Annotated in this window: 53 protein-coding genes (2 of these 53 running past the window's edge); 31 read left to right on the top strand and 22 right to left on the bottom strand. The window is 71.6% G+C overall.

What is annotated here, in order from left to right; translation table 11 throughout:
- The 3 genes in view from OG959_RS01285 to OG959_RS01275 are tightly spaced (at most 34 nt apart) and all read right to left on the bottom strand, a layout consistent with a single transcriptional unit that may run on beyond the window.
- A protein-coding gene (locus OG959_RS01285) for a lipase maturation factor family protein (protein WP_326656102.1) crosses the window boundary here: on the bottom strand, positions 1 to 977 show its 5' portion. The gene continues 469 nt to the left of window position 1, outside the view; the window shows 977 of its 1,446 coding nt (coding positions 1-977); the start codon lies at positions 975 to 977; the stop codon falls past the left edge of the window.
- Positions 978 to 1,011: 34 nt separating this feature from the next.
- Entirely contained in the window at positions 1,012 to 1,536 is a 525-nt protein-coding gene (locus OG959_RS01280) for a DUF1990 family protein (protein ID WP_326656101.1), read from the bottom strand.
- Entirely contained in the window at positions 1,533 to 2,387 is an 855-nt protein-coding gene (locus tag OG959_RS01275) for a YndJ family protein (protein WP_326666146.1), read from the bottom strand. Before OG959_RS01275 ends, OG959_RS01280 begins: the two co-directional genes overlap by 4 nt.
- A gap of 202 nt (positions 2,388 to 2,589) precedes the next feature.
- On the opposite strand from OG959_RS01275, the gene OG959_RS01270 reads away from it, so the two are divergent.
- The gene (locus OG959_RS01270) at positions 2,590 to 3,807 is read left to right on the top strand and encodes a DUF6777 domain-containing protein (RefSeq protein ID WP_326656100.1); all 1,218 of its coding nucleotides are present in this window, start codon (positions 2,590 to 2,592) and stop codon (positions 3,805 to 3,807) included.
- Between the two features lie 48 nt (positions 3,808 to 3,855).
- On the opposite strand, the gene OG959_RS01265 is transcribed toward OG959_RS01270, so the two are convergent.
- The gene (locus OG959_RS01265; RefSeq protein WP_326656099.1) at positions 3,856 to 5,289 is read right to left on the bottom strand and encodes a carotenoid oxygenase family protein; all 1,434 of its coding nucleotides are present in this window, start codon (positions 5,287 to 5,289) and stop codon (positions 3,856 to 3,858) included.
- A gap of 191 nt (positions 5,290 to 5,480) precedes the next feature.
- Between OG959_RS01265 and OG959_RS01260 the strand changes: the two genes are divergently transcribed.
- Positions 5,481 to 6,077 carry a hypothetical protein gene (locus OG959_RS01260; RefSeq protein ID WP_326656098.1) on the top strand — a complete coding sequence of 199 codons (597 nt, stop codon included), beginning with the start codon at positions 5,481 to 5,483 and terminating at the stop codon, positions 6,075 to 6,077.
- 123 nt (positions 6,078 to 6,200) lie between these two features.
- Positions 6,201 to 7,253, top strand: coding sequence for a chitinase (locus OG959_RS01255; RefSeq protein WP_326656097.1), 1,053 nt, complete (start codon positions 6,201 to 6,203; stop codon positions 7,251 to 7,253).
- Between the two features lie 65 nt (positions 7,254 to 7,318).
- Here the strand turns inward: OG959_RS01255 and OG959_RS01250 are convergent, their stop codons facing one another.
- Positions 7,319 to 8,686 carry an FAD-dependent oxidoreductase gene (locus OG959_RS01250; RefSeq protein ID WP_326656096.1) on the bottom strand — a complete coding sequence of 456 codons (1,368 nt, stop codon included), beginning with the start codon at positions 8,684 to 8,686 and terminating at the stop codon, positions 7,319 to 7,321.
- A gap of 285 nt (positions 8,687 to 8,971) precedes the next feature.
- Between OG959_RS01250 and OG959_RS01245 the strand changes: the two genes are divergently transcribed.
- From OG959_RS01245 to OG959_RS01220, 6 genes are all read left to right on the top strand, one after another.
- Positions 8,972 to 11,038 carry a SpoIIE family protein phosphatase gene (locus OG959_RS01245; protein WP_326656095.1) on the top strand — a complete coding sequence of 689 codons (2,067 nt, stop codon included), beginning with the start codon at positions 8,972 to 8,974 and terminating at the stop codon, positions 11,036 to 11,038.
- A 144-nt stretch (positions 11,039 to 11,182) separates the two neighbouring features.
- Positions 11,183 to 12,583, top strand: a complete 1,401-nt coding sequence (locus tag OG959_RS01240) for a wax ester/triacylglycerol synthase family O-acyltransferase (RefSeq protein ID WP_326656094.1) — start codon at positions 11,183 to 11,185, stop codon at positions 12,581 to 12,583.
- A gap of 120 nt (positions 12,584 to 12,703) precedes the next feature.
- A complete protein-coding gene (locus tag OG959_RS01235; protein WP_326666144.1) occupies positions 12,704 to 13,687 on the top strand; it encodes an aldo/keto reductase in 984 nt (327 codons plus the stop codon).
- Between the two features lies 1 nt (position 13,688).
- On the top strand, positions 13,689 to 14,000 hold the full coding sequence (locus tag OG959_RS01230) for an L-rhamnose mutarotase (protein ID WP_326656093.1): 312 nt from the start codon (positions 13,689 to 13,691) through the stop codon (positions 13,998 to 14,000).
- A gap of 1 nt (position 14,001) precedes the next feature.
- Positions 14,002 to 14,859: an amidohydrolase family protein gene (locus OG959_RS01225; protein ID WP_326656092.1), complete on the top strand. Its 858-nt coding sequence runs from the start codon at positions 14,002 to 14,004 to the stop codon at positions 14,857 to 14,859.
- A gap of 34 nt (positions 14,860 to 14,893) precedes the next feature.
- Positions 14,894 to 15,754 (top strand): Fpg/Nei family DNA glycosylase, encoded by an 861-nt coding sequence (locus tag OG959_RS01220; RefSeq protein ID WP_326656091.1) that lies wholly within the window; start codon positions 14,894 to 14,896, stop codon positions 15,752 to 15,754.
- A 6-nt stretch (positions 15,755 to 15,760) separates the two neighbouring features.
- Here the strand turns inward: OG959_RS01220 and OG959_RS01215 are convergent, their stop codons facing one another.
- Positions 15,761 to 16,402: a zf-HC2 domain-containing protein gene (locus OG959_RS01215; RefSeq protein WP_326656090.1), complete on the bottom strand. Its 642-nt coding sequence runs from the start codon at positions 16,400 to 16,402 to the stop codon at positions 15,761 to 15,763.
- Positions 16,403 to 16,483: 81 nt separating this feature from the next.
- On the opposite strand from OG959_RS01215, the gene OG959_RS01210 reads away from it, so the two are divergent.
- The 4 genes from OG959_RS01210 to OG959_RS01195 all read left to right on the top strand — a co-directional run bounded on the left by OG959_RS01210 (position 16,484) and on the right by OG959_RS01195 (position 20,328).
- A complete protein-coding gene (locus OG959_RS01210) occupies positions 16,484 to 17,236 on the top strand; it encodes a LytR/AlgR family response regulator transcription factor (RefSeq protein WP_326656089.1) in 753 nt (250 codons plus the stop codon).
- 64 nt (positions 17,237 to 17,300) lie between these two features.
- Positions 17,301 to 17,663 (top strand): hypothetical protein, encoded by a 363-nt coding sequence (locus OG959_RS01205; RefSeq protein WP_326656088.1) that lies wholly within the window; start codon positions 17,301 to 17,303, stop codon positions 17,661 to 17,663.
- Positions 17,660 to 19,141, top strand: a complete 1,482-nt coding sequence (locus tag OG959_RS01200; protein WP_326656087.1) for a sodium/solute symporter — start codon at positions 17,660 to 17,662, stop codon at positions 19,139 to 19,141. Before OG959_RS01205 ends, OG959_RS01200 begins: the two co-directional genes overlap by 4 nt.
- A complete protein-coding gene (locus tag OG959_RS01195) occupies positions 19,138 to 20,328 on the top strand; it encodes a sensor histidine kinase (RefSeq protein ID WP_326656086.1) in 1,191 nt (396 codons plus the stop codon). The genes OG959_RS01200 and OG959_RS01195 overlap by 4 nt, the downstream gene beginning before the upstream one ends.
- Before the next feature lie 19 nt (positions 20,329 to 20,347).
- On the opposite strand, the gene OG959_RS01190 is transcribed toward OG959_RS01195, so the two are convergent.
- Positions 20,348 to 20,860, bottom strand: coding sequence for a hypothetical protein (locus tag OG959_RS01190; RefSeq protein WP_326656085.1), 513 nt, complete (start codon positions 20,858 to 20,860; stop codon positions 20,348 to 20,350).
- A 124-nt stretch (positions 20,861 to 20,984) separates the two neighbouring features.
- Between OG959_RS01190 and OG959_RS01185 the strand changes: the two genes are divergently transcribed.
- The gene (locus OG959_RS01185; protein WP_326656084.1) at positions 20,985 to 21,182 is read left to right on the top strand and encodes a zf-HC2 domain-containing protein; all 198 of its coding nucleotides are present in this window, start codon (positions 20,985 to 20,987) and stop codon (positions 21,180 to 21,182) included.
- Here OG959_RS01185 and OG959_RS01180 read toward each other — a convergent pair.
- Positions 21,116 to 21,685: a sigma-70 family RNA polymerase sigma factor gene (locus OG959_RS01180; RefSeq protein WP_326656083.1), complete on the bottom strand. Its 570-nt coding sequence runs from the start codon at positions 21,683 to 21,685 to the stop codon at positions 21,116 to 21,118. The two genes, OG959_RS01185 and OG959_RS01180, sit on opposite strands and share 67 nt — an antisense overlap.
- A 168-nt stretch (positions 21,686 to 21,853) precedes the next feature.
- Positions 21,854 to 22,315, bottom strand: a complete 462-nt coding sequence (locus tag OG959_RS01175; RefSeq protein ID WP_148015629.1) for a universal stress protein — start codon at positions 22,313 to 22,315, stop codon at positions 21,854 to 21,856.
- 164 nt (positions 22,316 to 22,479) lie between these two features.
- Here OG959_RS01175 and OG959_RS01170 point away from each other — a divergent pair, with 164 nt between their 5' ends.
- The gene (locus tag OG959_RS01170) at positions 22,480 to 23,325 is read left to right on the top strand and encodes a polysaccharide deacetylase family protein (RefSeq protein ID WP_326656082.1); all 846 of its coding nucleotides are present in this window, start codon (positions 22,480 to 22,482) and stop codon (positions 23,323 to 23,325) included.
- Between the two features lie 97 nt (positions 23,326 to 23,422).
- On the opposite strand, the gene OG959_RS01165 is transcribed toward OG959_RS01170, so the two are convergent.
- Positions 23,423 to 24,082, bottom strand: coding sequence for a class F sortase (locus OG959_RS01165; protein ID WP_326656081.1), 660 nt, complete (start codon positions 24,080 to 24,082; stop codon positions 23,423 to 23,425).
- Between the two features lie 313 nt (positions 24,083 to 24,395).
- Here OG959_RS01165 and OG959_RS01160 point away from each other — a divergent pair, with 313 nt between their 5' ends.
- On the top strand, positions 24,396 to 25,097 hold the full coding sequence (locus tag OG959_RS01160; protein ID WP_326656080.1) for a hypothetical protein: 702 nt from the start codon (positions 24,396 to 24,398) through the stop codon (positions 25,095 to 25,097).
- 92 nt (positions 25,098 to 25,189) lie between these two features.
- Here the strand turns inward: OG959_RS01160 and OG959_RS01155 are convergent, their stop codons facing one another.
- The gene (locus tag OG959_RS01155) at positions 25,190 to 25,744 is read right to left on the bottom strand and encodes a hypothetical protein (protein WP_326656079.1); all 555 of its coding nucleotides are present in this window, start codon (positions 25,742 to 25,744) and stop codon (positions 25,190 to 25,192) included.
- Between the two features lie 172 nt (positions 25,745 to 25,916).
- Positions 25,917 to 26,684, bottom strand: coding sequence for a bestrophin-like domain (locus OG959_RS01150; protein WP_326656078.1), 768 nt, complete (start codon positions 26,682 to 26,684; stop codon positions 25,917 to 25,919).
- A 738-nt stretch (positions 26,685 to 27,422) separates the two neighbouring features.
- Between OG959_RS01150 and OG959_RS01145 the strand changes: the two genes are divergently transcribed.
- From OG959_RS01145 to OG959_RS01135, 3 genes are all read left to right on the top strand, one after another.
- Entirely contained in the window at positions 27,423 to 28,376 is a 954-nt protein-coding gene (locus OG959_RS01145; protein WP_326656077.1) for an SCO0930 family lipoprotein, read from the top strand.
- 202 nt (positions 28,377 to 28,578) lie between these two features.
- Positions 28,579 to 29,397: an SAM-dependent methyltransferase gene (locus OG959_RS01140; RefSeq protein WP_326656076.1), complete on the top strand. Its 819-nt coding sequence runs from the start codon at positions 28,579 to 28,581 to the stop codon at positions 29,395 to 29,397.
- Positions 29,394 to 31,568: a putative bifunctional diguanylate cyclase/phosphodiesterase gene (locus tag OG959_RS01135; RefSeq protein WP_326656075.1), complete on the top strand. Its 2,175-nt coding sequence runs from the start codon at positions 29,394 to 29,396 to the stop codon at positions 31,566 to 31,568. Before OG959_RS01140 ends, OG959_RS01135 begins: the two co-directional genes overlap by 4 nt.
- A gap of 32 nt (positions 31,569 to 31,600) precedes the next feature.
- Here OG959_RS01135 and OG959_RS01130 read toward each other — a convergent pair whose 3' ends face one another.
- Complete coding sequence (locus tag OG959_RS01130; RefSeq protein ID WP_326656074.1) at positions 31,601 to 32,518, bottom strand: LysR family transcriptional regulator; 918 nt, start codon at positions 32,516 to 32,518, stop codon at positions 31,601 to 31,603.
- A gap of 95 nt (positions 32,519 to 32,613) precedes the next feature.
- Here OG959_RS01130 and OG959_RS01125 point away from each other — a divergent pair, with 95 nt between their 5' ends.
- From OG959_RS01125 to OG959_RS01115, 3 genes are read left to right on the top strand one after another with little or no spacing between them, the layout of a single operon-like run.
- Positions 32,614 to 33,321, top strand: a complete 708-nt coding sequence (locus OG959_RS01125; RefSeq protein ID WP_326656073.1) for a succinate dehydrogenase — start codon at positions 32,614 to 32,616, stop codon at positions 33,319 to 33,321.
- A gap of 1 nt (position 33,322) precedes the next feature.
- A complete protein-coding gene (locus tag OG959_RS01120) occupies positions 33,323 to 35,272 on the top strand; it encodes a fumarate reductase/succinate dehydrogenase flavoprotein subunit (RefSeq protein ID WP_326656072.1) in 1,950 nt (649 codons plus the stop codon).
- Positions 35,269 to 36,015: a succinate dehydrogenase/fumarate reductase iron-sulfur subunit gene (locus OG959_RS01115; protein WP_326656071.1), complete on the top strand. Its 747-nt coding sequence runs from the start codon at positions 35,269 to 35,271 to the stop codon at positions 36,013 to 36,015. The genes OG959_RS01120 and OG959_RS01115 overlap by 4 nt, the downstream gene beginning before the upstream one ends.
- A gap of 73 nt (positions 36,016 to 36,088) precedes the next feature.
- Here OG959_RS01115 and OG959_RS01110 read toward each other — a convergent pair whose 3' ends face one another.
- Both OG959_RS01110 and OG959_RS01105 read right to left on the bottom strand, forming a co-directional pair.
- Complete coding sequence (locus OG959_RS01110; protein ID WP_326656070.1) at positions 36,089 to 37,855, bottom strand: glycosyl hydrolase family 18 protein; 1,767 nt, start codon at positions 37,853 to 37,855, stop codon at positions 36,089 to 36,091.
- A 165-nt stretch (positions 37,856 to 38,020) separates the two neighbouring features.
- Positions 38,021 to 40,444, bottom strand: coding sequence for an excinuclease ABC subunit UvrA (locus tag OG959_RS01105; RefSeq protein WP_326656069.1), 2,424 nt, complete (start codon positions 40,442 to 40,444; stop codon positions 38,021 to 38,023).
- 123 nt (positions 40,445 to 40,567) lie between these two features.
- Between OG959_RS01105 and OG959_RS01100 the strand changes: the two genes are divergently transcribed.
- Positions 40,568 to 41,056: a phosphatase domain-containing protein gene (locus OG959_RS01100; RefSeq protein ID WP_326656068.1), complete on the top strand. Its 489-nt coding sequence runs from the start codon at positions 40,568 to 40,570 to the stop codon at positions 41,054 to 41,056.
- Between the two features lie 15 nt (positions 41,057 to 41,071).
- Here the strand turns inward: OG959_RS01100 and OG959_RS01095 are convergent, their stop codons facing one another.
- A complete protein-coding gene (locus OG959_RS01095) occupies positions 41,072 to 41,287 on the bottom strand; it encodes a dodecin (RefSeq protein WP_326656067.1) in 216 nt (71 codons plus the stop codon).
- A gap of 202 nt (positions 41,288 to 41,489) precedes the next feature.
- Between OG959_RS01095 and OG959_RS01090 the strand changes: the two genes are divergently transcribed.
- The 3 genes from OG959_RS01090 to OG959_RS01080 all read left to right on the top strand — a co-directional run bounded on the left by OG959_RS01090 (position 41,490) and on the right by OG959_RS01080 (position 44,629).
- Entirely contained in the window at positions 41,490 to 42,746 is a 1,257-nt protein-coding gene (locus tag OG959_RS01090) for an extracellular solute-binding protein (protein ID WP_326656066.1), read from the top strand.
- 234 nt (positions 42,747 to 42,980) lie between these two features.
- Positions 42,981 to 43,787: a GNAT family N-acetyltransferase gene (locus OG959_RS01085; protein WP_326656065.1), complete on the top strand. Its 807-nt coding sequence runs from the start codon at positions 42,981 to 42,983 to the stop codon at positions 43,785 to 43,787.
- Complete coding sequence (locus tag OG959_RS01080; protein WP_326656064.1) at positions 43,784 to 44,629, top strand: lysophospholipid acyltransferase family protein; 846 nt, start codon at positions 43,784 to 43,786, stop codon at positions 44,627 to 44,629. Before OG959_RS01085 ends, OG959_RS01080 begins: the two co-directional genes overlap by 4 nt.
- Here OG959_RS01080 and egtD read toward each other — a convergent pair.
- The 4 genes from egtD to egtA are packed head-to-tail and all read right to left on the bottom strand — an operon-like array spanning position 44,572 to position 48,948.
- A complete protein-coding gene (gene egtD, locus OG959_RS01075) occupies positions 44,572 to 45,534 on the bottom strand; it encodes an L-histidine N(alpha)-methyltransferase (protein ID WP_326656063.1) in 963 nt (320 codons plus the stop codon). The two genes, OG959_RS01080 and egtD, sit on opposite strands and share 58 nt — an antisense overlap.
- Positions 45,531 to 46,286 carry an ergothioneine biosynthesis protein EgtC gene (egtC, locus tag OG959_RS01070; RefSeq protein WP_326656062.1) on the bottom strand — a complete coding sequence of 252 codons (756 nt, stop codon included), beginning with the start codon at positions 46,284 to 46,286 and terminating at the stop codon, positions 45,531 to 45,533. The genes egtD and egtC overlap by 4 nt, the downstream gene beginning before the upstream one ends.
- Positions 46,286 to 47,635, bottom strand: coding sequence for an ergothioneine biosynthesis protein EgtB (gene egtB, locus OG959_RS01065; protein WP_326656061.1), 1,350 nt, complete (start codon positions 47,633 to 47,635; stop codon positions 46,286 to 46,288). The genes egtC and egtB overlap by 1 nt, the downstream gene beginning before the upstream one ends.
- Positions 47,632 to 48,948 carry an ergothioneine biosynthesis glutamate--cysteine ligase EgtA gene (egtA, locus tag OG959_RS01060; protein ID WP_326656060.1) on the bottom strand — a complete coding sequence of 439 codons (1,317 nt, stop codon included), beginning with the start codon at positions 48,946 to 48,948 and terminating at the stop codon, positions 47,632 to 47,634. The genes egtB and egtA overlap by 4 nt, the downstream gene beginning before the upstream one ends.
- A gap of 147 nt (positions 48,949 to 49,095) precedes the next feature.
- Here egtA and OG959_RS01055 point away from each other — a divergent pair, with 147 nt between their 5' ends.
- Positions 49,096 to 49,938 (top strand): TIGR02452 family protein, encoded by an 843-nt coding sequence (locus OG959_RS01055; protein WP_326656059.1) that lies wholly within the window; start codon positions 49,096 to 49,098, stop codon positions 49,936 to 49,938.
- A gap of 113 nt (positions 49,939 to 50,051) precedes the next feature.
- Here OG959_RS01055 and OG959_RS01050 read toward each other — a convergent pair whose 3' ends face one another.
- Entirely contained in the window at positions 50,052 to 50,519 is a 468-nt protein-coding gene (locus OG959_RS01050; protein WP_326656058.1) for a type II toxin-antitoxin system PemK/MazF family toxin, read from the bottom strand.
- A 179-nt stretch (positions 50,520 to 50,698) separates the two neighbouring features.
- Here OG959_RS01050 and OG959_RS01045 point away from each other — a divergent pair, with 179 nt between their 5' ends.
- Both OG959_RS01045 and OG959_RS38600 read left to right on the top strand, forming a co-directional pair.
- Entirely contained in the window at positions 50,699 to 51,721 is a 1,023-nt protein-coding gene (locus OG959_RS01045) for a LacI family DNA-binding transcriptional regulator (RefSeq protein ID WP_326656057.1), read from the top strand.
- Positions 51,722 to 51,778: 57 nt separating this feature from the next.
- The gene (locus tag OG959_RS38600) at positions 51,779 to 52,405 is read left to right on the top strand and encodes a hypothetical protein (RefSeq protein WP_442805522.1); all 627 of its coding nucleotides are present in this window, start codon (positions 51,779 to 51,781) and stop codon (positions 52,403 to 52,405) included.
- On the opposite strand, the gene trxA is transcribed toward OG959_RS38600, so the two are convergent.
- Entirely contained in the window at positions 52,336 to 52,707 is a 372-nt protein-coding gene (gene trxA, locus OG959_RS01035) for a thioredoxin (protein WP_326656056.1), read from the bottom strand. The two genes, OG959_RS38600 and trxA, sit on opposite strands and share 70 nt — an antisense overlap.
- A 115-nt stretch (positions 52,708 to 52,822) precedes the next feature.
- Here trxA and OG959_RS01030 point away from each other — a divergent pair, with 115 nt between their 5' ends.
- The gene (locus OG959_RS01030; protein WP_326656055.1) at positions 52,823 to 54,271 is read left to right on the top strand and encodes a dihydrolipoyl dehydrogenase family protein; all 1,449 of its coding nucleotides are present in this window, start codon (positions 52,823 to 52,825) and stop codon (positions 54,269 to 54,271) included.
- A 103-nt stretch (positions 54,272 to 54,374) separates the two neighbouring features.
- Positions 54,375 to 55,788, top strand: partial view of an aldose epimerase family protein gene (locus tag OG959_RS01025; RefSeq protein ID WP_326656054.1) — the 5' portion only. The gene runs 113 nt beyond the window's last position; 1,414 of the gene's 1,527 nt are visible here — the first part of the coding sequence; the start codon lies at positions 54,375 to 54,377; its stop codon lies beyond the right edge, outside the window.

The following is a 55,788-nucleotide window of genomic DNA, read 5'->3' as shown; positions in this document are numbered from 1 at the left end:
GTGTTGACCAGGTGCAGCGGGTCGAAGGACCGGTTCATGATCTGCCGACGCGACAGGAGGTTGCGGGCCGGGCGATAGCTGAGGGCCACGACCAGGGCCGTGACGGCGATGACCACCACCTCGTACCAGAGCGGCGCACCGGCCTGCGCGGGCGGCTCGGCGACCGGGGACCAGTCCACGGCCGACAGGGCGAGGGTGATCGTCAGCCAGTTGAGCCAGGCGAAGTTGCCCGACAGCACCAGCCACAGCTGCGTGAGGATCATCAGCCCCGCCGCCGCGCTCGCCACCGGCTGGGGGGTGAAGAGCAGCACCGGCACGAGGAGCTGGGTCACGTGGTTGGCCGCCACCTCTGCCCGGTGCAGGGGGCGGGGGAGGTGGTGGAAGAACCAGCTCAACGGGCCCGGCATCGGCTGGGTCTCGTGGTGGAAGTACAGACACGTCAGCTTGCGCCAGCACGCGTCGCCGCGGATCTTGATCAGCCCGGCGCCGAACTCCACCCGGAACAGCACCCAGCGCAGCAGCCACAGCACGAGCACCGGCGGCGCCGTGTGCGCGTTGCCGAGGAAGACGGCGAGGAACCCCGTCTCCAGGAGCAGCGACTCCCAGCCGAAGCCGTACCACGTACCGCCGACCTGCACGATCGACAGATACAGCGCCCAGGGCAGGGCCCACAGGATCATGGCCCCCCACAGGGGTACGAAACGGTCCGCGCCCGCCAGCAGCGCGACGGCGAGCACGCAGCCGGACCAGGCGACCACGGCGAAGAACCGGTCGGAGTAGTGCAGGCGGAACAGGCCCGGGGCGGTGCGCCAGTCCGTTCGGCGCAGGAGCTCGGGCACGGGCAGCATGCCGCGCTCGCCGATCAGCGCCCGGAACTGGAGCGCGGCGGTGAGGAAGGCGGTCAGATAGATGACGGCCAGGGCCTTCTGGAAGAGGAGCCGGCCGAGCCAGTACCCGTCTGCGGTGAACCAGTCCATCGCTTCCAGTATCGGCCCGTCGCCGCCCGGCGTCTCACTCCTGTGCTGCGTGTCCCGCCCGGACGATCCGGCGCAGTGTCCGGCCGAGCCGGCGCGCGTACCAGCGCTGGGCCATGGGCACGAGCGGTCCGGCGAGGCGGGTGTACCAGCGGACGGGCCGGCTGAACGCCATCACGGTGAAGGAGACCATGCCGTCCTCCGCGAGCTCGGCGACGAAGGACTCCTCGCCGCACTCGGGGTGGCGGGGCAGCGTTCCGTACGCGAACCCGATGCGCTCGGGACCGTACTCGGCCCAGACGACCCGGCACGGCGCGGTGAACCGCAACGGTCCGGCACCTGCCGACACCCGAACGGACGCACCGGCCTCGGCGCGCGGTGCGGAGGCCTCGACCCGTGCCCCGGAGAGGCGGTGCACGCGGAACTCGGTGATCGCGGCGCCGGCGGTCTCGAAGTCGGCGCGGCCGCGTCCGATCCGGATGCGGTGATGGAGGTGGTGGTAGCCGTCGGGGAGCGGGCCGAGCCGGGTGGCTCCCGCCTCGGGATACGTGAGGGTGTTCATGCGTTCCTTCCTTCATGGGTGGCGCGGTGGTTCAGGCGCTGCCAGGCAAGAACCGAGCAGAGTGCGAAGCCCAGAGCGTTGCCCACGCCGTGGGTGGCGGCCATCCAGGTCAGGGTGGGGTGGGGGAGGCCCGTGGCCTCGCCCAGCGCCCAGCTCAGTGCCAGCACCATGGTCACCGCGAGGACGACGGCCGAGGCGGCGAGCAGCAGCCGGGTGGTCCGGTCACCGGACGTGGGCCGGACCGTGCGCCAGGTCAGGAGGGCGACGCTCCACATTCCCGCCGTCAGGACCACTGCCCCCGCCAGTTCGGCCCAGTCGCCGATGAAGTAGCCGGTCAGGACGAGCAAGGTGCCCAGGGGCACGCTCAGTGCCGCGAACCGGCCCGCGGCGCTGTCGGCTACGCGGCTGACCAGCCCCGAGACCAGAGCGGCGGCGAATCCGGCGAAGTGGAAGTGCGGCACGGTCAGCGCCAGGATCCCGAGGCCGAAGCCGAACAGCGGACGCCCCGAGCGCTCGGCGACCAGCGCGACGGCGGCGATGGCCGGGGTCGACAGGGCGGTGAGCAGCGCGATCTCGGCGGGTGCCGTCCGCCGGGCCAGCAGTGGACGGGGGCGCCGGACGAGGCGGGCCGGGGCGTGCAGGGCCAGGAGTACGGCGCCGAGCCCGTAGCCGAGGGCCAGGACGGTGGCGCCGGGTCCGCGCGGCAACCAGAGGGCGACGGCCCCCGGTACGGCGAAGACCGGCCACAGCCGCCGTATCCGGTCCAGGTCCGGGGCGTTGGTCAGCCGCAGCCCGACGGGCACGATCACCAGCATGCCCAGCATCACGATGAGATTGACCAGGACCGGCATCGTGCCACCCTCCCCTGACTTGAACGCGTTCAAGTGCTGACGGTGGTGACTCTAGAGCCTTTCTTGAACGCGTTCAAGGTGATACTCGCGGCTCTCCCGGAATCCTGCGCAATCCGGGAACCCCCGGCTTGCGGGGGAGGGGGAACTGCGGCAGACATGAGGGGACCGTCCCGGGACCGGTGACCAGGCAGGAGACTCCTTCGTGCACGCACCGATACGCATGCGCCGCGCCGTGCTCGCCGTACTGTCCGCCGGCATCCTCGTCACCGCCGGCTGCTCCCGGGAGGCCGGTGACCGCGGCGGACAGGGCACCGAAGGAACGGCCGAAGCCGATGAGGCCCTCCTCCAGCCGGCCGCCGCGCAGGGCCCCGACCCCTTCACCCGGTCCACGGTGGAACCGGCCGGCGCCGCGCCGGCCGCACCCCGCACCGCCCCACCGCGCACATCCGCGCCCGGCGACGAGGGCCCGCGCACTCTTCCCGGTTCGACCCCCGGCCTCTACGGCGGCACCCGCTCCGTCGCCGCCTGCGATGTCGGACAGCAGATCCGCTTCCTCGCCGCGGACCCGGCCAGGGAGAAGGCCTTCGCACAGGCCGCCGGAGTGGACCGGGCCGGCGTCCCCGCATTCCTGAACGGCCTGACGCCCGTGGTCCTGCGCGCCGACACCCGGGTGGGCGGCCACGGCTTCCGCGCGGGCTCCGCCACCGCCTTCCAGTCCGTGCTGCAGGCGGGCACCGCCGTGCTGGTGGACGGCCGCGGCCTCCCGCGCGTCCGCTGCGCCTGCGGCAACCCGCTGAGCAGGCCCGCCGGTGGGGGAGAGGCGCACGGCGGCCGGGGCGAGCCGTGGGCGGGCTACGACCCGGCGCGGACCGTCGTCGTCGCGCCCGCCGCGAAGGCCGTCACGGACCTGGTCATCGTCGACGCGGACCACAACAGCTGGATGGAGCGTCCGGTCGGGGACGAGGGCGCCCGTGACCGCACCCCCGAGGTGCCGCCGCCCTACGCCCCCGGCACCGACATCACCGGCCCGCTGCCCGACGCGCCTCCGGCGAGGACGAAGGAACCGAAGGCGCCGAAGAAGCTGTCGACGCCCACGCCGTCGCGCTCCACCCCTGGGCGCGGCGACTGCCCGACGCCCGGCGGGCCGACACCGCCCGGCGAGGCGGTCGCGGCGACGGAGGAGCCGACCGGTGCGCCGGCGAACTGCCCGACGCCGACCGGTGAGCCCTCGGACGGTGCCACCGACGCATATCCCGAACCGTTCCCCGGGTTGCCTACGGACGAGCCCACCGGTACCCCTGCGGACCCGGACGAGCCGCCGGGCCTGGTGCCGCCGATGACGGACGAACCGCGGACAGCCATCGAGCTGCCCTGGCAGGAGGGCGACTTCGTGGGCATCGCCGAGCCCGTCGAAGGGTAGCGGTCGAGGGGTGGCGGCCACCGGCGGAAGCCCGGTGGGGCCCGCACCTCACTCCTGAGTCGGCAGCCAGTTGCCGTGCAGCCCCAACGGGACCCGCACCGGGATCCGCACCCGGGCGACCGGGCCGGAGGCGGGGTCCTCGGCGGGGATCACGAGCAGCCAGCTGCTGTCGTCGGTACGGTCGGTGGCGTACGTCATCCAGTGGCCGCCCTCGCCCGGCGCGGTGCCCGGTGAGGGTGCGAAGACCGGTTCGCCGACGGACAGATCCCCGGCCTGCCACACCGCACTCGTACCCGACGCGTCCCGTCCGTCGTACCAGCGCAGCGCGTCGAACTCGCCCGGGAGCAGATCCGGGTTCCCGGAGTCCGCGGCCACGGCCAGCTGTCGGTGCCGCCGGCCGATCAGCCGGTCGTCCGTGCGGGGGAGCTCCATCCTGGCGTCGTCCAGCACCGTCCGGCGCATCGTCCCGGCCACGGGATCGATGACCGCGCGGACCAGACCGGCGGTGTTCGGCGCCTGTGCGGGGTCCGGCGCGCCCATGGAGAGGCGGGACCACTGCACGTAGTCCAGCACCACCTCACCGCCCTCGGGCCCGGTGTCGTACGCGTTGACGGTGTGCCACAGCCAGAAGGCCTCGTCCGAAGCCCACCGCACCGGGCCGCCGTCGCGGGGAACCAGTGCCACGCGGGTGCCGCGTTCCGGCCGCCAGTCGATCATGGATCCACCACTCATCGCGGCGGCGATGTCGAAGAACACCGGCGCCAGCACGATCACCAGGAACCTGGCGGTGAGTGCCATGTCGTGGATCATCATCGGCTCGTCGAGCCCGTCGACCGTCGTGGGACCGCGGGCGACGGAGCCATCGGGGGCGATGGCCGACCAGGTGAGGTAAGGGGGTTCCAGGCCGTAGCAGAAGACCAGCATCTCGCCGGTGAGCGGGTCGATCTTCGGGTGTGCGGTGATGCCGGCCGGCAGTGCGCCGCCGAACGTCTCCTTGCCGGCCGTCTCCAGATCCGGCGTGATCAGGAAGGGGCAGTCCGACTCGGCGAGCGCCAGCAGCCGTCCGGCGTGACGGACCACGTTGATGTCCGGCAGGTCGCGGAAGGTCCCGGCCAACTCCGGTTCCACATCCGGGACCTGAGGCATGATCATCGATTCGATACCGCCCCACAGCGCCCGCCCCGCACGTTCCTCGGCCAGCACGGCGGGTGTGCGGACGAAACGGTTGCGGTACCGGGCCTGCCCGCCGGAGATCCACACTCCGTGCAGCATTCCGTCCCCGTCGATCGGGTAGAGGAACGAACCGATAGGGCTGAAGCGGGGGTTGGGGCCGTTGCGCAGGAAGAGTCCGTCGAGTTCGTCCGGCAGTTCGCCCGTGACCTGGAGCCGGGCCTCGTCGACCTCCTCGGTCACCGGGGCGAAACGGCCGGACAGATGGACGACGCGGGCCGGGTCGAACGCCTGCTGGGCATGTGCGGCCATGGTGGCCTCCCCTGGGGTCTGTGCGCACCCGAATGCGTGCCGTGCCGATCCTTCATTGAATCTCCGGCCCGCAGCCGCTGCAACGCGGGCCGGAGGGTGCGCAGATGCGGCCGCGAGATGCGGAGGAAGGGTCCCGGCTCCACCATGGAGGAAGCGGCAGAGCGCCGCGTGACACGCCCCGGAGGTGTCCGGTGGTCCAAGCCAATTCCGGGCGGCGGACCGGGAATCTCTTCTTCGCGTTCGCCCCGTGGATCATCTTCGCTGTCATCGCGTCGCCCAGCACCTGGGAGTACGCGGCGCTGGCCGGTCTCGTCGCAGCCGTCGTCCTCAACCTCCCTGACCTGCGCCGGGGTTCGTTCAAGGTGCTGGAGGTCACCGGCATCGTCTTCTTCGCCGTGCTCAGCGTCCTCGCGCTCTTCCTGGACCGCCAGGACCTCTCCTGGGTGGAGCGGTACGCGCAGGTGCTGTCCAGCTCGGTGGTCGCGGTGGTGGCGCTCGGCTCGCTGGCGTTCGTCCCGTTCACGGAGCAGTACGCGCGCGAGACCACGCCCCGTGAGGTGTGGGGCACGCCCGTGTTCCGGCAGGTGAACCGGGTGCTGACCCTGGTCTGGGGCGGGGTCTTCGCCGCCACCGCGGTGCTGGGGCTGGTCGCGGTGCACACGTCGTCCGGTGCCGACTGGTTCAACTGGATCATCCCCGTCGTCCTGCTGGTCCTGGCGGTCCGGTTCACCGAGCGCTATCCGGACCGGGTGCGCGAACGCTCCCGGGGGGTACCCGTCGGCCGGTGACCGGGCAGCCGACGCCTTTGGTCCAGACCTATTGACGGAAGGTCTGGACCACTTTACGTTGAGCGCAAGCGCGGTCCCGTTATGAATTGTCAGGGACATGCTAATCAGGGAAGGGAGTCCGTCATGTTCGGTCGCACCTCACGGCTGCTGGGAGCCGGCCTCGCGGCGGCGTGCATCGTACAGATGCTGGTCGCGGCCACACCGAGTTCCGCGCAGGAGGACACCTGCGCGGTCAAGTCGAAGCCGTCGGGCAAGGTGCTCCAGGGGTACTGGGAGAACTGGGACGGCGCGTCCAACGGTGTGCACCCGCCCCTGGGCTGGATCCCGGTCACCGACAGCCGTATCCCGCAGCACGGCTACAACGTGATCAACGCGGCCTTCCCGGTGATCCTTTCGGACGGCACCGTCCTGTGGGAGGACGGGATGGACTCGACCGTGAAGGTCCCGACGCCCGCCGAGATGTGTCAGGCGAAGGCCTCCGGACTCACCACCCTGATGTCCATCGGTGGCGCCGCCGCGGGGATCGACCTCAGCTCCAGCGCCGTCGCCGACCGCTTCGTCGAGACGGTGGTGCCGATCCTGAAGGAGTACAACTTCGACGGCATCGACATCGACATCGAGACCGGCCTGACGGGCAGCGGCAACATCAACCAGCTGTCCGCCTCGCAGGCCAACCTGATCCGCATCATCGACGGCGTGCTCGCGCAGATGCCGTCGAACTTCGGTCTGACCATGGCTCCGGAGACCGCCTACGTCACCGGCGGCAGCGTCACCTACGGATCGATCTGGGGCGCCTACCTGCCCATCGTGAAGAAGTACGCGGACAACGGCCGGCTCTGGTGGCTGAACATGCAGTATTACAACGGCAGTATGTACGGCTGCGCGGGCGACTCGTACTCCGCCGGCACCGTCCAGGGCTTCACGGCGCAGACGGACTGCCTCGACAAGGGACTCGTCATCCAGGGCACCACCATCAAGGTGCCCTACGACAAGCAGGTGCCGGGTCTGCCCGCCCAGCCGGGCGCCGGCGGCGGCCACATGGCGCCGAACCTCGTCGCGCAGGCCTGGAACCACTACAACGGCGACCTCAAGGGCCTGATGACCTGGTCGCTGAACTGGGACGGCTCCAAGGGCTGGGCGTTCGGCGACAACGTCAAGGCGCTGCAGGGCCGCTGACGCCGACGTAATGGCGAAGGCCCCGGAACACCCTGGACGGGTGTTCCGGGGCCTTCGCCGTGGTGTCAGTTGCCGGGCTCCGAGGCGTCCAGCATGGCGTCGCGCTCCACGACCTTGACTCGCTCGCGGCCCTGGGGCTCGCCCAGGGCGCGCTCGTGCGCGTCCAGGCGGTACCAGCCCTCACGGGTGGTGTAGCGGACGCCGCGCGACTCCAGGAAACCGGTCACGGCCGCCGGCTCGGGCTGCGTCGGGGCGGGCAGCCGGCCGGCGGTGTGGTCCTCCAGCAGGCAGGCGACCGTCTCGTTGGCGTCGCCCTTGGTGTGGCCGATCAGGCCGATCGGGCCGCGCTTGATCCAGCCGGTGACGTACACCGACTCCATCGGCTCGCCGCCGGCGAGAACCCGCCCGGCGGCGTGCGGAACCGTGCCGGACGCGACGTCGAAGGGGAGCTTGGGCAGCTCCTGCGAGTAGTAGCCGACCGCGCGGTAGACGCTCTGCACGTCCCAGTCCTTGAACTGGCCGGTGCCCTTCACGTTGCCGGTGCCGTCCAGCTCGGTGCGCTCGGTCCGCAGGCCGACGACGCTGCCGTCCTCGCCGAGGATCTCCACGGGGGACTCGAAGAAGTGCAGGAAGAGCTTGTGCTGCCGGTCGCCGACGTCGCGGATCGCCCAGTTCTCCAGCGTGGAGGCGACCATGTTGGCCTGCTTGTTGCCTCGCCGGGTCTCGATCGAGCCCGCGTCGTAGTCGATGTCCTCGGGGTTGACGATGACCTCGATGTTCGGCGAGTGGTCCAGCTCCCGCAGCTCCATCGGGCTGAACTTGGCCTGGGCGGGGCCGCGCCGCCCGAAGACGTGCACCTCCAGCGCCTTGTTGGCCTTCAGGCCGTCGTAGACGTTGGCGGGGATCTCGGTGGGCAGCAGCTCGTCGGCGGTCTTGGCGAGGATCCGGGCGACGTCCAGGGCCACGTTTCCGACGCCCAGGACCGCGACCTTCTCGGCCTCCAGCGGCCAGGTGCGGGCCACGTCCGGGTGACCGTCGTACCAGGAGACGAACTCGGCGGCACCGTGCGAGCCGTCCAGGTCGCTCCCCGGTATGTCGAGGGCGCGGTCGGCGTCGGCGCCGGTGGAGAAGATCACCGCGTCGTAGAAGGTCCGCAGCTCGTCCAGGCCGATGTCGTTCGGGTAGTCGACGTTCCCGAAGAGGCGGATCTGGGGCTTGTCCAGGACCTGGTGCAGCGCCTGCACGATGCCCTTGATCCGCGGGTGGTCCGGAGCCACGCCGTAACGGATCAGGCCGAAGGGGGCGGGCATCCGCTCGAACAGGTCGATGGAGACGCCCGGGTCGGTGGCGGCATCGGATTTGAGCAGCGCGTCCGCTGCGTAGATTCCGGCGGGGCCGGCTCCGACGATGGCTACGCGGACGGGGCGTGTCATGGCGAGCTGTTCCTTAGGACGAACGAGCAGGAGCGGGGCGGGCCGTGGTAAGGCTTGGCTTACTCCACCCCGACGCACACGTTAGCCGCTGCCTCTGCCCGCTTTCGGGGCGGGTCGGCGTTCTGCGTCGATATCCGGCACCCCGCACCTTTGCCGGACGGGGGAATCCCGCGGAATCTCCGGGAAATCGGCCCGTTCGAACAGCTCGGAAATGTGTCCCATCGCACGTTCACCTGGTGGACGGCTCGCTCGAAGAATCGGACAAATGATGGCAGAGTGACCCACATGGATGATCGGGTAGCGGGTGCCCTGTCACTCCCGGACGACTGGCCCGCCCACCCGGACCTCAGTCTCGCCCTGAACCGTATGGGCAGCTTCGACTGGGACCTCGACAGCGGCCTCATGCACATGGAACAGGCGGCCCTCGACGTCTTCGACCTGAGGGCCGACGAGTACGACAACAAGCCGACGACGCTCGGGACGCGGGTGCCGCCGGACGAGGGCGTACGTCTCGACGCCATGGTCACCCAGGCGCTCAAGTCGGGCCGGAAGAACTACGGGGCGTACTTCCGCATCCTGCGGCGCGACGGCACCCTCCAATGGACGCACACCCAGGGCTTCGTCCAGCGCGACGCCACCGGGCGGCCGCGCCGCATCATCGGGATCGTCCGCGACGCCACGCAGGAGCTGGCCGATGCCACCGCCCGCCACGAGCTGGACGAGGAGCGGCGGCGGCGGACCAGCCTGGTGGAGGCCACCACGGCAGCGCTGGCCCACGCCCGTACCGTCAAGGACGTCATCGACGTCCTTAAGAACTCCCAGGGACTGGCTCACCTGGGGGCGACCAGCCTGGTCATGGGGCTGATCGAGGCCGGACGCATCCACCTGGTGGCCGACGGGCCCGAAGGGGCCTTCGTGCCGGGCACCCGGTACACGCGGACGGACGAGCAGTACCCGATGAGCGAGGTCGTGCGCACGCTCGGTCCCCGCTTCATCGAGTCCGCGGAGGACTTCGCTGACTCGTATCCGGTCCTGTGGCCCCACATCAGCCATCTGGGCATCACCTCGGCCGCCTATCTGCCGCTGATCGCCCAGGCCCGCCCCATCGGCGCCCTGGGCCTCCTGTACAGCGACAAGAACGGATTCACCGGCGACGAACGCAACCTGCTGGTCGCACTCGGCAGCTCCATCGCCCAGAGCCTCCAGCGCGCCATGCTGTACGAACAGGAGCACGACCTCGCCGAGGGGCTCCAGCAGGCGATGCTGCCGCGCCGCATCCCCGATGTCCCCGGAGCGCAGATCGCCGTGCGCTACCGCTCGGCCCGGCTGGGCCGGGACATCGGCGGCGACTGGTACGACGTCATCCCGCTGCCCGGCGGCCGGGTCGGCGCCGTCATCGGGGACGTCCAGGGCCACGACACCCACGCCGCCGCGGTCATGGGCCAGCTGCGCATCGTGCTGCGCGCGTACGCGGCCGAGGGGCACAGTCCCGCAACGGTCATGGCGCGGGCCTCCGTCTTCCTGCACGAGCTGGACACCGACCGCTTCGCGACGTGCACCTACGCCGAGGCCGACCTGACCACCGGGGTGGTGCAGGTGGTCCGGGCCGGCCATGTCGACCCGCTGGTGCGCGACGCCGACGGGAGCTGCCGCAAGGTGCTGGTCGACGGCGGGCTGCCGCTGGGGCTCTCCGCCGAGTTCGGTCGGCTGGAGTACCCGGTCAGCACGGTCGAGCTGGATCCCGGGCAGACCATGGTGCTGTTCACCGACGGCCTGGTCGAGCTGCCGGGTGCCGACCTCGACGAGGGCACGCAGCTGCTCACCGCCATGATCAGGAACGGTCCCGAGGACCTTCAGCGACTGGCCGACCGGCTCTGTGAATCGGTCGACGAACGCGGCGGCGAGGACGATGTGGCGGTGCTGCTGCTGCGCCGCAAGGCCGCCCACGCCCCGCAGCCGGGCGGCCGGCTCCAGCAGCACGTGGGACAGAACGACCCGGAGGCGCTGAGCTCGGCGCGGCACATGATCCGTGCGGCGGTGCGGGCATGGGGCGCGAAGGAGCGGGCCGACGAGGTGGAGCTGGCCGCCGACGAGCTGACGACCAACGCCCTGATGCATACCGACGGCGGAGCGATCGTGACCATCCGGGTCCTCACCGGGCCCGAACGGCGCCTGCGCGTCGATGTCGAGGACCGGTCCAGCGCGCTGCCGCGCCGCCGGGACGCGGGTGATGCGGGAGTCTCGGGCCGCGGGCTGATGCTCGTCGACCGGCTGGCGGACGCCTGGGGCGTCGAATCCCGGGGCACCGGCAAATGCGTCTGGTGCGAATTCGTCATCCCACCACGCGGCTGATCCGCCGAGGCCCTCCCGCCGGTCCACGGAATTGCACACTACTGAAAAGTAACAGAACGTAACATGTCTGTACTTGACCGTAACCGACCGCGCGGGATTGACTGCGGTTTTGTCAGTCTTCGTCTTCCATGACATGAGGACCCGTTGGGCACTGAGCTACTGGCACCTCTCGACCTGGCCTTCTGGCACCTCGAGTCCGATGCGCACCCCATGCACCTCGGCGCGCTCGCCGTCTTCGCACCGGACGGCGACCGCATCCCTGGCCCCGACGCCCTCCTCGAACTGCTCGGCACCCGCGCCGCCGCCATTCCCCGGCTGCGGATGCGGGTGCGCGACGTGCTGCTGCCCGTCGGCGGAGCGGCCTGGTCGGTGGACAAGGACTTCGACGTCCACCGGCACGTCAAGCGGGTGCGGCTGCCCGAGGCGGCGACCGCCGGTGAGGGCGAGGCCGGGTTCATGGCGGCGGCCACCCTGCTCGCGGGTGAACTGATGGAGCAGCCGCTGCGCCGAGGACTGCCGCCCTGGCAGATGTACCTCATCCAAGGCGCCCCGGACGGCCCCTTCGCCGTGCTCGTCAAGCTGCACCACGCGCTCGCCGACGGAATGCGCGCGGTCGCCATCGGGGCCGGGATCTTCGACGAGATCGCCTCGGTCGCGGGCCGGGGCGGGCCGGGACCCGCGGCCGGCCGGGTCCGCCCCGTGCCGCCGCGCTCCTGGATGCCCGGCCCCCGTCAGGTCGCCGGGCTCGCCCTCGGACGGATCGAGGACCTCGGCCGCGCCTTCGGCGTCGGGGCCTCGCTCGTACGGGCCAGCCGCCTCGATCTGCGCGGCGCGCCGGCCCTCAGCGCAAGCTCCTCGGGCACCCGGCGCCTCGCCACCGCCGATCTCGACCTCGAAGCGGTGCGGCGGATCCGCCGGGCAGCGGGCGGCACCGGCAACGACGTGCTGCTCGCGGTCGTGGCGGGTGCGCTGCGCCGCTGGATGCTGGAGCGCGGCGAACCGCTGCCCGGTTCCGACCCGCGCGCCCTGGTCCCCGTCTCCCGTCGCCGCCCGGGCGGCACGGCCGCGGCCCACGGCAACCGGCTCTCCGCGTACCTGCTGGGCCTTCCGGTCTCCGAGCCCGATCCCTGGGAGCGGCTGCGGGCCGTCCGCGGCGCCATGGACCGCAACAAGTCCGCCGGGCCGCTGCGCGGGGCCGGAGCGGTCGCGGTCCTCGCCGACCAACTGCCTTCGCTGGCCCACCGCTTCGGCGCGCCGCTGGCCGGGAACGCTGCCCGGATGCTCTTCGACGTGCTTGTGACCAGTGTCCCGCTGCCGCGCTCGGCCCTTTCGCTGGGCGGCTGCCCGCTGCGCGCGCTCTACCCGATGGCGCCGCTGGCCCGCGGTCAGTCGCTGGCCGTCGCGCTGACCACGTACGGCGGCACGGTGCAGATCGGCCTGGTCGCCGACGGCAAGGCGCTGCCCGACCTGGAGCGGCTGGGGCGCTGCGCCGAGGAGGAGGTGGCCGAACTGCTGACGCTGCTGCCCGTCAGTACCGCTCCATAGATCGGACAGATCGGCGAGCAATTGCCGCCACGGATGTCCTCCGGGGTGTTGACGTGCCCAAGTGATCCGATGAATATTCGCTGTGTGCAGGAAGCGATCTTCGGGGAGGGCGGCGGAAACATGCGGCGCAACAGGCTGGGAAACAGCGCGGTCGAGATCACCGAGCTGTCCTTCGGAGCGGCCGCCATCGGCAATCTCTTCAGCGCCGTGGAGCCCGCGCAGGCCGCGGCGGCCGTCGACGCGGCCTGGGACGAGGGCGTGCGCCACTTCGACACCGCGCCGCACTACGGGCTCGGACTTTCGGAGCGACGGCTCGGCGAGGCGCTGCGCGCCCGGCCCCGCGACGCGTACGTGCTGTCCACCAAAGTGGGGCGGGTGCTCGACCCGCTGCCCGACGGCGGGGCCGCCGCGGCCGAAGGGCTCTCCGAGGGCTTCGCCGTCCGTGCGACGCACCGCAGGCGCTGGGACTTCAGCGCCGCCGGTGTCCGCCGGAGCATCGAGGACAGCCTGGAACGCCTCGGCCTCGACCGCATCGACATCGCCTACCTCCACGACCCCGACGACCACGCGGCGGCCGCCTTCGGCGAGGCATACCCGGAACTGGAGAAGCTGCGGGCCGAAGGGCTGGTCGGCGCCATCGGGGCCGGAATGAACCAGACCGCGATGCTCACCCGCTTCGTCGTCGAGACCGACGTCGACGTGGTGCTCTGCGCCGGCCGCTACACCCTCCTCGACCAGTCGGCCCTGAGCGACCTGCTGCCCGCGGCCGCCGCCCGGGGCCGTAGTGTCGTCGTCGGCGGCGTCTTCAACTCCGGCCTCCTCGCCGACCCACGCCCCGGCGCGACGTACGACTACGCCGCCGCACCGCTGAACCTCCTGGACCGGGCCCTGCGCCTGAAGGCCGTCACCGAGGGCCACGGCGTGCCGCTGCGCGCCGCCGCCCTGCACTACCCGCTCAGCCACCCGGCGGTCGCCGGTGTGCTCGTCGGCACCCGGTCACCCGACGAGGTGCGCGACGCCGCCGCCCTCCTCCGCCACGAGATACCCGACGCCCTCTGGGACGACCTGCGCGCCGAGGGCCTGCTGACCGGGAACGGACACTGACATGCGGATCGCCCTGCACACCAAGGTCCGTGCGGACCGCATAGCCGCGTACGAGGCCGCGCACCGTGAGGTCCCGGCCGAACTGACCCGGGCGATCCGGGCGGCGGGAGCCACCTCCTGGACGATCTGGCGCAGCGGCACCGACCTGTTCCACGTCATCGAGTGCGACGACTACGCCCGGCTCCTCGCCGAACTGGAACAGCTTCCCGTCAACGTCGCGTGGCAGGCCAGGATGGCCGAACTCCTCGACGTCGCGCACGACTACTCGTCGGACGGGGCCGAAGCGGGCCTCCCGGTCGCCTGGGAGCTGTGAGATGACCGGACGCCCCCGCATCGTCGATGCCCACCACCACGTGTGGGACCTCTCGGTACGCGACCAGGACTGGATCACCGGCGAGGAACTGGCCCCCCTGCGCCGCGACTTCACCCTCGCCGACCTGGAGCCGGAAGCCCGGGCCAACGGCGTGTCCGCGACCGTGCTCGTCCAGACCGTCACCCTCCCGGAGGAGACCCCCGAGTTCCTCGCGCTCGCCCACGGCAGCGACCTGGTCGCCGGCGTCGTCGGCTGGAGCGATCTCACCGCCCCGGACATCGCCGGGACCCTCGCCGCCCTGCGCGAGCTCCCCGGCGGCGACCGCCTCGTCTCGCTCCGCCACCAGGTGCAGGGCGAAGCCGACCCCCGATGGCTGCTGCGCCCGGACGTACTGCGCGGACTGGCCGCCGTCGCCGACGCCGGACTCGTCTACGACCTGGTGGTCCAGCCCCACCAGCTGCCCGCCGCCGTCCGCGCCGCCGAACTGCTGCCCGGGCTCACCTTCGTACTCGACCACGCGGGCAAGCCGCAGATCGCCGCCGGGCTGCAGCAGCCCTGGGCCGACGATCTGCGGGCGCTCGCCGCCCTCCCCAACACCGTGTGCAAACTCTCCGGCCTGGTCACCGAGGCGGACCCGCACGACTGGACCGTCAAGGACCTGCGCCCGTACGTCGGCACGGTCCTCGACGCCTTCGGGCCCGGCCGGCTGATGTTCGGCTCGGACTGGCCGGTGTGCCGGCTGGCGGCCACGTACACCGAGGTCGTCGAGACCGCGCTCGCGCTCCTCGACGGCCTCGCGGACGACGAGCGGGACGCCGTCCTCGCCACCACGGCCGAGCGCGTGTACGGCCTCCGGTAGGCGCCGGGGCGCGGGCTGCGGCAGGCTGGGAACCATGCCCGAACTGCCGGAAGTCGAAGCCCTGCGGGTCTTCCTCGACGACCACCTGGTCGGCGGGGAGATCGACCGTGTCCTGCCGCTCGCCATCAGCGTCCTCAAGACGTACGACCCACCGCTCACCGCCCTGCACGGCGAAACGGTCACCGGCGTCCGGCGGCACGGCAAGTTCCTCGACATCGCCGTGGGCCCGCTGCACCTGGTCACCCACCTCGCCCGGGCCGGCTGGCTGCACTGGAAGGACAGCTTTCCCGCCACCCCGCCGCGCCCCGGGAAAGGCCCCCTGGCGCTGCGGACCGTGCTCACCGGCGGCGACGGCTTCGACCTGACCGAAGCGGGGACCACCAAACGCCTCGCCGTGTACCTGGTGAACGATCCGGCCGCGATCCCCGGCGTGGCCCGGCTGGGGCCCGACCCGCTCGACGCGGCCTTCGACCGGGACGCGTTCGCCGCGCTGCTCGAAGGCGAACGCCGCCAGATCAAGGGCGCCCTGCGCGACCAGTCCCTCATCGCCGGTATCGGCAACGCCTACAGCGACGAGATCCTGCACGTCGCGAAGATGTCACCGTTCAAACTCACCGCGCACCTCACGGACGACGAGATCACCCGGCTCCACACGGCTCTGCGCACCACACTGAACGACGCCGTCGCCCGCTCCAGCGGACTGGCGGCGGGACGCCTCAAGGCCGAGAAGAAGAGCGGCATGCGCGTCCACGGTCGCACCGGTCAGGCCTGCCCGGTCTGCGGGGACACCATCCGTGAGGTGTCCTTCAGCGACTCCTCGCTCCAGTACTGCCCGACCTGCCAGACCGGTGGCAAGCCGCTGGCCGACCGGCGGCTCTCCAAGCTGCTCAAGTAGCGCGCCTCAACGGGTGAGCCGCAGCAGCGGCCGCCCCGCCGCCGTACGCACCTCGAAGCGGGCGATGTCCCCGGGGCGCAGGGCCGCGCCTCCGCCGAGCCGGAGCGGCGCCTCGTCCGGACCGGCCGACGACCAGGTGGCGACGGTCTCCTCGTCCCCGTCCCGCCCCACCGCGACCAGCGAGCAGACCCCGGACTCAGGGACCCCCGACACCTCCAGCCCGACATCGGCACCCCACTCGCGCGCCCCCGCCGTCACGACGGCCGTCATCCCGGAACCCCGGTCCACGGCCGCCCACCGCCCGCTGCCGGACCCCCCGCCGGGCACCACGAACGGCGCCCCGGCCGCCAGCACCACGGCCGCCGCCCCCAGGACCAGACGCCGCCGCCGCGTCCTGCGCCGCCCCGCCACCACCACCTCCGTGGCCCGCCGCACCAGACCGGGACCGGCGCGCGCCACAGGGTCGACGCCCGGGGGCGTCAGCCGGGCGTACCGCCGGAGCACGGCCGTCACCCCGCCGAACTCCACCACGGCGCCCGCACACAGGGGACAGTCCTCCAGATGCTCCTCGAAACGGAAGGCGTCGGCGGCGCCGAGCACACCCAGGACATAGGCGCCGACATCGCGACGGTGTTGCGGGCTGCACATGCCGTCCCGTACGGAAACAGCCCGTGAATCACTCAGCACCGCAGCTCCGTAACCCCCGTACAGCCCCTAAACTCCGGCCTCATGCTCCGCGTACTCGCCGTCGACGACGAAGAACCCGCCCTGGAGGAACTCCTGTACCTCCTGCGGGCCGATCCCCGGATCCGCAGCGCCGAGGGAGCCACCGGCGCCACCGAGGCGCTGCGGCGCATCGGCGGTGCCGTCGAGGCCGGTCCGGACGACCCCGCCGCCATCGACGTCGTCTTCCTCGACATCCACATGGCGGGCCTCACCGGACTCGACGTCGCCCAGCTGCTGGCCGGCTTCGCCGCGCCCCCGCTCATCGTCTTCGTCACCGCCCACGAGGGCTTCGCCGTGCACGCCTTCGACCTCAAGGCCGTCGACTACGTCCTCAAGCCGGTGCGCCGCGAACGCCTCGCCGAGGCGGTGCGCCGCGTCGCCGAACAGGTCGGCGGCCGCTCCGCACCCGCGCACGACACCGCGCACGACCAGATCCCCGTCGAGCTCGGCGGTGTCATCCGTTTCATCCCGATCGACGACATCGCGTACGCCGAGGCCCAGGGCGACTACGCCCGGCTGCACACCGCCACCGGCAGCCACCTCGTCCGGGTCCCGCTGACCACCCTGGAGGAGCGCTGGCGCACCCGCGGATTCGTCCGCATCCACCGCCGCCACCTGGTGGCGCTCGGCCGGATCGACGAACTGCGCCTGGACGCGGGCGCCATGAGCGTGCGCATCGGTACGGCGGAACTCGCCGTCAGCCGCCGCCACACCCGTGCGCTGCGCGATCTGCTGATGCGGCAGACCGGCCGCTGACCAGCGGCTACCCGCGCCCGGACCCCTTCCCAGCGGGGTCGGGTGCTGCGTACACTCCGGCCCCATGTCCGCAGAGCCAACGCCCCGGCGTGAAGTGGTGACGGGGGAGCCCCGCCGGGTGCGTCCGCTGCCGCGCTACCGCACCCAGTCGGAGATCGACGAGCAGACCGCGCTCGGCGGCGCCTACGTCCGCTCGCTGATGCGCAGCCAGCTGCGCGCCGGACTCACCGCGTTCACCGGCCTCGCCGTCGTCGTCGGCACCCTGCCCCTCGTCTTCGAGGCCCTGCACAGCTCGGCCGTCGTCTGGGGCGTCCTCGGCTTCGCCGCCTACCCGCCGCTGACGCTGCTCGCCTGGTGGTACGTGCGCCGCGCCGAGCGCAACGAGCGCGACTTCGCCCGGCTCGTGGAAGGCCGCCCCGCACCATGAGCCGCACGTACGCGGTGGCGGCCGTCGCCACCGTCGTCCTCGCCACCGTCCTCGTCGGCGGGTTCGGGCTGCGCATCTCGCGCACCACCTCCGACTTCTACGTGGCCTCGCGCACCGTACGGCCCCGGCTGAACGCGGCCGCGATCAGCGGCGAGTACCTCTCCGCCGCCTCGTTCCTCGGCATCGCGGGCCTGGTACTCGTCCACGGACCCGACATGCTCTGGTACCCGGTCGGCTACACCGCCGGGTATCTGGTGCTGCTCGTCTTCGTGGCAGCCCCGCTGCGCCGCTCGGGGGCGTACACCCTGCCGGACTTCGCCGAGGGGCGGCTGGAATCCCGGCAGGTACGCAGACTCGTCAGCGTCCTCGTCGTCGGTGCCGGCTGGCTCTATCTCGTCCCGCAGCTCCAGGGCGCCGGGCTCACCCTCAAGATCCTGACGGGGGCGCCGGGCTGGCTCGGTGACGTCCTCGTCGCCTCCGTCGTCGTCCTTGCCGTCGCCGCGGGCGGGATGCGCTCCATCACCTTCGTCCAGGTCTTCCAGTACTGGCTGAAGCTGACCGCGCTCCTCGTCCCCGCCATCTTCCTGGTGCTCGCCTGGCAGGGCGACGGACGGCCCCGCGTCACCTTCGACGAGCAGCTCTCCGTCTTCCGCGCCGACCATCCGCTGTACGCCACCTACGGGCTCATCGTCGCCACGTTCCTCGGCACCATGGGCCTGCCGCACGTGGTCGTCCGCTTCTACACCAGCCCCAACGGCCGAGACGCCCGCCGCACCACCGTCGCCGTCCTCGCCCTGATCGGTGTCTTCTACCTGCTGCCGCCCGTCTACGGAGCCCTCGGCCGGCTCTACGCACCCGAACTCATCCACGGCGGAGACGCGGACGCCGCCGTGCTGCTGCTGCCCGGCCGGGTCATCGGCGGGCTCGGCGGCGACCTGCTCGGCGCGCTCATCGCCGGCGGCGCCTTCGCCGCGTTCCTGTCGACGGCCTCCGGACTGACCATGGCCGTGGCCGGCGTCATCACCCAGGACGTCCTTCCCTCGCGCGGCGTACGGCACTTCCGGCTGGCCACCGTCCTCGCCATCTCCGTCCCGCTGGCCGGGTCGCTGATCGTCAGCCGGGTACCGGTCGCCGACTCGGTCGGGATGGCGTTCGCCGTGTCCGCGTCCTCCTTCTGCCCGCTGCTGGTCCTCGGCATCTGGTGGCGCCGGCTCACCCCGCCCGGAGCGGTTGCGGGACTCGTCCTGGGCGGCGGCTCCGCGCTGCTTTCCGTCGCCATCACCGTCAGCGGCGCGGTGCGGCCCCCCGGCTGGCCGCACGCCCTGCTCGCCTGGCCCGCCGTCTGGTCCGTCCCCGTCGGCTTCCTCGCCATGATCCTGGTCTCGCTCGCCACCCCGGGCCGGATACCCGCCGGCACCAACGCCGCCATGACCCGATTCCACCTGCCCGAGGCACTCACCACCGGGAGGCACCGGTGACCGGGGCCGGATACGCCGTCATCGTGCTCCTCGTGCTCCTGCTGTTCGGCGGCGGCCTGCTGACGGGCCGGCGCACCGCACGCCCCGTCCGCACCAGCGACGTCGGCACACCCGTCGAACACGCCACGTTCGAGACCCTGCACACCGCCTCGCTCGCCGCACCCCCGCTGCGCGCCGGGCTGACCGAGGAGAGCGCCCGCAGATCGTCCCGCCGCCTGCGTTCGCTGCTGGGCACCGACGCCCTGTGCCTCACCGACCGGGACCGGATCCTGGTCTGGGACGGCGAGGGCGACCACCACGGCCGGCACATCATGGACCAGGTCCGGGACGTCCTCGCCACCGGCCGCGACACCGCGTTCCGCAGCGAGTGCGACGACCTGGACTGCCCGCTGCGCTGGGCCGTCGCCGTGCCGCTCACCGTCGACCACCGGGTCCTGGGCACCCTGATCGCCTACGCCCCGCGCGAGTCCGCCGTCCTGGCGAGGGCCGCGGGCGAGGTCGCGCGCTGGGTCTGCGTACAACTGGAACTCGCCGAGCTCGACCGTTCGCGCACCCAGCTCATCGAGGCCGAGATCAGGGCCCTGCGCGCGCAGATCTCCCCGCACTTCATCTTCAACTCACTGGCCGCCATCGCCTCGTTCGTCCGCACCGACCCCGAGCAGGCCCGCGAACTCCTCCTGGAGTTCGCCGACTTCACCCGCTACTCGTTCCGCAGCCACGGCGACTTCACCACCCTCGCCGACGAACTGCACTCCATCGACCAGTACCTGGCCCTCGTCCGGGCCCGGTTCGGCGAACGCCTCTCGGTCACGCTCCAGGTCGCCCCGGAGGTGCTGCCCGTCGCCCTGCCGTTCCTCTGCCTCCAGCCCCTGGTCGAGAACGCCGTCAAACACGGGCTCGAAGGGGCCGTCACCTCCAGCCGTATCACCATCAGCGCCCTGGACGCCGGCTCCGAGGCCGAGGTCGTCATCGAGGACGACGGCACCGGCATGGACCCGGAACGCCTGCGCCACATCCTGCGCGGCGAAGGCGGGAACTCCACCGGCATCGGCCTGCTCAACGTCGACGAACGGCTCCGCCAGGTGTACGGGGACGACTACGGGCTCGTCATCGAGACGGGCATCGGCGCCGGCATGCGCATCACCGTACGGCTGCCGAAGTACCGCGCCGGGGTGCACGGTTCCTGAAGCGGTGGCGGGCGACCCCTCAGTACAGGTGGATGGAGAGGTGCCCCAGCGGCAGTCCCAGCTGCCATGCAGGCGTCCAGACCTGCGCGGCCGCCCGCTCCTCCTCCGCCTCCCCGGAACCGTCGGCCGGCTCCCACGCCGGCGGACCGAGCGCCTCCAGGTCCGCCGCCAGGAGTTCGGTGTCCTCCAGCCACCGCCAGGCCGCACGGGCCAGAGCCAGGTCCGGCCCGGTGTCGCCCGCCTCCGCCAGCGCGTCGAGCCGCGAGCAGACCCAGCCGCGCCACGGGGCTCCGTACGCCGTCAGCAGCCGCAGCTCGTCCACCCGGGCGGACGGCAGGGACCCGGCCACCGCACCGTCGGAGAGGAACACGGTCAGGGCGAGCGCATCGCGCCCCGCCCGGTACTCCAGCGTCGCCGGCTCCATCAGTTCGCCGGTCCGCAGCAGTTCGTCGGCGATGTACTCCGCGTACATCCAGGCCATCGGGATCATCAGCCCGCCGTCACTGGATCCGTCTTGACGTTCCGGACGCATCCGGTCTCGCCCCATTCCGTTCTCGGTACGGCCCTACACGCAGCATTGAACCGGGGGAGCGCGCCCCGCGTGGCCAGAAGGACAGGATCCGTCGGACCCGATCCGTCACAGATACGAGGTTGCGATGACCGGCCACCCGGAGGAGGGACCCCACATGCGGCAGCTGCTCGGCGCCTACGTCCTGGACGCGCTACCGGCCGCGGAGGCGCGCACCGTCGCCCGGCATCTCCAGAGCTGCGAGCACTGCGCCGCCGACTACGCGGCGGTCGCGGAGGCGGCGGCCCTGCTGCCGCTGCTCACCGAGGAGGACCTGCTCGAATAGCCGGGGAGGTTACGGGAGAGCAGGCGCAGGGCGTAGTAGGAACGGGACTTCACCGTGCCGGCGGGTATCCCGAGCACCTCGGCGGTCTCGCCCACGCTCAGCCCCCGGAAGTAGATCTGGACGAGTACGGCCCGGTGCTCGGGGCTGAGGGTGCGGACCGCCTCGCGCACATCGAGCGCGGACGCCGTGGACTCCGCGGTGTCCTCCCGGCCCGGAGCGCTCTCCAGCACGGCGTCGCTGACCTCGGCCGGCCGGGCCAGCCGCGACCTGCGGGCGTCGATCGCCAGCCGGCGGCCCACGGTGAACAGCCACGGCCGCATCGACTCGTAGGGTCCGTCGAAGGCCTCCGGGTGCTGCCAGGCCCGCACCAGCGTCTCCTGGAGGAGATCCTCCGCCCGCTGCCGGTCGCCGAACGTCAGACCGAGCAGGAAGTGGAACAGGGCGGGTCCGTGCTCACGCTGCAGATCCGCGAGTGCCCGGTCATCGGTCGTCGTCGTGGTCATGGTGCACGCCCTTCCCCGCGGAGGTCCCTGCCGCCTCGCTGCTGACTGGCGTATACGAACGCATTCACGCCCCGGGGAACAGGACAAACGCGGCCCCGTGCGACGAGCGGTCGCACGGAGCGGCGAATGGTGCGGTGAACGGTCGGGCGGCGGCGCGGGAGAGGGGCGTTACGGGACGACGGTGACAGGCCAGCGCCCGGCCTTCACCAGACGTACGGCCACCGAGCCGATGAACCGGTGCCCCGCCGACTCGGACGCGCCCACCACGACGGCGTCCGCCTTGAGCTCGTCCGCCGCCGTCACCAGCCCGTTGTACGGATCACCGCGGAAGGTGTGGAACTCCCAGCGCACATCCCATATGTCCTTCATCCGCTCGGTCGACTCCCGGATCTCGTTCACCAGGCTCTCCGCCACATCCCCCGTCGCATCGCCGACCGGCGCACCGAGCGCGGCCCCCGCGGTCAGCACGGGCTGGACGTAGACGAGGGCGAGCATGGCCCGCTGCCGGCGGGCGAGACCTGCGGCATACGCGGCGGCGCGCATGGAGGAATCGGAACCGTCGAGGCCCGCGACGATCACTTTCGGGCCGTCTGTGCCACGTTCGAACTGGTGGGGCTGCTGGTCTGTCACGGCAGTGAGGCTATCGGCTCCTTCGGACGACCCTGTCCCGGGCTCCCGAGTGCCCCGGCGCGCTGCTGCCGGATGCGCGGACGCGCTCCCTCCATTGGGTGCAAAACCCTCCGTGACCGGTGTCGTTGAGAGGGGTGACAGAGCGGATGTGCGAGCAGTTGGTCATGAAGAATGATCAGATGCCGCCGATGCGCAGAACGCTGCTGAGGCTGGCGGCCGGGCTGGGCGCCGCCACTGTCGTGCGCCTGGTCGCGGCGGACTCCGCGGGCACCCCGTTCCGGCGTCCCGCGCCGCCGTCGGCCGTCGCGGCCGGTCCGCAGGTAGCCGCCCTGCGGACCCGGCCGCTGGCCTACCGGCTGCGGCCCATGACCGCGGACAACCCGCCCCACTACCGACCGGCGACGCCACCGGTCCGCACCCGGCCCTTCGAGGAACTGCCGGACATCGGCCGGGCCATGGTGCTGAGCTTCGACGACGGACCCGACCCGCTCTACACCCCGCACATCCTGGACACGCTGCGCAAGCACGACGTACGGGCCATGTTCTTCCTCTGCGGGGAGATGGCCCACGACAACGAGGACCTGGTCCGCAGGATCGCCGACGAGGGGCACACCGTCGGCAACCACTCCTGGACCCACCCGCTCGTCACCAAGCTCTCCCGGTCCGGCGTCACCGACGAGCTGGGCCGCACCAGCGAGGTGATCGAGAAGATCACCGGCGCTCCGCCGCTCTGGTACCGGGCTCCTTACGGGGCCTGGAACCGGAACTCGTTCGAGATCGGGGCGGCGATGGGGATGGAGCCGATGGCCTGGACGGTGGACACCCTGGACTGGACCGTGCCGGGCACCGACAGCATCGTCCGCCGGGTCAGGGAGGGAGCGGGCCCCGGGGTGGTGGTGCTCTCGCACGACGCGGGCGGCAACCGTTCGCAGAGCGTGGCGGCGCTGCGCCACTACCTGCCGGAACTGCTGGACGACGGGTACCGGATCACGGTGCCCCAGCGCCGCTGAAGCGGGGGACGGCCGCTGCCGGGGACGGTGTCCGTCCCCGGCAGCAGGCGTGAGCAGGCCTCATCGACCTCTGCGGGCCCCGTGGGCGTCAGTGGCCTCAGCGGGTTTCGACCAGGCGGGCGAAGGCCACCACGTTGCCGTCGTAGCCGTTGGCCTTCGTGTATCCACCGCCGCAGGTGATGACCCGCAGTTCCGCCTGTCCCGTGTCGCCGTACACCCGGGCGCCGGGGAAGTCGTTCTTGGAGAACACCTCGACCCCGTACACCTCGAACACGGCGATCCGGTCGTCACTGCGGGTGACCTCGACGCGGTTGCCCTTCTTCAGCGAGCCGAGTCCGTAGAAGACGGCGGGTCCCGCCTGGTTGTCGACGTGACCGACGATGACGGAGGTGCCGAGCTGACCCGGCGCGATGCCGTTCTGGTACCAGCCGGCCAGGTTGGGGTCCTGCGGGGGCGGTGTCTCGATCCAGCCGTTCGCGTCGAGGTTCACGTCGACCACCGGTGCGTCGACCCCGATCGAGGGGATGGCAACGCGGGCGACGGGCGCGTACGCCAGCGGCTTCACGGTCGGTCCGGCCACCGGCGCCCCCGGGGCGACCTTCTGGTGCCCCACCGACGTGGCGGCGACCGGCTGCGGCGGCCCGGGTGAGAGGTCCGCGCCGTTCCGCATCAACGCGAGACCGGTGAGCATCGCCAGCGCGAGTGCGCCCCACGGTGAGTGCCTGATCCGTTCTGGGCGCCAGTTGTCCCGGCCCATGGTTCTCCCTTCGTCGCGACGAGGGGAACGCTAGGCGCGGGTCGGCCGGGCGGCATTCAGGGAAGCGCGAACGGGTGGCGGCGATCCGGCGGGGTGCTTATCGGAGTAGCGGCCGGATAAAAGTTCTGACGGTCTGTGACCTGCGGGTCCATCAGGTTCACGGGTGTTCGCCCGGTGTGTCGGATCACCGGGGTGGAGCAGTCCCGAAATGCGGTGGATCAAGGATCTGGTGAGGGTTCGTCATGGGAGGCGTTCTCGTCGATCCATCCCGGTGCACAGGGCTCCGGGGCGCTTCCCACTGGAGGTTCGAACGATGCGTGCTACACGCGCTCTCGTTGTCGCCGCGACCGCCGTCGCCGCTCTCGGGCTCGGTGCCCCGATGGCCGCAGCAGGTGGAGACGTCGGGAACGGCCAGAACAACGGCAACAGCCAGAACGACTGGAACGACCCGGGCGACTGGGACAACGGCAACGGCAACGGCAACGACAACGGCGGAAACGGAGGGAACGGAGGGAACGGCGGAAACGGCGGGAACGGCGGGAACGGCGGAAACGGCGGGAACGGCGGGAACGGCGGAAACGGCGGGAACGGCGGGAACGGCGGAAACGGCCGCAACAACGGTCCGAACAACGTGACCGTCGACCCCGAGCGCGTCCACCAGGGCGCGGCCATGCAGGTCAGTGCCGAAGGGTGCGGCCGGGGCGGCAGCGTCTCGTCCAACGCGTTCCGCACCACGAGGCTTTCGGCGGGCCGGGTCGGCCACGCCCGGGTTCGGATCTTCAACGACGCGACTCCCGGCTCCTACAACCTGACGGTGCGCTGCGACGGCACCGACCGGACGGCCGGACACCGCTTCACCGTGCTCAACAGCCGCGGCGCGCAGGGCGGCTTCGGCGGCTCGATGGCCGCGAGCCCGGCGGAGATGGGCGTCGGCGCGGGTCTGGTCGCCTCGGCGGCCCTCGGCGGAGGCATGTACGTCATGCGCCGCCGGAGGATGAGCCATGGGGCGATCTGACCGTAAAGACGCACCCACCGGCCCGATAACCGAAGTCGCCCCGAGTCCTCCAAGAGGACCCGGGGCGACTTTCGTTCCGCCGGCGGTGCCGGTCAGTGCGAGCGGTTCTCCTTGCGCCGCCGCACCACGAAGACGGTGCCGGTGGCGGCTGCCACGGCCAGCGCGGTGCCGGCCACGATCTCGCCGGAGTCCATGCTGTCGATACTGCCGCCGAGACCGCCCTGCACACCGGCCGGGGAGGCGGTGGACACCGCGGAGCTCGTCGAGCTCGTGGTGGGTGTGCTGGTGGCGGCGCTGATCGTGAGGTTCACCTTGGCCGTGGAGACCGGCGAGGTGTTGCAGGTGAACGTCACCTCATAGGCGGCGCCGGGCTTGGCGTCCAAATCGACCGTCGCCCGGCCGGTGCCGCCCTGGGGGATGCTGACGGTGTCGAACACCCCCGAGGACGCCGTGGCCGTGGTGGAGCAGGCCCTGGCCGCCAGGGTGACCTGGCCGCCGGGCGCGATCACCGAAGGCGTGACGGTGTATCCGCTCCCGTTGTTGGACGGTCCGCCCGTGGTAGCGGCATACGCGGTCACGGCCGGGGCGGTCAGGGCGAGTGCTGCGGCGCCGAGCAGAGCGACGGGTGTGACACGTATTGCGCGCATGGTGAATCCTCCGGGTCCCCGAGGAGCAGCTGCGGAACGGATTTCCACAAAGCGTCAGAAATGCACCTCGATGCGGGCAACGCTAGAAGTGGTGCAATTCGCCCGCGATCGGGGTGCGCCGCTCGGGGCACCGCTGTCCCCCGAGCGGCGCACCGCCCGGGGGAGAGGCCCGCTATCCGCCGGCCGCGCCGGGGAACAGATCCAGGAACGGCGCGGCGGTCGCCGAGATGCCCCGGCCGAAGGGGGAGTCGAAGTCCCAGATGAGGAAGAGGAGGAAGGCGATGAGCACGCTGAAGAGTCCGGCCAGCAGGAGCTCGCGGAACGTCCGGCGGATCTGCAGGGTGAAGATCAGCCCCACCGTCACCAGCGCCCCGGTGATCAGCCCGAACCAGACGACGCCCGGCATCGTGGCCCCTGCGCTCTGGCCTCGTGCGTTGCGGGCGTCGTCCGCCGCCGCGACCTGGTCGACCAGCGGCTGGTAGGCCTGCCCCTCGTGGTCCGTCTTCGGCCGGTAGTCCGTGACGTCGGCGCGTACCCGGTCCAGGAGCGCTCCGCCCCGGTCGCTGAGGGTGCCGTGCTCGCTCATGGTCCGCCATTCCTCGTGCACGACGTAGCTGACGTAGGCGTCGACGTCCGCGCGGATCCGGGTACGGACCTCGACCGGATAGACGGACGAGCGCGCGCTGACCTCGTGCAGCGCCTGAGCCTCCTGGCGTACGTACTCCTGGGCGGCGCCGCGGCCCTCCCAGACGCCCGCGATGGCGAGGCCCAGCACGATCGCGTAGACCACCCCGATCATCATCGTCATGTACTCGATGACGTCAGGTGTCTCGGACGGGTCGTCGTCCTCGGGAAGGCGGCGGTTGTTGAGTACGGCGATGGTCAGCACGACGGTGCTGGCCGCGGCCATGGCGAGGGTGAGAACCAGCCATTCCGACATGGGTGCCTCCGGAGGTCATCGGGAACGGGGCCGCAGTACGGCGACGGCGAACACTGCGGGGGCTGTGATCATCAAAGTGAGCGTGACCAGGGAGGTTTGGCGTTCGAGGGTCTTCCGTACGGGTCTGCGGTACGAGGGAAGCGCCACGGGCGCGGGTGGCGCCGGGCGTGCGGACGGGGTGGGGGACGGCGACGGAGTGGGCGCCGGGGGCGGCTCGGGAGGTGGAGCGGGAGCGGGCGGAGGTGGAGGGGGAGCGGGAGCGGGCGGAGGTGGAGGCGGCGGCGGAGGGGGCGGTGGTGGAGGTGGCGGAGGTGGCGGGGGCGGGGGCTTCGGTTTCGGAGCCGGCGGGGGAGTGGGCTCCGGCACCGGCCCCGCAAAACAGCTGCCGTTGCCGCTGTCGGCCACCGCCGTACCCCCGTCACCGTCACCGATCGAGGCGTACGCGCAGCTGTCGGCCAGCGCGGGCGTCGGGGCGGTAAGCAGCCAGGTGAGTGCGACGGCCGCGGTGAGCCGGCCGATGAGTGATCCGTACACGACGGGGAGCATGTTCCGGGCCGTGGCGGGGCACGCCGGACAGCCCTGGGATTCGCCTGATGGAGGGGACCTGAGGCACTCGGTGTTTGAGGCTTCGGAAGAATCTGCGTACGCATTGAACAAAGAACGGCCCGGCGCCCGTATCCACTGCCATGAACGGCGCGAACCCGCGTCGCAACTGGCGGAAGTACCACGGGAGTTGACATGAACACCTGGCGAAACGCCTCGCTCGCGGTCGCCGCGGCGGCCCTGTTGGCGCTGACGACGGCGTGCGGTCAGGACAAGGGCGGCGAGTCCCCCGAAGGGCAGAACGTGGGCAACGCGAGTCCGGCCGGGCAGGCCGCCGACAGCTACGGATCGGACAGCGGCTACGGCGCGACGACGGAGACCGCGTCGGCGAAGCAGGCCGGTCAGCTCGCGGTGTGGGACAGCAAGAAGCTCGGCAAAGTCGTGACGGACAGCGAGGGATTCACGCTCTACCGATTCGACAAGGACACCGCCGGCCCGCCCAAGTCGAATTGCGATGGCGACTGTGCGAAAGCCTGGCCGCCGGTGCCCGCAGGCAATGTCACGGCCGCCGCCGGAACGGATGCCGCTACGGTCGGGAAGGTCACCCGGGCCGACGGTACGCAGCAACTCACACTGGCCGGCTGGCCGATGTACCGGTATGCCAAGGACGCCGGCCCGGGCGACGCCCTGGGGCAGGGAGTGGGCGGAACCTGGTTCGCCGCGGCGCCGGACGGCAAGAAGGCGGCGGTGAACGCGGACGGTCCCTCGGGTACGGAACCGGCCGACCTCGCGGGACTCTCGGTGCGCAAGGATCCGAAACTCGGCGATATCGTCGTGGACAAGCGCGGCATGACGGTCTACCGGTTCAAGAAGGACGTCGCATGGCCGATGAAGTCGGCCTGCACCGGCGCCTGTCTCTCGAAGTGGCCGGTTGTCGCACCGGTCGGGAAGAATGATGTGAAGGGCGTCACCACGAAGGGTTTCGTCACCTTCGACCGGCCCGACGGACTCAAGCAGCAGGCCATCGACTGCTGGCCCCTCTACACGTTCTCCGGGGACGTCAAACCCGGTGACACCAACGGTCAGGGGGTCGGGGGCACCTGGTACGCGGTCTCTCCCCAGGCCAAGTTGGTCGGTGCGCCGAAGTAGTTCCCACGCGGTCTTCCGGTGCCGTCCCGTCGCCGAATGTCACAGGCAGCGACGGGGCGGTTGCACATGCCACGGGTGTGTGACCAATAACGGACCGCTAATTTCCGTTTCCGCTCGCTCTCCTGGCGGTGGGTCAGTAGCCTCTGGTCAATACTGACCATGAACATGGCCGGATCCCCGAGGCGACTTGTTGGAGACATCGATGGAGCGTCCCGCCTGGGCACCGCAAGGCATTGACATTTCGGTGCCGAGCGTGTCCCGAATGTACGACTTCTATCTGGGCGGCTCGCACAATTTCGAGGTGGACCGGGAAGCGGCTCGCAAGGCCATGGAGTTCATGCCGGGACTTCCCAAGATCATGCAGGCGAACCGCGCCTTTATGCGGCGCGCCGTACGCTTCGCGCTCGACGAGGGCGTCACGCAGTTCCTGGACATCGGCTCCGGGATACCGACCTTCGGAAACGTGCACGAGGTCGCGCAGGCGCTCGACCCGCAGGCGAAAGTGGCCTACGTCGATCATGATCCCGTCGCTGTCGCACACAGTCAGGCCGTACTCGAAGGCAACGACCGCGCGGTGATCGCCGCGGCCGACCTGCGCCGGCCGGAGGAGATCCGCGACCACCCCGAGGTCTCCAAGCTCCTCGACCTGGACCGTCCTGTGGCGCTGCTGCTCGTCGCCGTCCTCCACTTCATCGAGGACGCCGACGACCCGCAGGCGGCCGTCGCCGCGCTGCGCGACATCCTTGCTCCGGGAAGCCTGCTGGTCGTCACCCACGCCTCGTACGAGGGGGTTCCCGTGACGCGGGAGGAGGCCGGCGGTGCGGTGGGCGTGTACAAGGACATCCGCAACCCGCTGGTCATGCGCTCCGGCGATCAGGTCGGCCGGTTCTTCGACGGCTACGACCTGGTCGAGCCCGGACTGGTGCCGATGCCGCTCTGGCGTCCCGAGGCTTCCGGCGCGCAGGAGAACGAGGACCCGTACGCCTTCGCGGGCTTCGCCGGAGTGGGACGCAAGGCGTGAGCATTCCCGCCCAGGCGTCCGGAGCCCCGGACGCGGAGCCCGACGGCCCCGAGGACCGGCTCCGGAGATTCGCCACGATCTGGAGCCGGGCGATCTTCCCGTCGACGGCCACCTCCATGACCCGGCCGGAGTTCGAGCAGCATCTGCTGCCGCTGGCCCGCGCGCTGAGCGACACGCTGCACGCCCGCCCGTTCGACCCGGCAGCCGCAGGCGCGGTGGGCACGGCACTCGTCGCGGCGCACTGCACGGATCCGGACGCGCTCAGCTCCACGCTCGGCGTCGTCGACTCGTACCTGGTGCTCTACTGCGGCAGCAACGGACCGGTCGCGCTCTCGACCGAGGACAGCCGGTCCCGCAGCGCACGGATCCAGCACGCGGTCGCCGGCGGCTTCTCCCAGGCACTGCGCGAGCGGACCCTCGCCGAGCAGGAGGCCATCGCCCGCTCGGCGCTCTCCGCACGCTCCCACGCCGAACAGGCGCTGCACGCGACGGAGGCGCGCTTCAGGGCCGTCTTCAAGGACGCGGCCATCGGCATCGGTATCGCCGACCTGGACGGCAACCTGCTGGAGATCAACGACACCCTCACCCGGATGTTCGGCGGTCTGGAGAACCACGTCCTGAGCCACCGCCTCAACGAGTGGGTCCACCCGGAGGACACCCCGCAGGTCTGGAAGTACTACAACGAGTTGGTCCGCGGCGAACGCGAGCACTACCGGGTCGAGAAGCCGTACTACCGCAACGACGGCACCGTCCTGTGGACCAATCTGACGGTGTCGCTGCTCCGTGACTCCGAGGGCCGGCCCGAGTACCAGCTGGCCCTGATGGAGGACACCACCGAGCGCCGGCTCCTCAATCTGCGGCTGCGGTACGAGGCCACACACGACGCGCTCACCGGCCTGCCGAACCGGACGCTCTTCCTGGAGCGGCTGGAGAAGGCGCTCTCGGCGGGCGACGGGAGCCGGTTCGGCCTCTGCTACCTGGACCTGGACGGCTTCAAGGCGATCAACGACAGTCTGGGCCACGCGTCGGGCGACCGGCTGCTGGTCGAGGTCGCGGACCGGCTGCAGAGCTGCGCGACCGCACCCGGTGAGATGGTGGCGCGGCTGGGCGGCGACGAGTTCGTGGCGCTGACCACCGGACCGGACACCGCGGCGGAGGTCGACGAGCTGGCGTGCCGGCTCCTGGGCGTACTCGCCGCGCCGGTCCGCCTCGACGGGCGCGAGCTGACCGTCCGCGGTTCCATCGGGGTCGTCGAGGGGCCCGCCGGTGAGCGCAGTGCCGCGGAGGTGCTGCGCAGCGCCGACATCACGATGTACCGGGCCAAGTCCGCGGGCGGCAACCGCTTCGAGCTCGCCGACGCGGAGGCGGACGCCCGCGCGATCACCCGGCACGGCCTGACCACGGCGCTGCCGGCCGCACTGGAGCGCGGTGAGTTCTTCATCGAGTACCAGCCGCTGGTGCACCTGGACGACGGTTCGGTGCACGGCGCGGAGGCCCTGGTGCGCTGGTGCCACCCGCAGCACGGGGTGCTGGGGCCCGACCGGTTCATCGCACTCGCCGAGCACACCGGGCTGATCGTGCCGCTCGGCCGCTGGGTGCTGGAGGAGTCGGTGCGCCAGGCAAACTTCTGGCAGGAGCGGCACACCGACGGCGGCCCGCTGCGGATCAACGTCAACCTCTCACCCGCCCAGCTGCACCACCCGCGGCTGGTCGCGGAGACCGTCGACGTCCTGGAGCGTTCCGGGCTCGAAGCGGGAGCACTGTGCCTGGAGGTCACCGAGTCGGCCCTCATCGGGGCGGACGAGGACCTGCTGAAGCCGCTGCGGCAACTGGCGGAGATGGGCGTCGACATAGCGCTCGACGACTTCGGTACCGGGTACTCCAACCTGGCGAACCTGCGGCGGCTGCCGGTGAGCGTGCTGAAGCTGGACCGGTCCTTCACCCAGGGGATGCAGCACCATCCGGCCGACCCCGTCGACCTGAAGATCGTCGAGGGCATCGTGTCGCTCGCGCACAGCCTGGACCTGGCCGTGACCGTGGAGGGCGTGGAGACGAGGGCGCAGGCGGAGCAGCTGCGGCAGCTGGGCTGCGACACCGCCCAGGGCTGGTACTACGCGCGCCCCGGCGCGCCGGACCGGATCCACTCCCTGCTGCTGGCCGACGCGGTGTGAGTCCGGCGGACGCCGCGCCCCCAGGTCCGTCCTCAAGCGCCGGACGGCCCTGAGGGCACGGCGTCCGCCCGGCTGGCCAGGAGCACCCGCTGCAGCTCCCGTGCCGCCCGTGGCGGAGCCACGTCGCTGCGGTGCGCCAGCGCGATCGTGCGGCGCAGTCCCGGCCGCGCGAGGGGTGTCGTCCGCAGATCGTGTCCGGCCCGGGTGGCCACCATGCTGGGGACCACCGCCACCCCCAGGCCGGCCCGGACGAAGCCGAGCACGGCGTCCATCTCGCCGCCCTCCACCGTGAACGACGGCTCGAAGCCCTCGGCGCGGCAGGCGGCGACCGTCAGCTCCCGCAGGTCGTAGCCGTGCCGGAACATCACCAGCGGCTCGCCCTGAAGATCCGCGATCCGGACCGTGCGGCCCCGGCCGGGCCGCGGGCCGTCCGCCGAGGAGACCACCACCAGATCCTCCTGGAGCAGTTCGACGGTGGTCAGCGCCGGTGAGGCCGCGGGCAGCGGCAGCACCACGAGGGCCAGGTCGAGTGCGCCGCGCGCCAGTTCACGTACCAGGTCGTGCGAACCGCCCTCCTCCAGCAGCAGCTGGATCCCCGGGTGCAGGTCGTGGAAGTCGCGCAGCACATCGGGCAGCAGCCCCGTGCAGACGCTGGGCGTCGCACCCAGTCTGACCCGGCCGCGGCGCAGCTGGGCCAGCTCCTGGACCTCGTGACGTGCGGTGTCGGCGTCGGCCAGGATGCGCCGGGCGAGCGGCAACAGGGCCTCGCCCGCGTCCGTCAGCGTGATGTTCCCCCGGGCCCGGCTGAACAGTTCGGCGCCCAGCTCGGTCTCCAGGGCCCTGATCTGCTGGGAGAGCGAGGGCTGCGAGACGTGCACCTCCTCCGCGGCGCGGGTGAAGTGCCGGGCCTCGGCGACCGCCACGAAGTAGAGGAGCTGCTGGAACTGCATGCGCCCAGCCTACCGCCCTCGATAGAGCATGCCTATGGACATCAGGTACTCCATGTCTTGGACTGATCGGGTCCTTTGGCCCTAGCGTCGTGTTCATGGCATTGGCAACACGGACGGACCGGCGGCCGTCCATGACGCGCACGCTCTGGGACTCATCCGTCGGCAAGAAGACGATCATGGCCGTGAGCGGTCTGATCATGCTCCTCTACTTGGTCGTCCACATGGTCGGCAACCTGAAGATCTTCTTCGGTTCCGACGAGTTCAACGGCTACGCGCACTGGCTGCGCGTGATGGGCGAGCCGTTCCTGCACCACGAGTGGGCGCTGTGGATCGTCCGTGTCGTCCTGGTCGCCGCGGTGGTCCTGCACGCGGTGTCCGCGTACCAGCTCAGCCGGCGCGACCTCAGGGCGCGACCCACCAAGTACGTGCACAGGAAGCCGCGCGCGAGCTACGCCACGAACACGATGCGCTACGGCGGCATCATCATGGCGCTGTTCATCGTCTGGCACATCCTGGACCTGACGACCGGGACCGTGCACTCGGGCGGATTCCAGTCCGGGCATCCGTACCAGAACGTCATCGACACCTTCTCCACCTGGTACGGCAACGTCATCTACATCGTGGCCATGCTCGCCATGGGGCTGCATGTCCAGCACGGGTTCTGGAGCGCGGCGCAGACCCTCGGTGCGGGCCGCGCGACCCGCGACCGCGTCCTGAAGACCACCGCCAACGTCCTCGCGCTGGTGCTGACCGTGGGCTTCGTCTCGGTACCCGTCGCCGTCATGACCGGAGTGGTGAGCTGACATGAACGACTACACGGACTACGCGACCGGCGCACCGGTCACCGACACCAAGGCGCCCGCCGGCCCCGTCGCCGAGCGCTGGGACACCCGCCGCTTCGAGGCGAAGCTGGTCAACCCCGCCAACCGCCGCAAGCACACGGTCATCGTCGTCGGCACCGGCCTGGCCGGCGGTTCGGCCGGTGCGACGCTGGCCGAACAGGGCTACCACGTCGTCCAGTTCTGCTTCCAGGACTCGCCCCGGCGGGCCCACTCGGTCGCTGCCCAGGGCGGCATCAACGCGGCGAAGAACTACCGCAACGACGGCGACTCGGTCCACCGGCTCTTCTACGACACCGTCAAGGGAGGCGACTTCCGCGCCCGCGAGTCCAACGTCCACCGCCTGGCCCAGATCTCCGTCGAGATCATCGACCAGTGCGTGGCGCAGGGCGTCCCCTTCGCCCGCGAGTACGGCGGCCTCCTCGACAACCGCTCCTTCGGCGGCGTCCAGGTCTCCCGCACCTTCTACGCACGCGGCCAGACCGGACAGCAACTGCTCCTCGGCGCCTACCAGGCGCTCTCCCGGCAGATCGCGGCGGGCAATGTCGAACTGCACCCCCGTACCGAGATGCTCGACCTGGTCGTCGTCGACGGCAAGGCCCGCGGCATCGTCGCCCGCGACCTGGTCACGGGGAAGATCGACACGTACTTCGCCGACGCGGTCGTGCTGGCCAGCGGTGGATACGGCAACGTCTTCTACCTGTCGACCAACGCGATGAACTCCAACGCCACCGCCATCTGGCGCGCCCACCGGCGGGGCGCGTACTTCGCCAACCCGTGCTTCACCCAGATCCACCCCACCTGCATCCCGCGCACCGGCGAGCACCAGTCCAAGCTGACGCTGATGAGCGAGTCGCTCCGCAACGACGGCCGGATCTGGGTGCCGAAGGCCAAGGGCGACGACCGTCCCGCGAACGAGATCCCCGAGGACGAGCGCGACTACTACCTGGAGCGCGTCTACCCCGCCTTCGGCAACCTCGTGCCCCGCGACATCGCCTCCCGCGCCGCGAAGAACGTCTGCGACGAGGGCCGCGGCGTCGGCCCCGGTGGGCAGGGCGTCTACCTGGACTTCGCCGAGGCCATCGAGCGGATGGGCCGCGCCGAGGTCGAGGAGAAGTACGGCAACCTCTTCGACATGTACGCGCAGATCACCGCGGAGAACCCGTACGAGACCCCGATGCGGATCTACCCCGCCGTGCACTACACGATGGGCGGACTCTGGGTCGACTACGACCTCCAGACCACCGTTCCGGGCCTGTTCGCCGTCGGCGAGGCCAACTTCTCCGACCACGGCGCCAACCGGCTCGGCGCCTCCGCGCTGATGCAGGGCCTCGCCGACGGCTACTTCGTCCTGCCGTCGACCATCAACGACTACCTGGCCCGCAACCCGCACCACGACGAGGTCGACGCCTCCCACCCCGCCGTGGAGGAGGTGGTCGCCGAGACCGAGGACCGGCTCAACCTATTGCTGGCCGTCGACGGCGACCGCACCCCCGACTCCTTCCACCGGGAGATCGGTGAACTCATGTGGGAGTACTGCGGAATGGCCCGCACCGCCCAGGGCCTGCGCAAGGCCCTCGACCGGATCCCGCAGATCCGCGACGAGTTCTGGCGCCGCATCAAGGTCCCCGGAACGGGCGACGAGTTCAACCAGTCGCTGGAGAAGGCCAACCGCATCGTCGACTACCTGGAGCTCGCCGAGCTCATGTGCCTCGACGCCCTGCACCGCGCGGAGTCCTGCGGAGGCCACTTCCGCGAGGAGTCGCAGACCGCGGACGGTGAAGCCGCCCGCCGGGACGAGGAGTTCTCGTACGCGGCGGCCTGGGAGTTCGCCGCCACCGGCGAGGCCCCCGTCCTGCACAAGGAAGACCTCGTCTTCGAGTACGTCCACCCCACTCAGCGGAGCTACGCATGAAGCTCACCCTGCGCGTCTGGCGTCAGAAGAACGCCGGAGCCCCCGGCGCCATGTCCACCTACGAGGTGGAGGGAATCTCGCAGGACATGTCGTTCCTGGAGATGCTCGACACCCTCAACGAGGAGCTCATCCTCGAAGGCGACGACCCCGTCGCCTTCGACCACGACTGCCGCGAGGGCATCTGCGGCGCGTGCAGCCTCGTCATCAACGGCGACGCCCACGGGCCGGAACGCACCACCACGTGCCAGCTCCACATGCGGTCCTTCGAGGACGGCGACACGATCGACATCGAGCCCTGGCGCGCCTCGGCCTTCCCGGTCGTCAAGGACCTGGTCGTGGACCGTTCGGCGTTCGACCGGATCATCCAGGCCGGCGGCTACATCTCCGCCCCGACCGGTACGGCACCCGACGCGCACGCGACTCCCGTGCCCAAGCCGGACGCGGACTTCGCCTTCGAGCACGCCGAGTGCATCGGCTGCGGCGCCTGCGTCGCCGCCTGCCCCAACGGCTCGGCGATGCTGTTCACCTCGGCGAAGGTCAACCACCTGGGCGTCCTGCCGCAGGGCGCCCCGGAGCGCGAGACCCGGGTCCTGGACATGGTGGGGCAGATGGACAGCGAGGGATTCGGCGGCTGCACGCTCACCGGTGAGTGCGCCACGGCCTGCCCGAAGGGCATTCCGCTGCCGTCGATCTCCGCGATGAACAAGGAGTGGCTGCGGGCGACCCGCAAGGTCCACCGCTGAGCGCTCGTGCCGGTTCCCGGTCCCGGAGGCCGCCCGCCCCCGGGACCGGGAAGTCCATACGTCTCCGGCAGGGTCAGGAGGTCACGGAGAGATCGTCCCCGTAGACCGTGCCCTGTCCGTACCAGCCGTGCAGATAGACGGTCACCGTGCCGCTCGCGCCGGTGGTGAAGGCCACCGACTGCTTGGCGTAGCCGCTCGACGAACCCCAGGTGCTCGCCGACGCGCCGCCCCGGACACCGAGGTAGCCGTAGTTCCCCTGTACCCAGCCCTGAAGCGTGTACTTGGTGTTGGGGGTCAGGGTGAGCGTCTGCGTGCACTCGCCGGTCTGCGAGGAGGTGGCCGCGGCGGCGAGGGCGTGCGTACCGCCGTGCACCGGGGTGGAGACGACATCGCCGCCGGACTCACAGGTCCAGGGACCGAGCGAGCCGGTCTCGAAGCCGCCGTTGACCAGCGATCCGGTGCCGCCGCCCGGACCGGAGACGGTCAGGGTGTACGGGGCCGAGTGGCTCAGCGTTCCCGATGCGCCGGTCACGTTGAATCTGTACGTGCCGGGTGCGGCCGACGCGGAGGCGCTGACCGTCAGCGTCGACGTGCCCCCCGCGGTGACCGACGCCGGGCTGAGGGCCGCCGTGACTCCGGCGGGCGCTCCGCTCGCCGTCAGCGCGACGGTCTTCGCGCTGCCCGAGGTGACCGCGGTCTTCACGGTGGCCGTGGCCGAACCGCCCGGTGCGACCGTCGCCGACGCGGGGGTGACGGCCACCGAGTAGTCGTCCGTCACCGGGCCGCTGCCGCCGCTCGTGAACGGGGCGAACGTGTGGCTGAAGTACCAGGTGTCCTGCGCGATGCCGGAGCAGATGTCGCTGCCGCCGGTGCCGGGGCAGCCGCCGTTGTCGCGCTGGAGTGCCCAGAACGACAGCGTGCTGACGCCCTTGGATACGGCCCAGTTGTAGACCTGGGTGGCATCGGCCGTGGTGAACGTCTCGGCCGGACCGTAGTCGTCGATGCCCGGCATCTCGATGATGCCGGTCATGCCCCACAGCTGGGCGTCGGTCTTCGACGGGTAGAGCTTGGCCAGCTGGCCCTTCAGGCCGGTGATGGCCGTCTGGGTGTCCTGCGCCATGTTGTGCGCGGCACCGTCGTAGTAGTCGAACGTCATGAGGTTCACGACATCGACCTGGGCGCCGTTGGAGACCGCGTTCTTGAGCACGGCGAGGCCACTGGCCGCGAGTCCGCCGGTCGTGGTGGGCAGGGTGTACGAGATCTGCACCGAACGGCCGTTGGCGGCCGCCCAGTCCTGGACCTTCTTGATCGCCTTGTTGCGGCGGTCGATGCCGGCGCTGTTCTCCAGCGAGTTGTCCTCGATGTCCATGTCGAGGCGGGACACGTCGTAGGTCGTGATGACCTTCTCGTACGCCGCCGCGATGGAGTCGACGCTCGTACAGCTGTCGGCGATCTCGGTTCCGCCGTTGTCGGCCGCGTAGCCGCCGAACGACGGGATCACATCACCGCCGCGCGAGCGGATGGTGGTGAAGTCGGCGCCGTACTCGGACGAGGCGATGGGGGTGCCGGCATCGCCGTTCCAGTAGGGGGTGCAGGAACCGCGGGCCTCCGTCTGGATGAAGGCCATGGTCAGGTACTTGGCGCCGGACGCCTGGGAGAGCGCGGCCGGGCTGTCGCCGTTCCACGCCTCGAAGTACGGGGCGAAGACGTGCGCGGGCAGGGGAGTGGCGGCGGTCGCGGCGGCCTGTGCGCCGGCGCCTGATCCGAGGACCAGGCCCGCGGACGCGACGACGGTGGCCAAGGCGCCGAGGACGGCGCCGACTGTTCTTGGACGTCTCATGGGGGAGCTCCCAGCGGGGTGGGACAACGGGCGGATTGCCGTGAGGCATGCCCATGATTGGTCTGGACCAGATAACTGTCAACGTTCTTTACTGTTTCATGTCCAGTCGCTGCCCTGACGCTTAACTCGTGTGATGCAGAGGGAAGTTGGGCGATGCCCGGGCAGTCAGTCCCCGGGGAGCGCGGCTCGGAGGTACGCAGCCGTACGGCTGCCCTCGGCCAGGGCCACTCCCGCCGGCGGACCGGCCGCCACGATCCGGCCGCCGCGGTCGCCGCCGCCCGGGCCGAGGTCGATCACCCAGTCGGCCCCCGCCACCACGGCCATGTCGTGCTCCACCACCACGACGGTGCTGCCCGCGTCGACCAGCCCGTGCAACTGCCGCATCAGCACCTCGACATCGGCCGGATGCAGCCCCGTCGTCGGCTCGTCGAGCAGATACAGGGTGTGGCCCCGCCGGGCGCGCTGCAGTTCCGCGGCCAGCTTGATCCGCTGCGCCTCGCCACCGGACAGCTCCGTCGCCGGCTGCCCGAGGCGCAGATAGCCGAGCCCCACGTCGAGCAGCGTCCGCAGACTGCGTCCGGCGGCGGGCGTGTCCGCGAAGAAGCCGGCCGCCGACTCCACGGTGAGGTCCAGCACCTGAGCGATGTTCAGCCCCCGCAACGTGACGTCGAGCGTCTCCGTGTTGTACCGCGCTCCGTGGCAGTCCGGGCAGGGTGCGTACGTACTGGGCAGGAACAGCAGCTCCACCGAGACGAACCCCTCGCCCTGGCAGGTCTCGCACCGCCCGCCCGCCACGTTGAAAGAGAACCGCCCGGCCCGGTAGCCCCGCTCGCGCGCCACGTCGGTCGCGGCGAACAGCTTGCGCACGACGTCGAACAGCCCCGTGTACGTGGCCAGGTTGGAGCGCGGGGTACGGCCGATGGGCCGCTGGTCGACCTGGACCAGGCGGTCCACCGCGGCCAGCCCCTCCGCCGAGGCGCAGCCGGGTGCGGGCCGCTCCCTCCGCTCCTCGGAGACGTCCGGGGTCTGCCGGTCCGCCAGCGCACCCGCCAGCACCTGCCCCACCAGCGTCGACTTCCCCGAGCCCGAGACCCCGGTGACGGCGGTGAACACCCCGATCGGGAAGGCGGCGTCCACGCCGCGGACGTTGTGCCGGTTCACCCCGTGCAGCCGCAGCCATGCCGAGGGCGTGCGCACCTCGCGTACGGGAGCGGGGGCGTCGTCGAAGAGGAAGCGCCGCGTCGCCGACTCCGCCACGTCGGCGAGAGCGGCCGGCGGCCCGCTGTGCAGCACCCGGCCGCCGTGCTCACCGGCCAGCGGCCCCACGTCGACGAGCCAGTCCGCCTGCCGCACCACATCCATCTGGTGCTCCACGACGAAGACCGTGTTCCCGGCCTCCTTGAGCCGGCCGAGCACCGCGAGCAGCGACTCCGTGTCCGCCGGGTGCAGTCCGGCCGACGGCTCGTCCAGGACGTAGACGACGCCGAAGAGCCCCGACCGGAGCTGGGTGGCCAGGCGCAGCCGCTGGAGCTCGCCGGACGAGAGCGTCGGAGCCGTACGGTCGAGGCTGAGATAGCCCAGCCCCAGCTCGGTGACCGTCCCGATCCGGGCCAGCAGATCCCCCGTCAGCACCCGGGCGGTGTCGTCCCCGCCCGCCGCCGACAGCACCTCGGCGAGCTCCGTGAGCGCGAGGCCCGCCAGCTCCGCGATCGTACGGCCCGAGAAGGTCACCGCCAGGGCCTCCGGCCGCAGCCGGCTGCCGTCGCAGACCGGGCAGGGCGCACTCGTCAGGAAGCGTTCGGCCCTGGCCCGCAGCGTGCGGCTCCGGGAGTCGGCGAACGTGTGCATCACATAGCGCCGCGCGCTCATGTACGTTCCCTGGTACGGGCGTTGGATCCGGTCCGCGTCGCGCACGGGATGCACGGTGACCACCGGCTGCTCGTCCGTGAACAGGATCCACTCACGGTCGGCCGGATCGAGTTCGCGCCACGGCCGGTCGATGTCGTAGCCCAGCGCGTCCAGCACATCGCGCAGGTTCTTGCCCTGCCACGCCCCCGGCCAGGCCGCGATCGCCCCGGCCCTGATCGACAGCCCCGGGTCGGGGACGAGGAGCTCCTCGGTGGTGCGGTGGATCCGGCCGAGGCCGTGGCATTCGGGGCAGGCCCCGGCGGCGGTGTTCGGTGAGAAGGCGTCCGAGTCCAGTCGCTCCGCCCCCGGCGGATAGTCCCCGGCCCGCGAGAACAGCATCCGCAGGGAGTTGGACAGGGTCGTCACCGTACCCACGGACGAACGCGCCCCCGGCGCGGACCGGCGCTGCTCCAGCGAGACCGCCGGCGGCAGCCCGGTGATCTCGCCGACCTTCGGTGCGCCCACCTGGTGGATGAGCCGCCGGGCGTACGGCGCCACGGACTCGAAGTAGCGGCGCTGGGCCTCCGCGTAGATCGTCCCGAAGGCCAGTGAGGACTTCCCGGACCCGGAGACGCCCGTGAACACGGTGAGGGTGTCGCGCGGGATGTCGACCCGGACGTCCTGCAGATTGTGCTCGCGTGCGCCGCGGACCCTGACGTACGGATCGTGGGGGGTGGGCATGGGGTGGGGCTCCGTACGGGTTCGGGCAGGCTGACCGGACAAACGGTTCCATTCTAGGTTCCGGGCCGCGCGTCCCGGAACGCCGTGTGGTGGACCGGCGCCATCCCTTGGTTTGCTGAGCCCATGAGAGACGACGACAGGCCGCTGGCCGTGTTCGACCTGGACGGGACCCTCGCGGACACCGCCCACCGCCAGCACTTCCTGGAGGGCCCCCGGCGCGACTGGGCCGGATTCTTCGCGGCCGCCCCCGCCGATCAGCCGCTGCCCGAAGGTGTGCGGCTCGCAGTGAGCAGCGCCGGGGACTGCGAGGTCGTCTACCTCACGGGGAGGCCGGAGCGCTGCCGGAAGGACACCGTGGCCTGGCTGGCCCGGCAGGGGCTGCCCGAGGGGCCGCTCCACATGCGGCGCAACGACGACCGGCGGCCGGCCCGCAGGACCAAACTGGAGACCCTGCGACGGCTTGGCCGGGACCGCGCGGTGCGGATGCTGGTGGACGACGACGAGCTGGTCTGCGACGCCGCCGAACTGGCCGGTTTCACGGTGGTACGCGCCCGCTGGGCGATCGCCTCGCCCACCCTGAGGGACGCGCAGGAGCGCGAGGGGCGTACCTGACCGGGGCCGGAGCCGTCACTCCGGGTCGTCGAGCCGGAAGCCCACTTTCAGGCCGACCTGGTAGTGCTCGATCCGGCCATCTTTGATCTGTCCGCGCACCTGGGTGATCTCGAACCAGTCGAGATTGTGCAACGTTTCGGAAGCCCTTGCGACGCCGTTGCGGATTGCCGCGTCGACGCCGTCATGGGAGGTTCCTACGATCTCCGTGACGCGATACGTGTGGTTTGGCATGGTGTGTCTCCTCTCGCCTCTACCAAGGTGCCCCACCTCGGTGAGGTTCGCGAGAGATCGCGGGGCGCCGGTCTGTCCGGAACCGCCCTTGACCAAAGGATTGGTCCATACCAAAATCCAGCCACGCCCGTGCGAGCGCAGCCCGCAGTCCCCCACACCGGGTCCGCAAGTCTGTCCTGCCGTTTCGCAGAAGGTGACCCCCGTGAAGAACCGCATGCTCGTCGGAGCCATTGCCCTGATATCCACTGTCGCGCTGGGCGGGTGCGGAATGATCCCGGGCTCGAGTGGTCCGGGCGGCAAGAAGGTCACCATCTGGCTGATGAAGGACAGCGTCACCAGCGACTTCCTGGACCGCTTCAAGGAGTCGTACGAGGACGAGCACTCCTCGATCGAACTGGAGTTCAAGATTCAGAGCTGGAGCGGAATCGGGCCGAAGGTTCTCGAAGCGCTGGGCGGCAAGGACACCCCGGACGTCATCGAGGTCGGCAACACCCAGGTCGCCCAGTACGCGGAGAGCGGCAACCTGCGAGACCTCACCCTGGAGTCCATGCGGGACCTGGGCAGCGAGGACTGGCTCCCCGGCCTCGCAGAGCCGGGCAGCATCGCCGGCGTCCAGTACGGAATCCCCTGGTACGCGGCCAACCGGGTGGTGATCTACAACAAGGACCTGTTCGAGGAGGCGGGGATCAAGAGCCCGCCGAAGACGCGCGACCAGTGGATCGAGGACAGCGAAAAGCTGAACCGGAACGGCAACCAGGGCATGTATCTGCCGGGCCAGAACTGGTACGTGCTCGCCGGATTCATCTGGGACGAGGGCGGGGAACTCGCCGATGACAAGGGCGGGGACTGGCAGGGCCAACTCGGCACTCCGGCGGCGCTGAAGGGCATGGACTTCTATTCCGAACTCCAGGCGCTGGGCAACGGCCCCAAGGACGCGGACGAGGAAAAGCCCCCGCAGAGCGATGTGTTCGCCAAGGGTGATGTCGCGCAGATCATCTCCACCCCCAGCACCGCGACCCTGATCGAGAAGGCGAACCCGGAACTCAAGGGAAAGCTGGGCTACTTCCCGATCCCCGGCAAGACCGCGAAGGCACCCGGTTCCGTATTCACCGGCGGCTCCGACCTGATCATTCCGCAGAAGGCGGACCAGCGCAGTGCCGGATTCGAGGTCATCAAGGCCCTGGCCGGGGCGAAATGGCAGGAGGAACTCGCCAAGGCCATGAGCTACGTGCCCAACAAGACCACCCTGGCCCACGTCATCGAGGGCGAGGAGAGCACCGCCGCGATGGCCGCGGGCGCCGCACGGGGCCACGCGACCCCCAACTCGTCGCAGTGGGCCGCCGTCGAGGCCGCCAACCCGATCAAGCCGTACATGACGGCGGTCCTCCAGGGCGGGGACCCGGCGACCGAGGCGAAGACCGCGTCCGAGAAGATCACCGCGCTGCTCGCGGGCAGCTGATCGAGAGGCCGTCGCACGGCCTCGCGGGGGAGCGCGGGGGAGCGGGGGAGACGCCGGGGCCGTCGCGCAGCGCGGGGCCGTCGCGCAGCACGGGATTCAGCCGTCGCACATCCCCGCTCCCCATGGCGGACACGTCGAATCCAGCCGGTCACGGAAGAAGTAGGAGTGTCCGGGTCCTCGCGGCCGCGCGAAGGCCCGGCAGCCGCCCCTGCCGACCCGTCCCCGGAGTCCGTCATGCATGTGCTGCCCACCGCATCCCCCCTCGCCCCGTCCGCCCCGGTACAGCGGCCCGACCCCGCCGCCCCGCCGCGCTACCGGGTCTCCCTCGCCGTGGACCAGGCGGAGATACGCTCCGCCCAGCGCCTGCGCCACCAGGTCTTCTCCGCCGAGTTCGGCGCCCGGCTGGACGGACCCGAACCGGGTCTGGACAGCGATGCCTTCGACGCGTACTGCGACCACCTCCTGGTCCGCGAGACGACGACCGGCGAGATCGTCGCCACGTACCGGCTGCTGCCGCCCGAACGCGCCCGCATCGCCGGACGCCTCTACGCCGAGAGCGAGTTCGACCTCACCCAGCTCGAACCGGTCCGGGACGACCTGGTCGAGGTCGGCCGTTCCTGCGTCCACCCGGCCCACCGCGACGGCGCCGTCATCGCCCTCATCTGGGCCGGCCTCGCCCGCTACATGGAGCGCAGCGGGCACAACTGGCTGGCCGGCTGCTGCTCGATCCCGCTCTCCGACGGCGGGACGGCGGCGGCCCGGGCCTGGGCGACCGTACGGACGAAGCACCTGGCGCCCGAGGACTACTGGGTCGCGCCGCACCGCCTGTGGCAGCCCCCGGCCGGGCTCCCGGACGGCCCCGGCGGGCTCTCCTCGCTCCCGCCCCTGCTGCGCGGCTACCTGCGCCTCGGCGCCCGGGTCTGCGGGGCACCCGCCCACGACCCCGAGTTCAACGTCGCCGACCTGTACGTCCTGCTCTCGCTCCGCGCCACCGACCCCCGCTACCTGCGCCACTTCCTCTCGCTCGCCCCTCAGCAGTGAGCGCCTGGCTGCCCGTCTCGCCCTGCACCCCGCCCCGCTGCGCCACCCACGACGGCCCCGCCCGGCACCCGCTCACGGCGACGGTCCTGCTGCTCACCGGCTGCGCGCTCACCCTGACCGGCGCGCTGTGCACCCCGCTCGCGCTGCTCCTGGGCCGGGCCGCCCGGGAGCGGCTGACCCGGGGCTGGGCGTACGGGGTGGTGCGTGCCTTCGGGATCCGGGTGCGCGTCGTCGGCCGGCCGGACGCCCTCCGGGGCGGGCCGGGGGTCCTGGTCGTCGCCAACCACGTCTCCTGGCTGGACATCCCCCTGGTCGCGGCCGTGTGCCCGGGCCGGATGCTGGCCAAGAGCGACATCAGGCACTGGCCGCTGCTCGGGCCGCTGGCCGCGCTCGGCGGCACCCTCTTCGTCGAGCGCGAACGGCTGCGGGCCCTGCCCACCACCGTGCACGCCCTGGCATCGGCGCTGCGGACCGGGGCGCGCGTCGTGGTCTTCCCGGAAGGCAGCACCTGGTGCGGCCGCGGGACCGGCGGCCCGTTCCGGCCGGCCGCCTTCCAGTCGGCGCTCGATGCGGGAGCCGCCGTCCAGCCGGTGCGCATCCGCTACTTCGACACCCCCGCGGGGCGCCGGGCCCGGGCGGGAGCCGCCGCGTTCGTGGGGGACGATCCGCTGGCCGCCTCCCTGTGGCGGGTGGTGCGGGCGGCCGGGCTGACCGCCGAGATCCACGTCCTGCCGCCGATCCCGGCGGGCAGCGTCCGGGGCCGCCGCGCACTGGCCGTGCTGGCTCAGTCCACGGTGGCCAGCGACAGTGCGAACCTGCCTGCCGAGTCGGTCCACCACTGACTCAGCCGAAGGTCCGCAGCGGCGAGTTCCTCGCGCACACCGTCCTTGCGGAACTTCGCCGACACCTCCGTCCGCATCTCCTCACCGTCCTCGAACGGCACCAGCAGATCCAGTTCCGGGATCTTCACCGTGAGCGCCCGGCGGGCCCGCAACCGCATCTCGATCCACTCCTGTCGCGGGTTCCACCGGGCCACATGGTCGAAGTCCTCCGGCGCGAAATCCGCACCCAGCTCCCGGTCGACGACCGACAGGACGTTCCGGTTGAACGCGGCCGTCACTCCGGCCGCGTCGTCGTACGCCGCGACCAGCACCTTCTCGTCCTTCACCAGATCCGTCCCCAGCAGCAACGTGTCACCGGGGGACAGCATCGACCGCACCGACGACAGGAACGCGGCCCGCTCGGCGGGCAGCAGATTGCCGATGGTGCCGCCGAGGAAGGCCACCAGCCGGGGGCCCGGTGTGTCCGGCAGTGACAGCTCCGCGGTGAAGTCGGCGATCAGCGCGTGCACCGACAGCTCAGGACGCTCCTTGAGGAGGACGTCCGCCGCACCGCGCAGCGCGCTCTCGCTCACGTCGACCGGAACGTAACTGTGCAGGTCCGCGAGCGCGTCCAGCAGGTGCCGGGTCTTCTCCGAGGAACCCGACCCCAGCTCCACGAGCGTCCGGGCACCGGCCGCGGCCGCGATCTCGGCCGCCCGGTCGATCAGGATCTCCCGCTCCGCGCGCGTCGGGTAGTACTCGGGCAGCCGGGTGATCTCCTCGAACAGCTCACTGCCGCGGGCGTCGTAGAACCACTTGGGCGGCAGCGTCTTCGGTTGCCGGGTCAGACCGTGCAGCACATCGGCGCGCAGCGCCGCGTCCGTCGCGTCCACCGGCAGGGTACGGGTCAGCAGAAAGGGACTCACTGGGTGGGCTCCTTGAGCGTGGTCAGCAGAACTTCGGCGCGGGTCGCGGTCAGCAGTGTGCGGTCGGGGGCTTCCTGCCAGCGCGGATCGTCGTCGTACGGCTCCGAGGCGACGACCGCGTGCCTGCCGGGCTCGGCCAGGTACCAGAGGGTGTCGCCCCACGCCGTCGCCACGATGGTGCGGCCGTCGGTGAGCAGCAGGTTGAGCCGGGACCCGGGCGCCGCCCCGGCCACCTCCTGCACCGCGCCGGCAACCGCGTCCGGGAGCGCGTCGCCCGCCGTCAGCCGGTGCTGGACCAGGGCCCACACCAGCGCGGAGTCACAGCGGGCGGTGAGGCGGAGCAACTCGGCCGCAGGCAACGCCGCGGCCAGCGGTGCCACGGATCCCGGCCAGCCCTTCACCGCGCCGTTGTGGCTGAAGAGCACATCACCGCTGCGGAACGGCGCGGCCGCGGCCTCGCTGTCCGGGTCCGCCTCGGTGGCGTCCCGGACCGCGGCGAGCAGCGCGCCGCTGCGCACCACCCGGGCCAGATCGGCGAACGTCTGGTCGCCCCAGACGGGCCCCTGGCGGCGGTACCGTCCCGGCACCGGGTCCCCGTCCGCGTACCAGCCGACACCGAAACCGTCCGCGTTGACGGTCCCGTACCGCTGCCGGCGCGGCTCCCAGGACTGCCGCACCAGCGAGTGGACCGGCTGGGCCAGCACGACACCCAGAGGTATCGGCGGTCCTACATACGCAATATGACGGCACATCACATATCCCTGGCGGTACGGAAGCCGGAGAAGATCTGCCGCCGCACCGGAAGGTCCCAGTTGCGGAACGTCCCCCGGCACGCCACCGCGTCCACCGCGAAGGAGCCGCCGCGCAGCACCTTGTGCTCCGGGCCGAAGAACACCTCCGAGTACTCGCGGTACGGGAACGGCGCGAAGCCCGGATACGGCAGGAAGTCGCTGGACGTCCACTCCCACACGTCGCCGATCAACTGCCCGGCGCCCGAGGGAGCGCGCCCGGCCGCGTACGCCCCCGCCGGTGCGGGACGCAGATGACGCTGTCCGAGATTGGCGCGCTCCGGTGTCGGGTCCTCGTCGCCCCACGGATAGCGCCGGGAGCGCCCGGACGCGGGATCGTGGCGGGCCGCCTTCTCCCACTCCGCCTCGGAGGGCAGTCTGCGGCCGGCCCAGCGGGCGTACGCGTCCGCCTCGTACCAGCTGACGTGCAGCACCGGCTCGTCCGCCGGGACCGGCTCGGTCACCCCGAAGCGGCGGCGCAGCCACTGCCCGGCGTCCCGGTGCCAGAACAGCGGGGCCGTCAGTTCGTGCTCACGCACCATCGCCCATCCCTCGGGCTGCCACCATCGCCGCTCTGTGTAGCCGCCGGCCTCGATGAACGCCCGGTAGGCGCCGCAGGTCACCGGCGCGGTGTCGATGAAGAAGCCGGGCACCTCGCGCCGGTGCGCGGGCCGTTCGTTGTCGAGTGCCCACGGCTCGGTCGACGTTCCCATGGTGAACGGGCCGCCGGGGACCAGGACTTCCGGTGCCAAGGCGGCCGCGCCGGCCGCACGTGGCGGTTCCGGAGCAGTCAGCACGGCCGGGCCCGAGCGCAGCTGATGTGTGATCAGCATGGTCTCGTCGTGCTGCTGTTCGTGCTGGGCGATCATCCCGAAGACGAAGCCGGACCGCACCAGCGGCCGGTCGCCCAGGGGTGTCGACTCCAGGACGTCCAGGGCCCGGCCGCGTACCTCCGAGGCGTAGGAGCGGGCCTCGGCGGGCGCCAGCAGCGGCAGGGAGGGCCGGGTGGCCCGGGGGTGCTCGAACGCGTCGTAGAGGCCGTCGATCTCCGGGCGCATGGCCTCGCGGCCCGCGACGCCGCGCAGCAGCCACAGCTCTTCCTGGTTGCCGATGTGCGCGAGGTCCCAGACCAGGGGCGACATCAACGGGGAGTGCTGCGCGGCGAGTTCGTGGTCGTCCACGCTGTCGGTCAGGATTCCGGTCCGCTCGCGGGCGGTGAGCAGCGCGGCGAGCGCGCGCTCCCGGAGCACCTCGGGATCCTGCGCGAGCGGGTTCTGCGGGCCGTACGGCGAAGGTGCGGGGGAGTCGGTCATGAGAGGGTCCCCTTCGGGTGGACCGGACCGAGGTGCCGGTCCGTGGTGAGCAGATCCCGCAGGTCGTCGGCCGGACATCGGCCCCGTGCGACATAGCGGTCCCGGAAGCCGGCCACCGCCTCCAGCACCGTCTCCGTCGCTCCCCTGCGCGGCAGCGCCTCCAGCGCGAGGTCGAAGCAGGCGACCGCCGCCGTCCGCAGCTCCGGATCGGTCAGCCCGTCGCGGGCGGCCCCGGCCCAGAGCGGATTGCGCGGCGCGGCCAGCGGGCCCGCCGTCTCGGCCAGGGGTTTGACGGTGCGGTACACGGTCTCGGCGGCCTCCGGATCGTCGAACAGAGCCGTGGTGACGGCGAGCGGGACGAGCCAGCCGTCGTCGCCGGGCTGCGCGTCGATCATGCGCAGCTCCAGATGTCCGCGCGGGCGTACCGGCGGGAACAGCGTGGTGATGTGGTAGTCCAGATCGGCCCGGACAGGGCGTCGCGGTTCCCCGCGGCGGATCCAGTCACGGAAGGTGAGCCCCTCGGGCACGGCCCAGGGCCCCGCGTCGCCCCTGATGCACAGCACGGGCGTGTCGAGCACATGGGAGGCCCAGGCGTCCCGGGGCGGCAGCTGCCCGGCCGGGGCCAGGGTGCGCAGCGGATCCAGGTCGGCCCACAGCGACTGGCGCGTCGAGCGCCACGGCGCCGGCTTCCCCAGCCGGAACGGCGAGTTGGCGAACGCGGCCACCAGGACCGCGCCCAGCAGATGGGACAGCTGCCAGCGCCGCCCGTATCCGAGCGGTCCCGGCTCCTCCTCTCCGGCGTCCAGACAGACCTGGACGGAAGCGGTCGTGCACATCATGGCGCGGCCCGCAGGGCCCGACCGGTCGAGCGCGATCTCCATGGCGTCGTAGCGCGGCTGGTGCAGCAGCCGGCGCGGCGGATGCCAGGGGTCGACGCCGAACCCGGCCAAGACCAGGCCCAGCCGGCCCAGCGTGTCGCGTACGGCGACGAGATCGGCGGCCGAGTCGTTGACGCAGGCCATGAGCGAGTCGGCGGGGCGCGAGCTGAGCTCCAGCTGGCCGCCGGGTTCGAAGGTGAGCGCCGCGTTCAGGGGCAGCGCCCCGACGGCCTTCGCGGCCGCGTCGAGACGGTCGTGCGCGACGGGCACGTGGGGCCGGTCGCGATCGTGGAGGAGCCATTCGAGCTCGACCCCCACGATGCGGGGCGGTCCTGTCTTGAAGCAGATACAGCGCAGTAAATCCTCCGCCTCGCCCTCGCCGAGGGGCGTGGCCTGTCCGGGCGGACCGTGTTCGCCAGGTGTGTCGGTTGACATGCCGGGCCTCCTGTTCCGGTGCGACCGTCCTACCCAAACCCCTGCCGGGAGTTCGCACAAGGGTGCCCCTGTGCGACGGAAATTCACTTGCGTCCATGCCGTGGGGTCGTTCACGATGCCCCGTATGCACCATAAGGGGGAGGGTCGGTGAGCGCCCGGCTGCGCGCCATCGCGCGGGAGACCGAGACCATCGTCGAGGCCGGTCACTACCGCACACCACAGGGCCGCGAGGTCAGCATCGAGCGTGCGCTGACCGCCGCCCTCTCGGGTACCGGGCTGTTCGGCCCCGAGCCGCTGCACGTCGCTGCCCTGGACGGGAACCGGACCCCGCGCATCGAGGTCACCGGCGAGAGCAGCCTGCAGGCAGCCGCCCGGATGACCGGCGAGGGACCGGGAAAGGTCGCCGTCCTGAACTACGCCTCCGCCCGCAATCCGGGCGGCGGCTATCTCAACGGGGCGCAGGCGCAGGAGGAGGCCCTGTGCCGCGGCTCCGCCCTGTACGCGACGCTGCTGCGGGCCCCCGAGTACTACGCCCACCACCGGGCCGAACGCAGCGCCTTCTACACCGACCGGGTCATCCACTCACCGGGCGTGCCCGTCTTCCGGGACGATCGCGGCCGGCTGCTGGACACCCCCTACACGGCGGGATTCCTCACCTCGCCCGCACCCAACGCGGGAGTGATCCGCAGCCGGGCCCCGGAGTCGGCCCACCTCATCCCCGCCGCGCTCGCCTCGCGCGCCGAGAGGGTGCTGGAGGTCGCGGCGGTACGGGGCTACCGCAGGCTGGTGCTGGGGGCCTGGGGATGCGGCGTGTTCCTGAACGACCCGGCGGAGGTGGCAGGGGCCTTCGGCGCCCTGCTCACCGGCGACGGCCGTTTCGCGGGCCACTTCGAGCAGATCGTCTTCGGCATCCTCGACCGCAACGCCGCTTCGCCCACCAGGGCCGCGTTCGACCGTGCGTTCGCCGCCGAAGGCCAACCCTCAGGCTGACGTTGAGCCATAGGGTTCGACGTCAGCGGGCACGTCGTGGCTGGACCGTTCGGGTCGGCGCGCCCGCCACGTCCGCACCGACGAGCCGCGGCCGTGACGGGCGCGGACGCCGCTCAGCGCCAGCCGTAACGCTCCCGCATCCGCCCGACGACCAGGTCGAACCTGTCCCGGTCCAGTGCGCACGCCTCACGCCGCATGCCGTCCTCGTGCACCCGCAGCACCCGGTCCAGGTCGACCCACGACGGACGGCCCGAGCTGTCCCAGGGGCCCGCTCCCAGTGCCACCCATTCCCGGTCCTGGTCGTGCTGCTTGCTGGACAGCTGTACGGCGAGCAGCGTTCCCGCCGCCTCACGGGCGACCACGAGAACCGGACGGTCCTTGCCGCGCCCGTCGTTCTCCTCGAACGGCACCCAGGTCCAGACGATCTCGCCGGGATCGGGGTCGCCGTCGCGGTCGGGGGCGTACGAGGTGCGGACCGGGCCCACGTCGTGCGGGTCGGCCTGGGAGGTGGCGGTGGGGCCGGCCTGGCCGGGGAAGGCGGCCGTGCCGTCATTGCTGTCGCTGCGGTGCTGGATGGTCATCGCAACACCGTAGGACCTGCACGGCCCCTCGCGTGGAGCGGGTCCGCCGTACGGGCCGCGGACAGCGGCCCGTAACCCCTTGCTTCCGGCCGCGGTCCGGACCTCGACCCGAGGCTGACACCCGGTCAGGGCCCCGGCGCGTTCCCGTGCCGAACGGGTCTGGAAGACTGCCCGACGCCATGAGTCAGTTAACCGAGCAGCCCGCCGAAGGCCCCGTCCCGACCAGCGCCGACGTGGCGCGGCTGGCGGGCGTCTCACGGGCCACCGTGTCCTACGTGCTGAACAACAACACGGCCGTCAGGATCAGCGATCCGACCCGCCGCCGGGTGCGGGAGGCCGCCACCGAACTCGGCTACGTACCGCATGCGGCCGCCCGGAGCCTGCGCGCCGGACACTCGCGCATGGTGCTCCTGCCGACCGCGCACCTTTCCTCCACGCCGCTCCACCACCGCTTCCTGCACGGGCTGGAATCCGGCCTGCGACGCCTCGACTACACCGTCGTCCAGTACGGCTCCATCGGCCTCGACCCGGACGACGCCGCCCGCGCCTGGGCCGAACTGCGGCCCGTGGCCGTCATCGCCCCCGGTTCGGTCCCCCTCGCCCCGCAGGGCATCGCCGTCCTCAGGCGCTCCGGGGCGAAAGCGGTGATCACCCTCGGACCGCAACCGGTTCCCGGCGCCCACGCGCTGATCACGGATCAGCGGGAGGTGGGCGCCAGCGCCGTCCGGCACCTGCTGGAGCGCGGCCGGCGCCGGATCGGCGTGGTGATGCCGGCGGAAGCCGGTCCCGCCCTGTTCGCCGGCCCCAGACTGGCCGGTGCCCGGCGGGCCGCCGCGGCCGGCCCGGCCCGGGTCGAGGAGGTCCCGCTGCACTACACGGAGGAGTCGGCGGCCGCCTTGGCCGCCCGCTGGAGCACACTCGGCCTGGACGCCGTGTTCGCGTACGACGACGCCTACGCGATGCTGCTGATGCGGGCCCTCCAGGACGCCGGGATCACGGTGCCCGAGGACACCGCGGTGGTCGGCGCGGACGACTCGATGCTGGGCAGGCTGCTGAGGCCCAGGCTCAGCAGCGTACGGATGGAACTGGCCACGGTGGAGCCGCTGGCCGACCTCGTCGACCGGCTGGTGCGGCACCCCGGGACGGAGCCGGAACGGCACGACCTGCTGCGGGCCCGGACCGTCCACCGCGAGTCCAGCTGAACCGGCCGCCAGCGCGGCGACATGCGCGGCGGACGCCCCTTGCCTAGCGTCATGACCATGAGTCATCCGCAGAGTTACGAGATCCTGCTGGTCCCCGCGTTCACGGATGCCAAGGGCACGGCGGACCAGGGAGCCGGGTCGAAGGCCTCCGGCGCCGGCGATTCCGGTACCGGCGACGCGGCCGCCGGGCATCAGGACACGGGGAACGCGAAGGACAAGAAGGAAGCGCGGGACACGCAGGAAGCGCAGGACGCGAACGACACGGCCGCCGAGGACCAGGAGACCGAGGACGTGGTGGCGGAGAACTCCGGCAGCCACGCCGTCGGGAGCCCCCGGCCGGGCGCGGCCATCCGCTCGGCGGTCGTGACCGCCACGGGGGAGACGGGCGAGTCGGGTTACCCGCGGTATGCCGGCGAGGGAATGGTGGCGGACATCGACCCCGCGACGCACACCGTCCAGGCCCTGCTGATCGACGGTTCCGAACTGGACTACGGGGCTCTCGGTCCGCGTCTCGGAGCGCGACACGGACGGCTGAAGCCGCCGGACTCCCGGCACAAGGGCCCTCAGGGCCCGGCCGTCACCGGCCGGGCCCTGACGCCTGCGCGCGCGGGAGCCTACTTCTGCTCCTTCTGCTGGTCCTCGACGGACTTGCGGACCTCGTCCATGTCCAGCTTCCTGGCCTGACCGATCACGTCCTCCAGCGCCGCCTCGGGCAGCGCGCCCGGCTGTGAGAAGACGGCCACGTTGTCCCGGACGATCATCAGCGTGGGGATCGACCGGATCTCGAAGGCCGCCGCCAGCTCCTGCTGCGCCTCCGTGTCGACCTTGGCGAAGACCAGGTCCGCGTGACGCTCGGACGCCGAGTCGTAGACCGGCGCGAACTGCCGGCACGGGCCGCACCAGGAAGCCCAGAAGTCGATCAGGACGAACTCGTTGTCACTGACGACCTGATCGAAGTTTTCCTTGGTGAGCTCTACGGTGCTCATGTTCTGCTACCTCTTCCTGTGCCCGTATCGACGTGTCCGGGACAACGGTGCCTGTGCTTGCGCTATTCCGCCTGCCCATGTGGCCGCCTCGCACACCCATGACCAGAATGGGCCCATGACACAAGCTGTGGAGCCTGTTGCGTACGACGTCGTGGTCATCGGTGCCGGTCCGGTGGGTGAGAACGTGGCCGACCGCGCCCGGGCCGCCGGGCTGAGCGCCGCGATCGTGGAGTCCGAGCTCATCGGCGGCGAGTGCTCGTACTGGGCCTGCATGCCGAGCAAGGCCCTGCTGCGTCCCGTCGTCGCCCGCGCGGACGCCCGCCGCGTCCCGGGCCTCGCCGCAGCCGTCCAGGGCCCGCTCGACACCGCCGCCGTGCTCGCGCACCGCGACACGTACGCCTCGCACTGGAAGGACGACGGCCAGGCCGCCTGGCTGGAGGGGGTCGGAGTCGGCATCTACCGGGGCCACGGCCGGCTGACGGGCCCGAAGGCGGTCACCGTCACGGCGCCCGACGGCACGGAGCGCCGGCTCACGGCCCGGCACGCGGTGGCCGTCTGCACGGGCAGCCGGGCCGTCGTCCCCGACCTGCCGGGCATCGACGGGGCCCGCCCCTGGACCAGCCGGGAGGCGACGAGCGCCAAGGAGGTACCCCGCCGTCTCGTCGTCGTGGGCGGGGGAGTGGTCGGCGTGGAGATGGCCACCGTCTGGGGCGCCCTGGGAGCCGAGATCACCATGCTGGTCCGCGGCAAGGGACTGCTGCCCCGCATGGAGCCCTTCGCCGGCGAGCTCGTCGCCGAAGCGCTGACCGACGCGGAGGCCGACATCCGTACGGGTGTCTCGGCCACCTCCGTGCAGCGCTCCGCACCGGACGGACCGGTCACCGTCACGCTCGACGACGGCGAGCAGATCGAGGCGGACGAAATCCTCTTCGCCACCGGCCGCGCCCCGCGCACCGATGACCTGGGCCTGGAGACGGTCGGCCTGGAGCCGGGCTCCTGGCTCACCGTCGACGACAGCTGCCAGGTCGAGGGCATCCCCTGGCTCTACGCCGTCGGCGACGTCAACCACCGGGCGCTCCTGACCCACCAGGGCAAGTACCAGGCCCGTATCGCCGGCGCGGCCATCGCCGCGCGCGCCCAGGGCGTCCCCATCCTGGAGACCGACCGTTGGGGCGCCCACGCCGCCACCGCCGATCACGCGGCCGTCCCGCAGGTCGTCTTCACCGACCCGGAGGCCGCCTCGGTCGGCCTCACCCTCGCCGAGGCGGAACAGGCCGGCCATCGCGTCCGGGCCGTCGACTACGACCTCGCCTCGGTGGCCGGCTCCGGCCTGTACGCGGACGGTTACCGGGGCCGGGCGCGCATGATCGTCGACCTGGACCGGGAGATCCTGCTGGGGGTCACCTTCGTCGGCCCGGGCATCGGTGAGCTGCTGCACTCGGCGACCATCGCGGTCGCGGGAGAGGTCCCCCTCGACCGCCTCTGGCACGCGGTGCCCGCGTACCCGACGATCAGCGAGATCTGGCTCCGTCTGCTGGAGACGTACCGGGACGGGGGATCGTGAACCACGTGCGGCCGCCCCGCACGCCGGTGCGTGCCCGGGTGCCCGTCGGGACCGGCGCAGCCGTTGGCCGGCCCGCGGCCGTGGACCGGCCAAGGAGGCTCTGATGTCCGGCATGCCGACGGATGCCGCCCACGCCGACGCCTTTGAACCGTCGGTGAACCTGGTGCTGGTCGTCGGAGTGTCGGGCTCGGGCAAGACGACGGTGGGCCGGCTTCTCGCCGAACGGCTCGGCTGGTCCTACCGGGACGCGGACGACTTCCACTCCCCGGCCGCCCGCGCCGCGATGGCGGCCGGACAGGCGCTCACCGACACCGACCGCGAGCCCTGGCTGGACGCCATCGCCGCCTGGCTCGACCACGCGAGCGCCACGGACCTGCGGGCGGTCGTGACCTGTTCCGCTCTCAAGCGCGCCTATCGCGACCGGCTGCTGCGCGGAAGACCCGGGATGCGGCTGGTGTACCTGCATGGCACACCGGAACTGATCGCGTCGCGGCTGACCGGCAGACAGGACCACTTCTTCCCGGCAGGCCTGCTGGACAGCCAGATCGCCGACTTCGAGGAACCGGAACCGGACGAGCATCCGATGGTGGCGGAGATCGACCGGCCGCCCGGAGCGATCGTGGACGCGCTCGCCTCGCTGCTGCGCCCGTCCGCCGTCCGTGGCCGGCCGGCAGGTGAGCCTCCCGGCGAAGGCCTGCCCTCTGAGGTGGTTCCCGCGAGCCCGACAGGCGACCGGTGGACCCTGACCTGGCGGGGGCAGCAGGCCGTCGTGGTGCAACTGGGCGCCGCCCTGCGCCACTACGAGGTCGACGGCCGTCCGGTGCTGGACGGCTTCGCCTCCGACGCGCCCATCACCGGAGGACGGGGCCAGATTCTCGTCCCCTGGCCCAACCGCATCGGCGACGGCCGCTACCGGTTCGGCGGGTCCGACCTGCAACTCCCGCTCACCGAACCGGAGAAGGGCAACGCGATCCACGGGCTGCTCCGGTGGGTCCCGTGGCGCCTCCAGGCACGGAGCGAGGAATCGCTGCGGCTGGCCGGTGTCATCCGCCCGCAGCCGGGCTACCCCTTCTCGCTGGACGTGACCGCCGAGTACCGGCTGGGGCCCGAAGGCCTGGATGTCACGGTCCGCGCGACCAACGTGGGGGACGGAGCCGCTCCTTACGGCGTCGGACAGCACCCGTATCTCACGCTCGGTGCCGGTACGGTCGACACGGCCCTGCTGACGGTGCCCGCGCGGGAGCGCTTCCTCACCGACCACCGGGGCCTGCCGGTCGGCCGGGAGCCCGTCGGAGGAACGGACTTCGACTTCCGTACGGCCCGCCCCATCGGCTCCCGACAGCTGGACACGGCTTTCGCGCTCGACCGTGGCGACGAGGATGTGGCGGTCGTACGCCTGGCGCACCCCTCGGGGACTCACGGCGTCGATGTCCGGCTGGGCGAAGGCACCCGGTACGTACAGATCTACACGGGCGACACGCTGCCCGAGGCCGAACGCCGCCGGGGCGTCGCGGTGG

This window comes from Streptomyces sp. NBC_00385 (assembly GCF_035917155.1).
Lineage (GTDB): Bacteria > Actinomycetota > Actinomycetes > Streptomycetales > Streptomycetaceae > Streptomyces > Streptomyces poriferorum.
This window is presented reverse-complemented; position numbering and strand designations above follow the sequence as displayed.

Bases quoted from the DNA above. Each gene is read 5' to 3' on its own strand.
- OG959_RS01280 (WP_326656101.1), bottom strand. From the start codon at position 1,536: ATGAACACCCTCACGTATCCCGAGGCGGGAGCCACCCGGCTCGGCCCG.
- OG959_RS01275 (WP_326666146.1), bottom strand. From the start codon at position 2,387: ATGCCGGTCCTGGTCAATCTCATCGTGATGCTGGGCATGCTGGTGATC.
- OG959_RS01265 (WP_326656099.1), bottom strand. From the start codon at position 5,289: ATGGCCGCACATGCCCAGCAGGCGTTCGACCCGGCCCGCGTCGTCCAT.
- OG959_RS01255 (WP_326656097.1), top strand. From the start codon at position 6,201: ATGTTCGGTCGCACCTCACGGCTGCTGGGAGCCGGCCTCGCGGCGGCG.
- OG959_RS01250 (WP_326656096.1), bottom strand. From the start codon at position 8,686: ATGACACGCCCCGTCCGCGTAGCCATCGTCGGAGCCGGCCCCGCCGGA.
- OG959_RS01245 (WP_326656095.1), top strand. From the start codon at position 8,972: ATGGATGATCGGGTAGCGGGTGCCCTGTCACTCCCGGACGACTGGCCC.
- OG959_RS01235 (WP_326666144.1), top strand. From the start codon at position 12,704: ATGCGGCGCAACAGGCTGGGAAACAGCGCGGTCGAGATCACCGAGCTG.
- OG959_RS01230 (WP_326656093.1), top strand. From the start codon at position 13,689: ATGCGGATCGCCCTGCACACCAAGGTCCGTGCGGACCGCATAGCCGCG.
- OG959_RS01225 (WP_326656092.1), top strand. From the start codon at position 14,002: ATGACCGGACGCCCCCGCATCGTCGATGCCCACCACCACGTGTGGGAC.
- OG959_RS01220 (WP_326656091.1), top strand. From the start codon at position 14,894: ATGCCCGAACTGCCGGAAGTCGAAGCCCTGCGGGTCTTCCTCGACGAC.
- OG959_RS01215 (WP_326656090.1), bottom strand. From the start codon at position 16,402: ATGTGCAGCCCGCAACACCGTCGCGATGTCGGCGCCTATGTCCTGGGT.
- OG959_RS01210 (WP_326656089.1), top strand. From the start codon at position 16,484: ATGCTCCGCGTACTCGCCGTCGACGACGAAGAACCCGCCCTGGAGGAA.
- OG959_RS01205 (WP_326656088.1), top strand. From the start codon at position 17,301: ATGTCCGCAGAGCCAACGCCCCGGCGTGAAGTGGTGACGGGGGAGCCC.
- OG959_RS01200 (WP_326656087.1), top strand. From the start codon at position 17,660: ATGAGCCGCACGTACGCGGTGGCGGCCGTCGCCACCGTCGTCCTCGCC.
- OG959_RS01190 (WP_326656085.1), bottom strand. From the start codon at position 20,860: ATGCGTCCGGAACGTCAAGACGGATCCAGTGACGGCGGGCTGATGATC.
- OG959_RS01185 (WP_326656084.1), top strand. From the start codon at position 20,985: ATGACCGGCCACCCGGAGGAGGGACCCCACATGCGGCAGCTGCTCGGC.
- OG959_RS01180 (WP_326656083.1), bottom strand. From the start codon at position 21,685: ATGACCACGACGACGACCGATGACCGGGCACTCGCGGATCTGCAGCGT.
- OG959_RS01170 (WP_326656082.1), top strand. From the start codon at position 22,480: ATGAAGAATGATCAGATGCCGCCGATGCGCAGAACGCTGCTGAGGCTG.
- OG959_RS01165 (WP_326656081.1), bottom strand. From the start codon at position 24,082: ATGGGCCGGGACAACTGGCGCCCAGAACGGATCAGGCACTCACCGTGG.
- OG959_RS01160 (WP_326656080.1), top strand. From the start codon at position 24,396: ATGCGTGCTACACGCGCTCTCGTTGTCGCCGCGACCGCCGTCGCCGCT.
- OG959_RS01155 (WP_326656079.1), bottom strand. From the start codon at position 25,744: ATGCGCGCAATACGTGTCACACCCGTCGCTCTGCTCGGCGCCGCAGCA.
- OG959_RS01150 (WP_326656078.1), bottom strand. From the start codon at position 26,684: ATGTCGGAATGGCTGGTTCTCACCCTCGCCATGGCCGCGGCCAGCACC.
- OG959_RS01145 (WP_326656077.1), top strand. From the start codon at position 27,423: ATGAACACCTGGCGAAACGCCTCGCTCGCGGTCGCCGCGGCGGCCCTG.
- OG959_RS01140 (WP_326656076.1), top strand. From the start codon at position 28,579: ATGGAGCGTCCCGCCTGGGCACCGCAAGGCATTGACATTTCGGTGCCG.
- OG959_RS01130 (WP_326656074.1), bottom strand. From the start codon at position 32,518: ATGCAGTTCCAGCAGCTCCTCTACTTCGTGGCGGTCGCCGAGGCCCGG.
- OG959_RS01125 (WP_326656073.1), top strand. From the start codon at position 32,614: ATGGCATTGGCAACACGGACGGACCGGCGGCCGTCCATGACGCGCACG.
- OG959_RS01120 (WP_326656072.1), top strand. From the start codon at position 33,323: ATGAACGACTACACGGACTACGCGACCGGCGCACCGGTCACCGACACC.
- OG959_RS01115 (WP_326656071.1), top strand. From the start codon at position 35,269: ATGAAGCTCACCCTGCGCGTCTGGCGTCAGAAGAACGCCGGAGCCCCC.
- OG959_RS01110 (WP_326656070.1), bottom strand. From the start codon at position 37,855: ATGAGACGTCCAAGAACAGTCGGCGCCGTCCTCGGCGCCTTGGCCACC.
- OG959_RS01105 (WP_326656069.1), bottom strand. From the start codon at position 40,444: ATGCCCACCCCCCACGATCCGTACGTCAGGGTCCGCGGCGCACGCGAG.
- OG959_RS01100 (WP_326656068.1), top strand. From the start codon at position 40,568: ATGAGAGACGACGACAGGCCGCTGGCCGTGTTCGACCTGGACGGGACC.
- OG959_RS01095 (WP_326656067.1), bottom strand. From the start codon at position 41,287: ATGCCAAACCACACGTATCGCGTCACGGAGATCGTAGGAACCTCCCAT.
- OG959_RS01085 (WP_326656065.1), top strand. From the start codon at position 42,981: ATGCATGTGCTGCCCACCGCATCCCCCCTCGCCCCGTCCGCCCCGGTA.
- egtC (WP_326656062.1), bottom strand. From the start codon at position 46,286: ATGTGCCGTCATATTGCGTATGTAGGACCGCCGATACCTCTGGGTGTC.
- egtB (WP_326656061.1), bottom strand. From the start codon at position 47,635: ATGACCGACTCCCCCGCACCTTCGCCGTACGGCCCGCAGAACCCGCTC.
- egtA (WP_326656060.1), bottom strand. From the start codon at position 48,948: ATGTCAACCGACACACCTGGCGAACACGGTCCGCCCGGACAGGCCACG.
- OG959_RS01050 (WP_326656058.1), bottom strand. From the start codon at position 50,519: ATGACCATCCAGCACCGCAGCGACAGCAATGACGGCACGGCCGCCTTC.
- OG959_RS01045 (WP_326656057.1), top strand. From the start codon at position 50,699: ATGAGTCAGTTAACCGAGCAGCCCGCCGAAGGCCCCGTCCCGACCAGC.
- OG959_RS38600 (WP_442805522.1), top strand. From the start codon at position 51,779: ATGAGTCATCCGCAGAGTTACGAGATCCTGCTGGTCCCCGCGTTCACG.
- trxA (WP_326656056.1), bottom strand. From the start codon at position 52,707: ATGAGCACCGTAGAGCTCACCAAGGAAAACTTCGATCAGGTCGTCAGT.
- OG959_RS01030 (WP_326656055.1), top strand. From the start codon at position 52,823: ATGACACAAGCTGTGGAGCCTGTTGCGTACGACGTCGTGGTCATCGGT.